Here is a 55643-nt window from a genome sequence, read left to right on the forward strand (position 1 = left end):
GGGAGAGGCTTTTAGTTTTCGTACAAAACCCGGAAGCGCCAGGCCACCACCCCGCGGCCTGGCGCTTCTTGTCTGCGCACCCCGGATATTCAGGAAGAAGTCATGAGAAAGATCCTCAGCACGCTCGCCGTCGTTGTCGCCGCCACCGCGGGCCTCACGGCGTGCGGATCCTCGGACGCTTCCGGGGAAACCCTGCGCGTCGGCACCCTCACCGACGCCCCGCCCAGCATCTACCTCGAAAACGGCCAGTTCACCGGGTACGACAACGAACTCCTGCGGGACATCGCCAAGCGCGAGGGCTTCCAGGTCGAGTTCGTCGGCACCGAGTTCTCCGGCCTCCTCGCCAAGGTCGCCGGCGGCCAGCTCGACATCGGCAGCTCGACGATCTCCGCGACCGCCGCGCGCAAGAAGACCGTGGCGTTCAGCAACGGCTACGACACCAGCTACACCACCGTCGTCAGCAAGAAGGGCGCGGCGCTGCCCGCCGCGGACTCGTTCGCGGGCAAGCGGGTCGGCGTCGTGCAGGGTTCGGTGCAGGACGAGTTCGCCGGCAAGCTCGCCGGTGCGCAGGTTGTCCGTTTCCCGGACTACAACGCCGGTTTCGCGCAGCTGAAGACCGGCGGTCTCGACGGCTGGGTCGTGCCGAAGGACATCGGCCAGAAGTACATCGACCAGAACCCGGCGCTCCCGCTCGAATTCGGCTACACCGTCGCGGACAAGGACACCCCGTCCGCCTTCGCGGTCGCCAAGTCGAACCCCGAGCTGCTGAAGAAGATCAACGACGGCCTGGCGAAGGCGATCGCCGACGGCACCGCGGCCCGGCTGCACGCGCAGTTCTTCAAGCAGGCTCCGGTCGCGAAGGAGCTGGAGAAGGGCGGCCCGGGCCTCCCGGTGGCGAACTCCTGATGCCGGGGCACACTGGTGGCATGAAGAAACTGATCGTCACCGCCTTTGCGGCGGCACTGGTCGCCGGTCTCACCGCGTGCGGTGGCGACGGCGGCGAGACCCTGCGGGTCGGCACGCTGAGCGATTCCCGGCCCAACGCCTACCAGGAGAACGGCCAATTCACCGGCTTCGACAACGAGCTGCTGAAGGATATCGCCGCGAAAGAGGGCCTGAAGCTGGAATTCGTGGCGACCGATTTCTCGGCGCTGCTCGGCAGCGTCGCGAACGGCCGGTTCGACATCGGCAGTTCGGCGATCGCGCAGACCGACGCGCGCAAGAAGACGGTGGCGTTCAGCGATCCGTACAACTACCAGTCGCTCGGCATCGAGGCGAAGGCGACCGCGGGCATCACCGACGAGAACTCGTTGGCGGGCAAGCGGATCGGCGTGGTCCAGGGCACGGTGTCGGATACCTGGCTAGCCTCGAACGCGCCGAAGGCGCAGGCGGTCCGGTTCCCGAACGACGCGGCGGCGCTGAGCGCGCTGAAGTCGTCGGCGATCGACGGCGCGGTGTTCGACCAGGTGTCCGCGGAGGATTACGCGACGAAGAACCCCGAGCTGAAGGTCACGAAGGCGATCACCACCAACATTCCGCACGGGTACGCGGTGCGCAAGGGCAACACCGACCTGCAGGCCAAGCTGAACGACGGCATCAAGAAGGCCGTCGCGGACGGCACCTGGGCGAAGGTGCACCAACAGTTCGAACCGAGCATTCCGGTTCCCGCGGATTTCAAGACGAAGTAGCCTGATGGATCAGTTTTTCGACACTTTCCTGAACTGGCAGTACATCTGGGAAGTTTTCCCGGACCTGCTCAAGACCGGCCTCCTCAACACGCTGATCTTGTCGGTGGCGGCGGCTATTATCGGAACCCTGCTCGGCATGGTGCTCGCGGTGATGGGCCTGTCCACGAAACGCTGGCTGCGCTGGCCCGCGCGGGTGTACACGGACATTTTCCGCGGGCTGCCCGCGATCCTGACGATCCTGGTGATCGGACAGGGCGTCGGCTTGCTCGCTCGCGGTGTGGTGGGCAACAACCCGTACCCGCTGGGCATCGCCGCGCTGAGCCTGATCGCCGCCGCGTACATCGGCGAGATTTTCCGCGCGGGCATTCAGAGCGTCGACAAGGGACAGCTGGAGGCGAGCCGCGCGCTCGGCATGAGCTATTCCAAGGCGATGCTGCTGGTGGTGATCCCGCAGGGCGTGCGGCGGGTGCTGCCCGCGCTGGTGAACCAGTTCATCGCGCTGGTGAAGGATTCGACCCTGGTGTACTTCCTCGGTTTCCTTACCTCGCAACGAGAACTGTTCCGCATCGGCCAGGACCTCGCGGCCAACACGGGCAATTTGTCGCCGCTGGTGGCCGCCGGGGTCGTCTACCTGGTGATCACGGTTCCGCTGACGCACCTGGTGAACTACATCGACAAGCGGCTGCAGACCGGTCGCAAGGTGACCGTGGAGAGCAACGAGATGCTCGCGGGTGGGGCGCTATGAGTACGGCTGTTCGTTCGTCTTCGGTGGAATTGAAGGACATCCACGTTCGATTCGGGACGCTGGAGGTCCTGCGCGGGGTGAACCTGAAGGTGCCGAGCGGGAGCACCACGTGCGTGATCGGCCCGTCCGGTTCCGGAAAGTCGACTCTGCTGCGCTGCGTGAACCGCCTGCAGGAGCCCGACAGCGGCGATCTGCTGCTGGACGGCGAAAGCGTCATCGCCTCGGATCCGGACGCGCTGCGCCAACGCGTCGGGATGGTCTTTCAGCACTTCAACCTGTTCGGGCATCGAAGCGTGCTGGACAACATCGTGCTGCCGCTGCGCAGCGTGCGCGGTCTGTCCAAAGAGGACGCAGCAGACGTCGCCCGTACCCGCCTGGCGGAAGTCGGCCTCGCAGACAAGGCCCCGTACCGCCCGGCAGCGCTTTCCGGCGGCCAGCAACAGCGCGTGGCGATCGCGCGTGCGCTGGCGATGGAGCCGGAAGTGATGCTCTTCGACGAGGCCACGAGCGCGCTGGACCCCGAGCTGGTGAAGGGCGTCCTGGACCTGATGGCCGGGCTGGCTTCGCGGGGTCTCACCCTGATCGTGGTGACGCACGAGATGGGATTCGCGCGGAGCGTGGCCGACGAGGTCGCGTTCATGGACGCGGGGCGGATCGTGGAACAGGGGACGCCGGAGCAGGTGTTCGAGGCACCGGCTAGCCCTCGGTTGCAGCAGTTCCTGTCGCAGGTGTTGTGAGGGGACGGCCGTCCTCGCAGAGAATGAACCGCTCGCCGGCCCGCGCGGCTTCGTAGGAAACTCGGAGCCGCCGGGCCAGCGGCGGTGCTACTCGCTGAACTGCCTTGTCGATCGGCAGCAGGTGGACGGCCAGGATCTCGGGGTCGGTGAGGGGCAGGCGGGCGGCTTCCGCCGCGGAGATTCGCCCGCCGTCGAAGATGAACGCGAGCCCTTCCGGCATCCGGCCGTCGTCTGGTGCGTAGTCGATGACCAGCAGCGGCCCGAGCGGACGGTCGATCCCAATTTCCTCGGCTTGTTCCCGGCGCGCCGTGCGCCACGGCGGCTCGCCAGCGTCGCACACCCCGCCGGGTATGTCCCAACTGTCCTTATAGGACGGCTCGACGAGCAGGACGCGTCCGGATTCGTCGCGGAGCAGGGTGCCTGCCGACATCCGCTTCCGCGGCAGCGAGCGCACATACTCGTCGAACGGCAGCAGCTCCACGAGTCCGCAGGCTACCGGTGCGGCGGCCGTCCGTGCGGGATCGTGCACCCCAGTCCCCTTCGGACGAACAGGTACCGTGAACCCCATGGGGACGATCTCGCAGCTCACGTATTACCCGGTCAAAGGCTGCGCCGGCACGACAGTCCAGTCCGCCCACGTCGCCCCAGCCGGTCTCGCGCACGATCGCGAGTTCATGGTCACCGCCCCCGACGGCGAATTCCGCAGCCAGCGCCGGTTCCCGATCATGGCCGCCATCCGGCCCCGCGTTCTCGACGACGGCACCCGTCTCGCACTGTCCGCACCAGGGATCGAAGACCTGACCATCGAGGTCCAGAAGGACGGCCGACGGCACCCCGCAGCCACCTTCAACTGGACCGGCGAGGGCGTCCACCAGGGCCCCGACGCCGCCGAGTGGTTCTCCACCGTCGTGGGCCAGCCGTCCGTGCTCCTCGGAGTGACGCCGGAACACGACCGGGTGACAAGCGGCGAAACCACAGGCACCGCGGGGTTCGCCGACGGTCACGCGATCCTCGTGATCTCCGAGTCCTCTTTGGACCACCTGAACGAACGCATCGCCGAGCGCGGAGCCGAACCCGTGCCGATGGACCGCTTCCGGCCGAATCTCGTGATCCGCGGCTGGGCGGAACCGCACGCCGAGGACTCGGTGCGCCGGATGGAAGCCGGCGGGGCCGAGTTCGCCTACGCGAAGCTGTGCGTCCGGTGCGCGGTGCCGATGGTCGACCAGGAAACCGGCAAGCGCTCCGGCCCGGAGCCGATTCGCTCGCTCGCCGCGTACCACCGCGATCCGGAGGGCGGCGTCCTCTTCGGCATGAAGGCGGCGGTGACCCGGCCCGGTCAGCTGGCGGTCGGCGACGCGGTGATGGTGCACTCCTCGGTCGGCCCGATCCGCAGCACCGAAGCCGCCGAGCCGCCGTTGACGGCCACGGCCAACTTGCCTGCCGAGTCGGTGTAGACGAGGTTCGCGCCGCGGGGGACGTCGGCGAAGGTCCGGCCGATCGCCGCGGACACCGCGACGTGCTCGCTGTGCACGGTCACCTCACCGGTCAACCCGGTTAGATCGAGGTCGGCGGGGGTGGCCGCGAGCTGGACGTTGCCGAAGTGGTCGACGGTCAGCACGTCCGATACGAGCTTGCCCGGGAACGCTGCGATCAGCGGCTCCGGCAGCCGCACCAGGTCGCGGATAGCAGGTCCGAAGGAGCCTGGGTGCGCGCCGAGAGCGAGCTTCGCGGCAACAGGGGCGAAGATGTCTCGGCCGTGAAAGGTCGCGGACGTCGGCGTGCGCACATCGATCACGTACGCCGCGTACACACCGCCTAGCGCCTCTGCGGCGGGCAGCAGCAGACCGTTGTCCGGGCCGACCAAGATGCCGTGTGTCGCGACCACCACGATGCCGCGACGCTCTGTACCGACGCCAGGGTCGACGACGGCGAGGTGTACGGCCTTAGGCAGCGACGGCACGGTCTGCGCGAGCACTGCCGCGCCTGAGCGCACCTGCTGCGGCGGTACGAGGTGAGTCACGTCGAGAACGCGTACGTCGGGCGCGATGCCCGCGATGACCCCGTGGCAGGCGGCCACGAAGCCGTCGTGCAGCCCGTAGTCGGAGGTGAACGAAATCCAGCGGTAGGCCATGACCTGCATCATCCTCGCTGTGCGGGTCGTCGGGTTAGGGTGCAGCGGTGACGACGCTCGCCGATTACCCGAAGATCGCCGCTGGAAAAGTCCGGGACCTGTACGCGGTCGGAGACGACCACCTGCTGCTGGTCACCTCGGACCGCATCTCCGCCTACGACTTCATCCTGGACACGCCCATCCCCGACAAGGGCCGCGTGCTCACGGCGATGAGCGTGTTCTGGTTCGAGCAGTTGTCGGACCTGATCCCGAACCACCTTGTCGCGTACGACGACCCGCGCATCCCTGCCGAGGTTCGCGGACGCGCGTTGCTCGTACGCCGCCTCGACATGCTTCCGGTGGAAGCCGTCGCGCGCGGGTACCTCACGGGGTCTGGATACTCGGACTACCAGCGTACGGGCGCAGTGTGCGGCGTAGAGCTGCCCGAAGGGCTCGTAGAGGCCTCGAAGCTGCCGTCGCCGATCTTCACGCCTGCGACGAAGGCGGCGTTCGGCGAGCACGACGAGAACGTTTCGTTTGACGCAGTGGTCGCGACTATCGGTGCGAAGCGCGCCGAGGAGCTACGCGAGGCGACGCTCGCGGTGTACCGCCGTGGCGCGGAAGTGGCGGCGAAGCGCGGAATCCTGCTGGCGGACACGAAGTTCGAGTTCGGCGTGGACGAGACGGGCGCGCTGGTGCTGGCGGACGAAGTGCTGACGCCGGATTCGTCGCGGTACTGGCCGGCGGAGGGGTACGAGCCGGGAAGGGTGCAGCCGTCGTTCGACAAGCAGTACGTGCGCAATTGGCTGACGGGGCCGGAGTCGGGCTGGGACAGGGCGTCGAACGTGCAGCCGCCGCCGTTGCCGAGGGAAGTGGTGGAGGCGACGAGGGGAAGGTACGTGGAGGCGTACGAGAGGATGACGGGGTTGTCGCTGGAGGAGTGGCTGTAGGACAGGGGGAAGAGCGAAGGCCCCAGGGGAGAGAACCCCGAAAACTGTCGGCACCCCCTGACACACTGCAACCATGACCACACCGTACGCAACACCGCGCGCGAGGGCATTGGGCCTGGAGTTACGCGCGGCGCGGGAGAGAAGAAGACTGGGCGTAAGAGAGTTGGCCCGGTTGCTGGGGATGACGCCTGGTTTCGTGACGAATTGGGAACGAGGACTGCGGCTGCCGAAGCCGGAGGACATCGGAGCGGTACTGGCGCACTGCAGGGTGATCGGGCCGGACCGCAGGCGAATAGTGGAGATGGCGCGAGGAGCGCGAGAGCAGGACTGGATAGACAGCGGCGGAGAAGAGCCGTACCTGGAGTGGGAGCGCACGGCGGACGCGGTGTTCGGCTGGGAGCCGGAGGTGGTGCCGCCGTTGTTGCAGACGAGCGGGTATGCGCGAGCGCTGCTGTCGGGCGCCTCGGGCGTTGTCGCGGACGAGGTGGACGCGCGGGTAGCCGAGAGGCTGGAGCGGCGAGCGGTGCTCGATTCGGGCGCGCGGTGTGTGCTGGTGCTGGGGGAAACGGCGCTGCACAAGAGGATCGGCGGCGCGGACGCGATGGCGGAGCAGCTGTGGCACCTGCGCGAACGGCTGGCGGAAGGCAAGGTCGAGGTGCGAGTGGTCCCGGCGGACCGGCATCCCGATCTGGGCAGGGCGTTCACGATTTTCGATTTCGCGGACCTGCCGTCGATCGTCCACGAGCGATTGCTGCGCGAGAGCGCGAGCAGTTCGAGCCCGGCGCGGGTGGCGAAATACCGCGAGGTGGCGGAAACGTTGCTGGAGCTGGCTTTGCCGGGCCCGGAGACGGACGCTCTGCTGGAGTCGGCGCTTCGGAAATTGTCGGTGCCCTAGGGCAGAGTGGGTACCGGTGAAAGGAGCGGCATGAGCCGAGCTTTGGTGTTGGGCGGCGGTGGCGTCGCCGGGATCGCGTGGACGACCGGATTGCTGGCCGGGCTCGCGGAAGCGGGCCAGGACGTGACCGGAGCCGACGTGCTGATCGGCACGTCGGCGGGCGCGGCGGTGGCGGCGAAGCTGGGCAGCGGATTGCCGTTGCCGCGGCTGTACGCGCGGCAGGTGGATCCGGCCTTGCAAGCGGCGGAGATCGCGGCCGAGTTCGACCCGGAAAAGTTCGGCGAGGAGTTCGCCGCGGTGCTGGCCGAGGGCGGCACCGCGGCGGAAATCCGCCGGGAGATGGGAAAATACGCCCTGGCCGCGGAAACCGTACCGGAACCGCGGCGGCGTGCGGTGATCGAATCCCGCCTGCCGTCCCACGATTGGCCCGAGCGCGCGGTGAAAATCGTTGCGGTGGAAGCGGAAACCGGTGAGCCGGTGGTGTTCGACCGTGCGTCCGGCGTCCCGCTGGTCGCCGCGGTCGAGGCAAGCTGCGCGGTGCCCGGCATCTGGCCGGTGGTGCCGATCAACGGCGGACGGTACGTCGACGGTGGCGTCCGTTCCTCCGCGAATGCCGACTACGCAACAGGTTTCGCTCAGGTGACGGTGGTGGTCCCGATGGGCGCGGCGGAGGCTTTCCCGACGGAGCGGCCGTTCGAGCAGGTACTGGCGGATCTCCGAGAGTCAGGCGCGAAGGTGGCGGTGCTGGAACCGGACGAGGCTTCGGCCGCGGCGATCGGACCGAACCCGCTGGACCCAGGAACTCGGACAGCAGCCGCGGAGGCTGGATTGGCGCAGGGACAACGGGGAGAGGTGGTGTGGGAGTGAGGAGGGCGCACAGCGTGACGACTCACGGCTGATCTCTCGCCCGGCAGCCATCCGGCTGTTCGGGAGCGGTTTCGCGGCTGGTGATTCCCGGGCCGCTGCGGTACCGGCATTCGGCTGGCGATTGGCGGGGAGTGCTAGCCCTGGTGCGGGTTGGCTGTGGTTCTGGCGGCTTGCGCGTCTGTTCTGGCGCGACTGGTTGTGGTCCGGTGGCTTGCGCGTCTGCTCCGGTGCGGTTGTGGTCCTGGTGGCTCGCGCCTGTTCTGGTGCGGGTCGGCTGTGGTCTAGTGGCTTGCGCGTTGCTCTGGCTCCGGGTTGGTTGTGGTCTTGGCAGCTGGCGCGCCAGATCTGGTGCGGTTAGCTGTGATTCTGATGGCTCGCGCGCCTTCTCCGGTGCGGGTTGGTTGTGGTCTCGGCGGCTCGCGCGCCTGCTCTGGTGCGGGTCTGGTCGCGGTCGGGCTCCGGCCGTTCCGGAACCTGCGCTCGGCTGGAATCCGATCCGTCGCCAACCGCACACCGGCCTAACCTCTGCGCAGCTCGGCACGTCCCGCAGCGCGTCCATCCTCGATCTCGACGACGCGGTCCCCCTCGTCACCTGTCATCAGGACGGGACTCGGTGGCGCGGAACTCCCCAGCCGCCACCGGAAATTCCGCGCCACCGAGCCGAGTCGTTCCCTTGCGAACTGCCGAGGCGGCCGGTGCCGGTGCCTGTGCGGCGGGGAGTACGGCTCGCGGTCGCAGCGGGTGAACGTTAGGCGGCTACCGAAAAAGGAGGCCCCGCAGTGCCGTCCGCGCTGGCACACTGGGCTCGTGATTCTGCTCATCAGCGGCAGTCTGCGGGCCGGTTCGGTCAACGCGGCTGTCATCGCGACCGCGGCCGGGTTTGCTCCGTCCACTGTGTACGGTGGGCTCGACGGGTTGCCGCACTTCAATCCTGACCACGATCGGGATCCGTTGCCTGCGGAGGTCGCGGCGTTGCGGGAGGCGATCGGGGCGGCGGACGGCGTTCTGTTCTGCACCCCGGAGTACGCCGGCGGCCTGCCGGGTTCGTTCAAGAACCTGCTCGACTGGACTATCGGCGGTGGCGAGATGTACGGCAAACCTGTCGCGTGGATCAACGCGTCTTCGGTCGCCGCGCCGACTGGGGGTGCGGACGCGCACGAGTCTCTCCGCAAGACGCTCACCTACGCGGGCACCCGCATCGTCGACGACGCTTGTGCGCGGATTCCCATTCCTCGCCAGGCTGTCGAGAACGGGTCCCTCATTGACCCCGACCTGCGCGGGCGGGTCGCGGTCGCGGTGCGGCGGCTTGTGGAGGCGGCCAAACCGGGCAATTCGTGAGCTGCTGAGCCCAACGGAGAAAGGACCACGCCGGGGAGCGCGAGCGCGAAAATCGGTGGCCCTGCGGCATTTGCCCGGTTAATGTCCGCGAGGGTGAGCTACGAGCATCCCCTCGCCTACCTCATCGGCATCCAAGGAGCCGCGTTGCTCCGCGCGTTCACCGGCGAGCACGATCGCGAGTTCGTCGAAGCGCGCCTAGCCGAGATCCGCGCATTGCTGGCCGATGAAGGTCTGGCCGAAGGCGTCGAGGTAACTCAGCTCGGCCCGCGAGACGGTTACGCTCGCTGGGCCGCCGCGTACGACTCCGGCGAGAACGCTGCCTTCGCCGACGAGCCGCACCTCGCGACGATCCTCGACACCATCCCACCCGGCCGCGCGCTCGACGCCGCCTGTGGCACCGGACGTCTCACCCGTCTCCTGGTCGAACGCGGTCACCACGTCGTCGCTGTCGACGGTTCTCCCGAGATGCTCAGCCACGCCAAGGCCGACTCGACTCTCGTCGCCGACCTGCACGAACTCCCGGTCGACGACGGTTCGCAGGATCTGGTGCTCTGCGGTCTCGCGTTGTCGCACGTGCCGGACCTGACGCCGGTGATCGCCGAGTTTGCGCGCGTTCTCGCGCCGGGCGGGCATCTCGTGCTCTCCGACGTGCATCCCGAGCAGGTTCAGCGCGGATCGATCCCCTCGGTACGCACGGCCGACGGAGCTCCGGCTCGGGTGCGCACGCATCACCACCGGGTCGGCGACTATCTGCGCGCGTTTTTCGCCGCGGGTCTCGCGCCGGTGAGTTGTCAGGAGCCGACGCCCGCACCGGCCAAGCCGCGGCAGGTTCCCGGTGGTGGGCCGTGGGATCTCTGGCCGTGGTCGCTCAACGGCTTGGTCCCGGATGCCCTGGCCGCGGCGGCGAAGGACGTGCCGTCGATGCTTATCTGGCACTGCCGCAAAACTGCTGCATAAACAGCGCGCATACCCCTCGGTGACTGTCCGCCGTGTAAGTCTCACTCGTAGTTCACGGTGCGGTCAGGCGGTCGCCACACGGCTGCGGCGCAATGGTGGCGTGGATGCTCGCCTGCTGGTCTCGCTGTCCGGGGTCACCACGCGCACGCTGCACCGTTGTGCGCATCTGGCGGCCGAACTCGAACGTCGGCACGTTCCGCTGTCGATTCTGCATGTCGCGCGCACGGAAGACGGGCCTGTCACGGCCTGGGTCCGTACGCGCGCCGCGGCGGGAGACTCGGTGCTGCTCAACGGCTACGACCACCGCATTCCGCCGACGCATCGCGCCGTGCACCTAGGTCGCAAGGCCGAGTTCGCCGTGCTCCCGGCGCACGAAGCGCGGCTGAGGCTCATCGCCGCGAAGGCGGCACTCGACGCGACTGGTGTGACTGTCGACGGCTTCGCGCCGCCGCGTTGGCTCGCCTCGACCGGCACTGTGCAGGCGTTGCGCGAGCACGGCTTCACGTTGTGTGCCGACCAGAACGCCGTCCGGGACCTGGTGACCGGCGAGATTCGGCGTGCGCGGGTGCAGGACTTCACGAGTCAGTCGCACCGTACGGAGACTGTCCGTTGCTTCGCGCTCGTACTGGCCTCCGCCCGGGCCGCGCGCCGAGGCGGGCTGGTGCGGCTTGGCATCGATGCCGCTGACCTCAGCCGCCCCGGCTTGCGGCAGGCGCTGCTGGACGCGGTGGACGTCGCCCTAGAAAACCGGGCTTTCGGGAGCACTTACGGCTCCCTGCGCCACACCGCTCCTGCTTAGACCTCGGTTGCGACGCCTCGTTCCAGCGCCTTCACCTCGGTGCCTTCCGGCGCCAGGTTCTGGAACAGCCCGTAGTGCATGTTCGCCGCCGGGTTGGTCAGCACTGCCTCGTGGATCGGCACCGAACGGCGCGGCGCGACCGCGCGCAGGAAGTCCACCGCTTCGCCGGCCTTCAGCCACGGCGCTCCGGTGGGCAGGCCGAGCACGTCGACCTTCTGCTCGGGCACGAAGAACGAATCGCCCGGGTGGTAGAACGCGCCGTGGTCGACGAGGTAGCCGATGTTCGGGATCACCGGGATGTCGGCGTGGATCACCGCGTGCTCGCCGCCGGTGACCGACACCGAGGTGCCGCCGATCTCGAACGCGTCGCCGGGCTTGGCGACCTCGAACTCCAGGTGCAGCTTCTCGATGGCCTCGGCCGAACCCGGGTCGACGATCAGCTTCGCGTCCGGGTTCGCCTTGAGCAGACCGGGCAGCCGTTCGACGTCGAGATGGTCGAAGTGCTGGTGGGTGATCAGCACCGCGGACAGTTCGCGCTCGTCCTCGAAGCCGGTGGAGAACGTGCCGGGGTCGAGCAGAATCCGCTCCGCGGCGGTCTCGAGCAGTACGCAGGAATGTCCGAAATGGACGATCCGCATCAGGTTTTCTCCTTACCAAGATCGGTCGGTTCAACCCTACGCTTTCGGGCCTGGTCCACGAGGGCGTCCAGCGAGGACTCCCGGTCGGAGGACTTTCCGCGCCCGCTGCCGAGATGCCATGCTGGCGGGAAGCCCGGGCAACTGTTGGCAGAGTGTCAGCAACCTCGTAGCCTGGGGGTTCACCGAGACGGGGAGTACGCCGATGACCGCGGTCCAGCCGAAGCCGACGCCCGTCGGCGAGACGTTCGATTCGCTCAGCCCGGCCACCGACGAGGTCGTCGGGACCTATCCGGTGCACACGGCCGACGAGGTCGGCGCCGCTGTCGAGCGGGCGAGGGCGGCCGCGCGCTGGTGGGACGGCCTCGGCTTCGCCGGGCGCGCGGAGCGGCTGCAGCGCTGGAAGGGCGTGCTCACCCGGCGGCTGCCGCAGCTGTGCCAGGTCGTGCGCGACGAAACCGGCAAGCCGATCGCGGACGCCCAGCTCGAGAGCGTGCTGGCGATCGAGCACATCGCGTGGGCGGCGAAGAACGCCCGCAAGGTGCTCGGCAAGCACCGCCGCTCCTCCGGCCTCCTGATGGCCAACCAGGCCGCGACCGTCGAATACCTCCCGCTCGGCGTCGTCGGCGTGATCGGACCCTGGAACTACCCGGTGTTCACCCCGCTCGGCTCCATCGCGTACGCGCTGGCCGCGGGCAACGCGGTCGTCTTCAAGCCGAGCGAGTACACCCCCGGCGTCGGGAAATGGCTGGTCGACGCCTTCGCCGAGATCGTGCCCGAGCAGCCGGTGCTGCAGCTGATCACCGGTTTCGGCGAGACCGGGGCCGCGCTGGTCGGCTCCGGCGTGGACAAGATCGCGTTCACCGGCTCCGCGGCCACCGGCAAGAAGATCATGGCCGCCGCCGCGAACACCCTCACTCCGGTCGTGATCGAGGCGGGCGGCAAGGACGCGCTGCTGGTCGACACCGACGCGGACCTCGAGGCGGCGGCCGACGCCACCGTCTGGGGCGCGTTCTCGAACTCCGGCCAGACCTGCATCGGCGTCGAGCGCGTCTACGTGCACGAACGCGTGGCCGACGAGTTCGTCGCCCGGGTCGTGGAGAAGGCGAAGAACGTGCGCGCCGGCTCCGACGAGGACGCGCAGTACGGCCCGATCACCATGCCCTCGCAGCTCTCGGTGATCCGCAGCCACATCGAGGACGCACTGAAGCGCGGCGGGAAGGCGCTGGTCGGCGGCGTGGAGAGCGTCGGCGACCGCTACGTCCAGCCGACTGTGCTGGTCGACGTCCCGGAGGACTCCGAGGCGGTGCGCGAGGAGACGTTCGGGCCCACCGTCACCATCGCCAAGGTCCGCGACATGGACGAAGCGATCGAGAAGGCCAACGCGACCAAGTACGGCCTCGGCTCCACGGTGTTCTCGCGGGCGCGCGGTGCCGAGCTCGCGTCGCGGCTGCGCGCGGGCATGACCTCGGTGAACGCGCCGCTTTCGTTCGCCGGCATCGCGTCGCTGCCCTTCGGCGGCGTCGGCGATTCCGGGTTCGGCCGGATCCACGGCCCGGAAGGCCTGCGCGAGTTCGCCCGCCCGAAGGCCGTGGCCCGGCAGCGGTTCACCGCGCCGCTCACGCTCACGTCCTTCTCCCGCAAGGAATCCACGGACGCGCTGGTCGCCAAGCTGGTCACCGTCCTGCACGGCAAACGCTGAGGAGAACTGTTGCCCGGCTTCGGCGATTTCCAGCTCGAGATCTACTTCGCCGGGCTGTCCGGCCGCGTCCCGGATCTGCCGATGGCGTACCCGGAACTGGAAGCGCGTGCGGCACAAGCGCTTCCGCCGTCCGTGCTGTCCTATGTGGCCGGTGGAGCGGGCGACGAGCGGACCCAGCGCGGGAACGTCGAGGCATTCGAGCGCTGGGGCCTGCTCCCGCGGATGTTCGTCGGCGCGAACGAACGCGACCTGTCGGTGGACCTGTTCGGGATGAAGCTGCCCTCGCCGCTGTTCATGGCTCCGGTCGGGGTGATCGGCCTGTGCGCGCAGGACGGGCACGGCGATCTCGCGACCGCGCGAGCCAGCGCGCGAACGGGCGTGCCGATGGTCGCTTCGACACTGAGCGTCGATCCGATCGAGACACTCGCCCCGGAACTGGGCGACACTCCGGGGTTCTTCCAGCTCTACACGCCGACCGACCGTGATCTCGCCGCGTCGCTCGTGCAACGCGCCGAGGCGGCGGGTTTCCGCGGCATCGTCGTCACGCTCGACACCTGGGTCACCGGATGGCGTCCGCGCGACCTGTCGACGGCGAACTTCCCGCAGCTGCGCGGGCATTGCCTGGCCAACTACTTCACCGATCCGGTGTTCCGGAAGCGGCTCGGCAAGGCCCCGGAGGACGACCCGGCGGCCGCCGTCGGGCTGTGGGCACAGCTCTTCGGCAACCCGCTGACCTGGGAAGACCTCCCCTGGCTGCGCTCGCTGACCAACCTTCCCCTGCTGGTCAAAGGCATCCAGCACCCCGACGACGCCCGCCGGGCCATCGACGGCGGCGTCGACGGGATCTACTGCTCGAACCACGGCGGACGGCAGGCCAACGGCGGTCTTCCGGCGCTGGACTGCCTGGCCGAGGTGGTCGATGCCTCCGGCGGCACGCCGGTCCTGTTCGACTCCGGCATTCGCTCCGGAGCCGACGTGGTGAAGGCGCTGGCCTTGGGCGCGACCGCGGTCGGCGTCGGCCGCCCGTACGCCTGGGGCTTGTCGTTGGCTGGTGCGGACGGCGTTGTCCATGTGCTGCGTACCTTGCTCGCTGAAGCTGACTTGATCATGGCTGTCGACGGTTATCCGACGCTTGCGGACCTCACCCGCGAGGCGCTGCGGCGAGTCGGCCAGGCCTGAGAGAAGACCTGGCCGACCCGCTGCGTCACGAGGGAAGGAAGTACCCCTCGTGCTCGTCCCACGGGATCTCGAAATCGTCCAGTTGCACCCGCCACTCCGCGTCCGGAAGAGCGCGGCGCAGCTCGGTCACCGAGCCCAGCACCTGTCCGAGCACCGGCATGACCCGGTCGAGATCGAACGGCATCTTGGTGGACCCGGCCACGATCGCGTCCGGCTCACTGCCGCCTTCCTCGTACAGGAAGAGGGCTTCCTCGTCCGGGTAAGGGAAAGCCGACTGGTGGGCGGTGACGATGCGCTCGATCGCGGCCGTCTCGGCCGGGGTGAGCGCGGTCGCCCGGCTCGCGTCGTAGTAGAGGGAAGTGCTCATGGCTGGAACCGTAGCGAGAGGGTCCGACAAAAACGGGCAATGTCGACAAAACGTCAGGCAAACAGCTCGCCGAGCAGCTCCGGGTCGAGCACGATCGGCGCGGGCCGGTACGCCGGCGGCTGCTCGCCCATCAGCTCGCGCACCAGGAAATCCCAGCCGCGGGTGCGAACATAGGACAGACAGTCGATGAACACGTGCTCGGCGCCCGGCACGATGAGCAGCTCGAAGTCCTTGTTCGCCGCGATCAGCCGATCCGCCAGCCGCAGCGTGTTGTCCGGGTGCACGCGGTCGTCCATTTCGCCGTGCATGAGCAACAGCTTGCCCGCCAGCCGATCCGCGATCTCCACATTGGACGTCGCCGCCCACGCTTTCGGATTGTCCGCGCCGTCGTAAGCCTCCACGAAGTCCAGGCTGAAGTGCTGCGCGTCGTGCGAACCGGACATAGCGACGCCGACCCGGTAGACTTCGGGGTAGTCCAGCATCGCCCGCACAGTCGCGAATCCGCCGCCGGAATGCCCGAACGCGCCCACGCGGTCCAGGTCCATCCACGGCCGCGTCTCGGCGAGCTGCCGCATGGCCGCGAGGTGGTCGTCCAGGCTGCCCGCGTCCGCGAGCTTGCCGTAAGACGCGTCGTGGAACGCCTTGTTGCGGCCCGGCGTCCCGCGTCCGTCCACGGCGAGCACCACAAAGCCCAGCGCGGCAAGGGGTTCCGCGTCCAGGCCCATGCCGCCCGGGTCGAAGGACGGCGAGACCCGGGTGACCTGCGGGCCGGGGTAGATGTTGTCCACGACCGGGTACTTCTTCGCCGGGTCGAAGCCGTGCGGCCGGTACAGCACGCCGTAGATGTCGGTGACTCCGTCGGCCGCCTTGACACAGAACGGTTCCGGCGCCGTCCAGCCGGTCGCCACGAGCTTCGTGATGTCCGCCCGCTCCAGCTCGACCAGCACGCGGCCGGACCAGTCGCGGACCGTCGCCACCGGCGGAGTGTCCACAGTGGACGCTGAGTCGACGAAGTACGCCATGCTGGCCGGCATGGTGACGACGTGGTCCAGCGCATCGTCGGTCACCTTGGCGAATCCGGTGCCGTCCAAGCCGATCCGGCACACCGTGCGCCGGTACGGATCCTCCGCGACCAGGCCGGAAGCGACGAAGTACACCGTCTCCGCGTCGACGTGCAGGATCTCCCGCACCGCCCACTCGCCTGACGTGACCTGGTTCAGCAGTTCGCCAGTGTGCAGGTCGTAGCGGTACAGGTGACCCCAGTCGTCGCGCTGCGAGTACCACAGCACCTCGTTCTCCAGCACCCGCACGATCGGCGGCTGGTACATCCACTGGTTGGGCTCGACGCGGGTCGGCCCGGTTTCGCTGAGCACCGTGGTGACCTCGCCGGTCGACGGGTCCATCCGGTGCAGGCTGAGGGTGCGGCGATCGCGCGGCTGGCCGAGGAAGTACACCGCCGAGCCGTCCGCGGCCCACCAGGCCCACTTGGCCGTCACCGGCGACATCATCGGCGCGAGCAGCGGTTCGGTCTGTGCGCGGACCATCGTGCCGGTGGCGACGTCGAGCACGACCAGTTCGGCCAGCGCCATCTTTTCGTCACCGGGGTAGGGATAGCGCTGGGTGTGCAGCGCCGGCGCGCTGCCGTCCGCGGGGCGGGATTCGATCAGATGGGTCTCGCGGACTTCGCGCTCGTCCGTCTGGTGGGTCAGCACCTTGGTCGAATCCGGCGACCACGCCACCGCGGGCGGCAGGTGCGGCAGCCCGAACTTCCGCAGCAGAGTGCCGTTGCCGAGGCTTTCCGGGCTGGTGCCGTACTGGTAGTTGGGCGCGCCGTCGCTGGTCAGCGGCCATTCGCGGGCACCGGACACGGCCCAGAGGTCCGCGCCGCGCTGGGACACCGCGACCTTGCCGTCCGGCGAGGGCACGTCCAGCGGGCCGCCCGGCGGCGTCGCGGCGGGCAGCTGGGTCGGGTCGAAGTCCGGGGTGCGGGTGCCCGCGGCCGGGTCGACGAGGAAGAACTTCTTGCTGTCGCCGTGGTTCACGGCGTACCAGAACCGCGCGCCGCCGTCGATCCACTGTGGACGGACGCGGTCGCCGACGATCAGTTCGCCGGGCCGGGCGAGGCGGCGCAGGAGCAGTTCGGCGGCTTGGTAGTTCTCGGTGGTGGGCATGCCCGGGTTCCTTCCCCCAGTTGTTTCTGACATGTGAAACGCTACGTTGCGTTTCCAAGTTCTGCCAACTGTCTTGTTGCGTTTAAGGGGAGTCTGTGCAGGTAAGCGGCCGTGCATCGTTGCAACGAGCGCTAAGATCAACGCAACGGTCGTGTTGCAATGAGGGAAGGTTAAACGCTATCGTCGGCGAGGAACGAAGGAGAACGCGATGCCCGGCGGCAGGCTCACCCAGCAAGAACGGCACCAGATCGCGCTCGGCCTCGCCGACGGTCTCGCGTACGCGGAGATCGCGCGCGGGCTCGACCGGCCCACTTCGACAGTCACGCGCGAGGTGCTGCGCAACGGCGGCCCCGCCGGCTACCGCGCCGACCTCGCCCAGCACGCCACCAAACACCGCGCCCACCGGAGCAGGCAGTCGGCCGTCCGTCGGACTCGCCCAGCGCCGCCGGAGGGCGGACGCGACGCCGAGGCGGTGCGCGAGTACGAGGAGTCGTTCGCCACCGTCTTCACCGACGCCGGGCTGCCGAAGATGACCGCGCGGCTGCTGGTCGCGCTCTTCACCTCCGATTCCAGCGGCCTCACCGCTGCCGAACTCGTCCGGCGGCTGCAGGTCAGTCCCGCGTCGGTGTCGAAAGCGATCGCGTTCCTCGAACACCAGGGCCTGGTCCGCCGGGAACGCGACGAGGGACGCCGCGAGCGCTACCTGGTCGACGACGACGTCTTCTACGAGTCGATCATGTCCACCGTCCGCGCCAACCTCCGCCTCGCCGAAACCGCGCGCCGCGGTGTCGAGGTGCTGGGTCCCGACACGCAGGCGGCCGTCCGGTTAGAGGGCATCGCACGGTTTGTCGATGTCGTCGCGGACAGCATCCGCCGTTCCGCGGACGAGGCGCGCGACATCCTGCACGCTTACCGGGCAGAGCGTTCAGAGCGCTGACGCAGTTACAATCGCCGCCCGTATGTGGTTACAGAAAAAAGCCGGGCGGCTGTCCGCCTCGTTGCTCATCGTCAGCATGACAGCGATCGCCGTCGGCGCAGCGGCTGTCCTCAGCAGTTTCAACCCGGTTGACCTGCAGGTCTATCGCTTCGGTGCGGACGCAGTTCTCCACGGTGGCGACCTTTACGGCGCCCTCCCCGCCACCACCGCAGGGTCCATGCTGCCCTTCATCTACCCGCCGTTCGCCGCGATTCTCTTCTCCGCCTTGGCACTTCCTCCGTTGTCCGTCGCGTCCTTTGCGCTCGATTTCGTCTCCGTCGTGTCGCTCTGGGCCGCGCTGTACGCCGTGGTCCGCCGTCTGTGGCAGGGCTGTAACCGCCGTACCGCGGCAGTAACCGCGTCCGCGCTCGCCGGTGCCGCGCTCGCCTTCGAACCGGTGCGCTCGACGCTCTCCTTCGGACAGATCAACCTCGTCCTGATGGCACTGGTCGTGGTCGATTGCCTCGCGCCCAACCCGCGCTGGCCACGCGGCGTGCTGGTCGGGATCGCCGCCGCGATCAAGGTCACGCCCGCGGGCTTCCTGCTGTTCTTCTTGCTCGCCAAGGATTTCCGCGCCGCCCGAAACGCTCTTTTCACCGGTGCCGCGGCCACGCTGGCCGGTTTTCTGGTCGCTCCACGCGCGTCCGCCGAGTACTTCTTCGGCGGCGGCCTCACCAACGCCGACGGATTCAGCGGTTCTCCTTACGCGACCAATCAGACCATCGAAGGCGCCCTCAACCGGCTCGCCCTGCTGCCGCGCACGCACGACCTGCTGTGGCTGAGCCTGTCCGCGTTCGTCCTGATCGCCGCCGTGCTCGTCATGCGGCGCGTCGACGGACCGCTCGCCTTCGTCGTCAACGCTGCGGCCGTGCTCGTGCTCTCGCCGATCTCCTGGTCGCACCACTGGGTTTGGATCGTGCCCGCCGCGCTCATCCTCGCCGCGCGGGTCCGCACACCCGGTGCCGTCGCAATGCTGGTCGCGGGGGTCGCGGTTTTCATCGCCGCGCCGCACACTTTCGTGCCGTCCAGCGGAATGCAGGAACTCGCGTGGACCCCGTGGCAGCACCTGGTCGGCGACTCCTACCTCATCCTCGGGCTAGGTTTCCTTGCCGGGCAACTATTCTCGCTGCAGCTCGCGCGTGTACCCGCCCTGGAACGCGCCCGTTAGGCGGAACCGGGCCACGCCAGTGTCACCAGATCCCGGCCGGAAGACCCGAGATCTGGTGGGTTTTCCGGGTCTGCGCCCATTTCCAGCAACGCCCGCTCAACCTCTCCGGCCGCGTCGTGGGGCAAGCACAACCGCCGCCGGGTCACGTCCACCATGGTCGAGAACTCCGCGTACTCCGGCTCCGGCGGCCGTTGCCACGCCACGACTTCCGGCTTGGTCCCCACTTCCGCGAGCGCCGCGAGACAGTCCTCGACAGTTGGTCCCGATGGTCGCTCGATGCTGTGAAACCGTTGCCACAACGGGTTAAGCTCAGTCAGCGGATGCCGTGCGGCTGTCTCGACTACCACCCGCCGACGCGCCGCCGCAGTGAGCGCCGTGGCGAACGGGGCGAGGTCGGGAACGTTGTAAACCACGTTCCCGCACACGACGACATCCGCCACACCAGCTTCCGCGGCAAGCTCAGGCCACCTGCCGGACAACAGCCGATGCTCCACGCCCGCGGCCCTCTCGGCGAACGCGGCGAGCAACTCGTCGTCGGTGTCCACCGCCGTCACCGCGGTGACGTTCGACCGGCCGACCAGAGACAGACTCGCCGCCCCGGCCGCCGCGCCGATGTCGAGCACCGTGCCCGGCTCCCGCAACGCCTCGGCAGCCAGGCGGTGCGTCGCCCCGATCGGCTCGGCGATCTGCCGATCGGCCCGCCGCAGGAACACCTCGCGGGGAAGGACCCACGGCGATTCCGGAGGGTGCACGGTGTCCGGGATCGCCCAGGCGGCAAGGAGATCCCGCCAGTTCGACAGAGCGGTCATCAGTACATTCTCGGATAAGCCCCTGGTGGTTCTCGTGGTGGGCTAGTGAACCTGGCTACCTCCAGCGAACTTGCCAGGACCGGTGCGCCACCGGGCTCCGTAGGCGAAGCCAGGAGCCAAGTGGTCAAAAGACAGATGGATCTCGCTTGCGCTGTCCGGAACGAGAGGCACGCCATGCGTGGTCGCGTCGCGTGCATCATCCTGAAAGACCTGTTCGAGTCGAACGACCTCCGACGGAGGAGGGTGCGGGAACCGTACGTGCAATCGGAACGAGTCCACTGGCCTTCGTGGCACGCAAACATAGTGCTGATGCTTCAGCCTGGCTCGGAATCTCAGCGCGACCTCGTGCTCGGCTCCTTGTGGCAATGGCGTCGGCAGCAGCAAGGTCAGTCTCAAGCGATCTTGCGACTCCATCGTGCGCAGCGCGAGAGTGCCACCGTGGAATACATCCACGTCGAGGTCGCCCGCGCGACTGGCGGACCCCATGCTTGCCGCTGCGTCGCTAGTCAGCGTAAGTGCGAGATCGAGTTCGGCGAGACCATCTTCGTCGGCCACGATGCGCCGCAGTTCGAACACTTCGGGAACAGGTCGGTCGAGCGCTAACGCGACGTACAGTTCTTTTGTATGCCAGTTGCGAGACTGGTCTTCCGGAGTGTTCGTGACCATGGCGGAGGCAGCCAGTTCGGCGATTTGCCCGATTCCTTCGTCAATCCGCCTCCGAATGGTCCGATCGTCGCGATCCAGTGCGCGTGCCGCCCAATGCACGCGTTCTTGGTAGAAGGGCATGTGGGCGATTTCGTGCAGGGCAAACGCTGCCAGCGACACGATCCGGAGATCTTCCGGCAACTTCATGATCAGCTGTGTAAGGCAAGTGGACAGAAGGCGGCGTGCCGCTGCGGTGTCCGTCTCCGGGGAAATTCCGCAGACCGCTCGCAGCGTGGGGCCAACCCGAACTGCGAGCGGTACCGTGAGGACTCCTCTTCCCTTTCGGAGAGTCTTCAGCTCGTCGGCCAAGTCGGCGGCGTTCGGAGTCATGAAGCCCTGACCGAACTGCGGCTTAGCGTGCACTGGCCGAGGTCAGGCAAGCTTTGGCTGCGCGTGCAGGATGAACGCGCGCCCGAGGCGGTAGGCAAGGAGCCAGCAGGCGCTGGACGCTGACAGCGCAATCTGCAGTGAATAGCCGCGATTGATCAGAAATCCGGTGAAGACCTGCATTAAAATTGCGAGAACAATAGTCCAGCAAGGCAGGCTGGGTCTGTGTGGCTCTGATTCGGAAGTGCAAGGTCTACTGCTTCGACGCCAAGGAAGTGCCATAACCGGTCCCTCGAGTCTGTAGTCCAGGCGAAATCTCCAGCACGACACTGGGATTGCAGCCCAAGCGCCGTATGGCGATTGTCACAGAATGCTCGACTCAAGGGAAGTGCCGCTACTTTGTGCAACTCGATGGCGACATAGGGGTGGGGGCCTTCGGCTGCAATCCGAGGCCCCCGTCGCGTGATCGCCTGGACTAGCAGACCGGTCCGCGCTGAACCAGCGTCGCCTACGCGGACTGGACTTTCACCAGAACGCCGGTTGTTGTCCAGCTTTTGTCAACTGGACAACAACTTGACAAAAACCTCGACCGGCTGATGTCCACAATTTCTTGGGACCGTCTGTTCGGCAAGTATATCCCTGCGTTGAGCCGATGCGCCGACTGAAAACCGTGGCATTCGAGGTCTTCAGTACCGGTTTTCGTTGGCGTGCGCTGTGAAGCATGCGCGCGGTCATCGAGCCCGGATCAGATCAGCCGCCTTCTCCGCCACCATGATCGTCGGCGCGTTGGTGTTCCCGCGCGGCACCACCGGCATCACCGAAGCGTCCACCACCCGCAGCCCCGAAACCCCGCGCACCTTCAGATTCGGATCCACCACCGCATGCTCGCCGCTGCCCATCGCGCACGTGCCAACCGGGTGATACAGCGTCTGCGTGTTCTCGCGGACGTGCTCGGTCAGCGCCTCATCCGACAGCTCGTGCGTCGCCGGAAGGAACGGCCGGTCCAGGAATTTCGCCAGCGGACCCGACCGGCCGATCTCGATCAGCGACCGCAACGCCGACTTGATCGACTCCAGGTCGATCGACTCCGCGTAATAAGCCGGGTCGATTTCCGGCTTCCACAACGGATTCGCCGACTTCAGCCGGAGCCGGCCGCGGCTCGCGACGTCGACCAGCGTGGCCGCCGACGTGAAACCAGGACAGGTCGGTTCGCGCATTCCGTTGTCGTAGAACAACGTCGGGGCCACGTGGATCTGCATGTCCGGTGCGGCGAGCCCGTCGCGGGTCGAGTAGAACGCGCCCGCCTCGCCGATGTTCGACGCCAGCGGGCCGCGCTTGGTCAGCTGGTAGCGCACCAGCCCGGCGGGCGTCGCGGAGTCCGCGATGTCGGTCGTGCCCTTCGTGGACCAGATCACGCCGACGGCCGGGTGGTCGTGCAGATTGTCGCCGACGCCGGGCAGCGCCGCGACCACGTCGATGCCCAGTTCACGCAGCTGCTCGGCCGGTCCGACCCCGGACAGCATCAGCAGCTGCGGCGAGTTGATCGCGCCGCCGGACAGCAGCACCTCGGCGTCTGCCCGGACGGTCGTCGGCACGCCTTTGTCCAAATAGGACACGCCGACGGCTCGGGTGCCTTCGAAGACGACCTTGGTGGCTTGCGCGTTCGTCCGGACCGTGAGATTCGGCCGCGACAAAGCGGGTCGCAGATAGGCGTCCGCGGTGGACCAGCGGCGGCCGCGTTTGCACGTGACCTGGTAGAGCCCGGCCCCCTCCTGCGATTCGCCGTTGAAATCGTCAGTGTGCTTGAGCCCCCACGAAACGGCGCTGTCCACCCACGCGTGCGACAGCTCGTGCGTGAACCGCCGGTCCTCGACGTTCAGCGGGCCGTCGGTCCCGTGCAGCGGACCGCCGAGGCGCTGGTTGCCCTCGGCGCGCTTGAAGTACGGCAGCACGTCGTCCCAGCCCCAGCCGGTGGCTCCGTGCGCATCGCGCCAGCCGTCGTAGTCGGCGCGGTTGCCGCGGATGTAGATCATCGCGTTGATCGACGAGCACCCGCCGAGCAGCCTGCCGCGCGGCCAGTACGCCGTCTTGCCGGTGTGCTTCTGCTCGACGGTCTCGTAGTTCCAGTCCCACTTCGTCTTGAACAGCGACGCGAACGCCGCCGGGATCCGGACCTCGTCCGCGGTGTCCTCGCCGCCCGCCTCGAGCAGGAGCACCCGCGCGGACGGGTCCTCGCTCAGCCGGTTCGCCAGCACACAGCCCGCGCTGCCCGCGCCGACGATCACGTAGTCGAAGGAGTCCTGCTCTGGCACGCTGCCTCCCGGTGGTGTTGACACTCTGTCAACGACACATCATGGCGCAGGTCACGCTACGCGCAAGTCCTCGGAAAACCGATCAGTCAGAAGTGGGGTCGAACGAGGTGACGCACGCGCCGTCCACCGCGTGGTCGTCGGTCTCCACCCGGCCCTCTTTGGCGGTGCCGTCGAGCTTGGCGTCGACGTGCACGATGGTCCGCCCCGCGGTCCGCAGCACGTCCGTCTTGCGCACGGTCAGCTTCGTCTCGCCGTAGATCCACTGCTGGGTGCCGTCGCGGGTGGTGTCCGGAGCGTCCCGGCACATGACCGACAGTGCCGCCGGGATGTCGCGCGCGTTGACCGCGTCGATGAACTTCATCGCGGCGTCCGTGCCGTCCTTGACCTGAGGCCGCGGCTTCGGGTCCGTCGACAGGCTGGCCAGCGGAGCCGGTTCGCCGTCGGCCTTGGCATCGCGCACGCACCAGCCGTTGCCGTCGGGGATGATCGCGATGCCGTAGACGATCTTGCCCGCGGTGATCGTGGCCGCCCGCTCCTGCTGGCCGGTCGGATGCACCGGGTTGCTGATCTTCGCCTCGTCCTTCGCGCTCCGGAAGAACTCGTCGGCGGTGTAGGACCGCTTCGACCGGATCTTGCACCACAGCTGATCCAGCCCGGTCTGCTCGGTGATCGAGTTCGCGACCGACTGGGCCGCCTGCTCCGGCGTCCCCCGCGACGTCGTGTCCAGCTTCTCCTTGAAGAAGCCCGGCGTCACCCAGCCGGTGAACGCGACCGCGCCGCCGAGCACCACGACCGCCGCGCCGAGCGAGATCCACAGCCCGGTCTTCGACTTCTTCTTCGGCGGCGGGTACTGGCCCTGTCCAGGCGGCCCGAACTGCGGCGGGTACGGCTGCTGGAACTGGCCCTGCTGCGGCCCGCGCGGCGGATAAGGGCCCTGCTGCGGGTACGGGCCTTGCGGCGGGTGGTTCATGTCTCCCCCTCGATACCGGTCTGTCTGCCGGTCAGGCTAGTGAAGTACGCTTCAACCGCACCCACGACCTGCAGAAATAAGGAGCAGCCAGCCGTGGCTCGAGTCGTTGTCGACGTCATGCCCAAACCCGAGATCCTCGACCCGCAGGGCCAGGCGGTGGCGCGTGCGCTGCCGCGGCTGGGCTTTTCCGGGGTCGCCGACGTGCGCCAGGGGCGGCACTTCGAACTCGAGGTCGACGACGACGTCGATGACGAGACGCTGGCCAAGATGGCCGAGGGCTTCCTCGCCAACCCGGTGATCGAGCAGTGGACGATCCGGCGGGTCGAGGCGTGAGCGCCCGCATCGGCGTCATCACCTTCCCCGGCACGCTCGACGACGGCGACGCCGCCCGCGCGGTCCGCTACGCCGACGCCGAAGCCGTTTCGCTCTGGCACGCCGACGACGACCTGAAGGGCGTCGACGCGGTCGTCGTCCCGGGCGGCTTCTCCTACGGCGACTACCTGCGCGCCGGCGTGATCGCCCGCTACGCGCCGGTGATGACCTCGGTCATCGAAGCCGCGCACAAGGGCATGCCGGTGCTCGGCATCTGCAACGGCTTCCAGATCCTGTGCGAGGCCGGCCTGCTGCCCGGCGCGATGATCCGCAACGTCGGCCTGCACTTCGTGTGCCGCGACCAGTGGCTGCGCGTGGACAACAACGCCACCGCGTGGACCTCGCGCTACGAGGCGGGCGCGGAAATCCTGGTGCCGCTCAAGAACAACGACGGCTGCTACGTCGCCGACCAGTCCACTGTGGACATGCTGGAGGCGGAAGGCCGGGTGGCGTTCCGCTACGTCGGCGGCAACCCGAACGGCTCCCGCAACGACATCGCGGGCGTCACCAGCGAGAACGGCCGCGTGGTCGGTCTCATGCCGCACCCGGAGCACGCGATCGACGCGCTCACCGGCCCGTCCGACGACGGCCTCGGCATGTTCTACAGCGCGGTCGACGCGCTAGTGAAAGCCTGATCAGCACCGAAAAGGGGCCTGGGAACTTCCCGGGCCCCTTTTCGCGTTACTTGCTGTGGTCGCTGGAGAGCCAGCGCTCGGTGCGCACCCGCACCAGCACCGAGGTCTCCTTGAGCGAGCCCTCGACGAACTGCCGGGCATCGGCTTCCGGCGCGTACCGCGAAGCGATGGCGAACGCCTGCTCCTCGGTCGGCGCGGAGGAGCGGTCCACGACCGGACCGGACACCGTGACGTACTTGTACGGCTGGGTTTCCTGCTGCACCGTGAGGCTCAGCTTGCCCGAGGCCTCGATCGCCCGGTCCTTCGCCGACCCGCGGTCCATCCAGATCAGCAACTCGCCGCCGGGCTCGTAGTCGTACCAAACCGGAACCGCGAGCGGAGCCGCGCCGTCCCGGCCGATCGACAGCACGCCCACCCGCTTCTCAGCGAGGAACTTCTCTCGTTCGTCCACAGTCATGACCGCCATCCGGCGTCACCCCCAGGCTAGAAAGATCAGGATCCGCTTGTGCCCAACGCCGAATCCCAGGCAGACATTCCGTGTTGTTCTCCTCGGCCACGCCCGCCTGATCAGTTCGACCTAACAGGACCATGCCGCGGGATCGCGCCGGCGTCTGGGGGAGCGGCGTGCTCGGCCCCCCGGGGCCGGGTGCGTCGCTCCCCCAGACGCCGGCTTAACGGCGATCCCGCCGCCTCGGCGAAGCCGAGGCAGAAGACACCGCTCAGCCGAGCCGGAAGACCAGTGCCGTGGACTGCGCGGTGTAGATCGCGCGGACCCCGAAAACGACTCCGTCTGCCCAGAACAAGCGGCAGAACCACGGGGCCAAGCGGCGATTGCCGGAACCCGTGAGCGAGACCGTGCGCACGGGTGTCACAGCTCCGGTGTCCAGTGAGAACTTGACGATGTGCTGATCAGGACCGTCCTCGCCAGCGGTGACCACGGCGATCACCTGCCCGTTGTCCACCGCGAGCGGCGCCGCGACAATGCCGCCGCCGGGTGCCGGGACTTCCCAGCGCTTGGCACCGGTGCGAAGGTCGAACGCGGCGAGGCGGTTGGGCTTCTGCGGGCTTGTCAGCGCGATCATCGTGGTGCCCGTGACGAGTGCTCGCGAACGTCGATGTGACGTGCCGTTGGACGCCGCGCTCAGGCTGTAGCCGAATCCGTCGTCCCCCAGGAAGCCGTTCAACGCGTCTCCGGCCTCGATGGTGGAAACCGGTTCGAGCGAGTCGTCGAGAGTTTCGTACAACCCTTTCGAGGTATCGCTGAGGTAGGCGACCAGCGGGGACGCGCTCACCCACGCCATCGTGAGGAAGGACTTGCTCTTCACGAACTCGTTGTGCTGCTTGATTTTTCCGGTCGCGGGATCGACGGCAACGGCGACGTACAAGGGGTCGCCGGCGTCCTTGGCGCTGCAGTGGGACAGCAGCACGAAGTCCGCGCTCCGCGGCATCCCGTCCGACGGGATGCAGTTCGAGTACACCTTCTCGTCGGTCGGTGGCGTGACCTCGGACCAGCGGACGGCGCCGGTGGCCGCGTCCAGCCCGAGCAGCTGTTGGTAGTGCACGACCACGACCGAACCGCCGACGATCTCCAGCACTGCGTGCTCGTCGAGTTTCGCCTGCGACGGGCTTCCCGACGAGGTGATGGGCATCGCCTGCTGCCACAGCAGCTTTCCCGCGCTGACATCCAGCACGGCCGCACTCGAGCAGAGATCCCCATAGCCGACGGCGATGTGGTTATCGACGACAGAGGTGCTCGCCCCGCAGAAATGGCCGGCGGGGGAGGGGATCCTCCAGCGTTCCTTGCCGTCGCTCCGTGCGTACGCGACCGCATAGGTGTCGTTCACCAGCACCAGATCGTCGCCCACGACCCAGGAATCGATGCCCTTGTCGTACGGCGGGACCCGGTCCGATCCCAGCTGCCACGGACCTGTCTGGGACACCGCGATCGCGTGACCGGGCACCGTGCCGCTGGTGAGCGCGAGCGGTACCACGATCGCCGCGATCACCACGGCTGCCAGAAATGCCGCGCTTACGAGGAGGGCCCGTCGGCCACCTATTTTGTCAGTCACTACCCGCTCCCCCTTTCGATGCGGATAGTGTATTTGGGGGAAATCTGATTCCCCCGAAGTTCACTCACATTTGTCGTCCGGGAATCGCGCTTCAGCTCGCGGCCGCGACCAGCTTCGCGTACGGGCCGTCCGAGGCCAGCAAGTCCTGGTGCGGGCCAAGCTCAGTGATCCGGCCGCCCTCGACCACCGCGACCCGGTCCGCCGCCGCGGCCGTGTGCAGCCGGTGCGCGATCGCGATGACCGTGCGGCCTTCGAGCACCGCGTTCAGCGACCGTTCCAGCTCTCGCGCCGAACCGGTGTCCAGCAGCGACGTCGCCTCGTCCAGCACCAGCGTGTGCGGGTCGGCCAGGACGACCCGGGCCAGCGCCAGCTGCTGCGCGAGACCGGCAGGCACCGCGTACGCACCTGAGCCGAGCTTGGTGTCCAGACCGTCGGGCAGCCCGGCCGCCCACTCCGCCGCACCGGCGGACGCGAGCGCGGCCGTCAGTTCCTCGTCGGTCCAGTCTCCGCCGTCGCGCCGGGCGGGCAGCGCCAGGTTTTCCCGCAGGGTCCCGGAAAACGTGTGGTGCTCCTGCGTCAGCAGCAGAACCTCGCCGCGCAGCACGTCGTCCGCGAGCGTCGACACCTCGGTGCCGCCGACCTGGATCGTCCCCGCCGTCGGAGCCGAGATTCCGGCCAGCAGCCTGCCCAGCGTCGACTTCCCCGCACCCGACGGCCCGACGATCGCCAGCCGTTCGCCTCGCGGCACGCTCAGGCTGATGCCGTGCAGCACCTCGCGGTCCGAGGTGTAGCCGAACCGGACGTCGCGCACCTCGATGTCGCGTCCGCGCGGCACGTCGGTGACCTTCGCGGTCGTTTCGGGCGGCTGCACGCCGAGGATCCGGCGGGCGGCGGCCATCGCGACCTGCAGGTCTTCCAGCCAGAACAACGCCTCGTTGAGCGGCGCGGTCATGGCCTGTGCGTACGCCAGCATCGTGGTGATCGTGCCGAGCCCCGCCCAGCCCTGCTGATACGCGAGCAGGCCGAGCAGCAGCAGCGCCGCGATCGGCAGCACGTAGCTGATCTCCAGCGACGGCAGCCAGCGCAGCTGATACGACCGCATCCGCCGCTCGCCGAGGATCGCCTGGTCGAGCGCGCGATGCCCGGTGCGCAGCCGCCGCTCGGTGAGGCTCAGCGCCTCCGCGGTCCGCGCGCCCTCCACCGTCTCGTGCGTGACCGACTGCAGGTCGCCCCACCGGTCGAGCATCCACGCGAACGCCTTCGGAATCACCCGCTGATACCAGATGTTCACCGGCACCAGCAGCGGAATCGCGACCAGCAGAGTGAGCGCGAGCAGCGGCGACGTCACGATCATCGCGATCGTCGTCAGCAGCACGGTGACGGTGGCGATCAGGATTTCCGGCGCGGCGAACCGCACCGCGTGGTCCAGCCTGCTGACGTCGCTGGTCGCGCGGCTCAGCAGGTCGCCGGTCCCGGCCGCCTCGACGGTGCCCAGCGGCAGGTCGAGCGCGTTCTTGACGAACCGTTCTCGATTCTCCGCCAGCACTCGTTCGCCGAAGACCCTCCCGCGCAGCCGGGCCGCCTTCTTCGCCCACGCCTGCAGGACGAGCACCACTACGAACGCCACCGCCAGCAGGTCGACCCGCAGCGTCGTGCCGTGGCCGACCACGCCGTCCACCAGCAGGCCGAGCAGCTGGGGCCCGGCCAGCCCGATCAGCGTGGCCAGGAAGAACAGGCCGAGCATCACGGAGAACTCGCGCCGGTGCTGCGAGGCCGTGCGCCGGGCCCATTGCCGGACCTCGCGCCTCGACGCGAGCGGGAGCCGCGTCGTCATACCGTCACCGCCTTCGCGCTTACTATCTCGTCCGCCACGTTCCTCCACAATGGACTCTGGCTGAACACCACCGTGGTCTTTCCGTTCCGCAATTCCTTGGCGCGCTGGGTGATCCGGGCCTCGGTGTGCGCGTCGACAGCCGAGGTCGGTTCGTCCAGCAGCAGCACGTCGGCGTCGGTGGCCAGCGCACGGGCTAGGCTCAGCCGCTGCCGCTGACCGCCGGACACCTCGCGTCCGCGTTCGCCGATCAGCTCGTCGACCCCGCGCGGCAACGCTTCGACGATGTCCTCGGCGTCCGCCGCGTGCAGCGCCGCGAAGATGTCGACGTTCCCCTGACGCGTCGGCGCGAGCTGTTCGCGCAGCACGCCGGAGAACCAGATGTCCTGGTTGTGTGCGTACACCACGCGGGTCCGCAGTTCGGCGAGCGCGACGCGATCCGCCGGAACGCCGCCGACCAGCACCTTTTCGTCCTCGTCCGGATCGGCGAACCGGGCCATCCGCTCGGCGATCGGCTCCGCCTCGGCGCCAAGGTCGACCACCGTCAGCTTGCCCGGCTCGACGCGGATGCCGCTGGTCGTGTCCACCAGCTCCAGCGGCCCGTCCGGCAGCGGCTGCGGCGACTCCGGGTCGGCCAGCCTCGATCGCAGCGACAGCAGCCCGCACACCTTGCGCGCCGCGACCACACCCGAGCTGAGCGCGCTGACCTGCTCGGTCGCCGTGCTCACCGGCACCACCAGGAACGCCGAAACACCGTAGAACGCGACCAGTTCGCCGACGCCGATCGTGCCGTCGAGCGCGAGCCGCGCGCCCAGCCAGGTGATCGCCACCGTGACCAGCCCCGGCAGCAGCACCTCCGCCGCGGCGAGCCACGATTCGCTGCGCCCGACCTCGACGCCGGACCGGCGCACCAGCTGGCTGGCGTCGTGGAACCGGCGCAGGAACCGCCGTTCGCCGCCGACGCCGCGCAGGATCCGCAGCCCGGACACGATGTCCGCGCCGAGCGCGTTCACGTCGCTCAGATTCTCCCGCTGCGCGGTTTTCCGCTTCTGCAGCGGCGCGAGCAGCGGGCCGATGCCGAGCACCGCCAGCGGGACGCCGACGAGCGCGACCGTGCCCAGCAGCGGCGAAGTGCCGAGCATCGCGATCCCGATGACCACGAAGGCCACGATCGACCCGAACGAGCGGCCGATCACCTCGAACGCGTTGCCGATCCAGTTCATGTCCGACGAGGTGACCGCGACGACGTTGCCGGTGCTGGCCGCCTCGCGCAGGGTCGCGCCGAGCCGGGCGGTGTGGTCGGTGACCAGACGTTGTGTGGTGCCCGCGCCGTGCATCCACATCCCGTACGCCGCGAAGTGCAGCGCGGTGCCGAGCAGCGCCTGCAGCACGCCGAGCACAGCCGCGACCACTGCCCAGCGCCAGAGCGCGGCAGTGTCGCCGGCGGCGATCGCCCCGACGCCGCGGCCGATCACCAGCGGCAGCAAGGCACTCGGCAGCGACCAGCCGGCCCCGGCCACCGCCGCGCCGAGGACGAGCCACGGCCGCGCGCGCAGGACCGCCAGCAGGTACCGAGCCGCTGTCGGGCGTTCCGGCAGCCGGATGTCGGGAAAGGGGTACGTGGCGGAAAGCACGATCACTGACGCTAAGCCGCCGGGGCTGTCCGGCGCGACTGATTTATGCCCGGTCGGACCGTCACCGGACCAGGCCGGGCGGCTGCGGGTGTGACGTGGTCGACACGTAGTCTTGGCCTTGTGGCGAACCCTGACACGGACAGTCGGACAAACACTGTGACCAGCCCTGTTGTTAGTACAGACACCACCGCAGTGGCCGCGGCGACCCCGGAAACGAGCCAGCCGTACGTCGAACTCGGCCTCGCCGAAGACGAGTACGCGCGGATCCGGGAAATCCTCGGCCGCCGGCCCACCGACGCCGAGCTCGCGATGTACTCGGTGATGTGGAGCGAGCACTGCTCCTACAAGTCCTCGAAGAAGCACCTGCGCTACTTCGGCGAGACCGCCACCGACGAGATGAAGGCCAAGATGCTGGCCGGCATCGGCGAGAACGCGGGCGTCGTCGACATCGGCGACGGCTGGGCGGTCACCTTCAAGGTGGAAAGCCACAACCATCCGTCCTATGTGGAGCCGTACCAGGGCGCGGCCACCGGCGTCGGCGGCATCGTCCGCGACATCATGGCGATGGGCGCGCGGCCGCTCGCGGTGCAGGACGCGCTGCGCTTCGGCCCGGCCGACGCGCCGGACACCAAGCGCGTGCTGCCCGGCGTGGTCGCGGGCGTCGGCGGCTACGGCAACTGCCTCGGCCTGCCGAACATCGGCGGCGAGCTGGTCTTCGACCCCTCCTACGCGGGCAACCCGCTGGTCAACGCGCTGTGCGTCGGTGCGATGCGCACCGAGGACCTGCACCTGGCGTTCGCGTCCGGTTCGGGCAACAAGATCATCCTGTTCGGCGCGCGTACCGGCCTCGACGGCATCGGCGGCGTGTCCGTGCTCGCCAGCGACACCTTCTCCGGCGACGAATCCGCGGCTGGCCGGCGGAAGCTGCCCAGCGTGCAGGTCGGCGACCCGTTCACCGAGAAGGTGCTCATCGAGTGCTGTCTCGACCTGTTCAAGGAGAACCTGGTCGTCGGCATCCAGGACCTCGGCGGCGCCGGGCTGTCCTGCGCGACGTCCGAGCTGGCCGCGGCCGGTGACGGCGGCATGCACATCTATCTCGACCGGGTTCCGTTGCGTGCCACCGGAATGACGCCCGCCGAGGTGCTCTCCAGCGAATCGCAGGAGCGCATGTGCGCGGTCGTTTCGCCGGAGAACGTCGACGCGTTCATGGCGGTCTGCGCCAAGTGGGACGTCATCGCCACCGACATCGGCGAGGTCACCGACGGCGAGCACCTCGTGATCACCTGGAACGACGAGATCGTGGTCGACGTGCCCGCGCACACCGTCGCGCACCAGGGCCCGGTGTACGACCGTCCGATCGAGCGCCCTGCGTTCCAGGACGGCCTGATCGCCGACACCTCCGCGAAGCTGCCGCGTCCGTCGACGCCCGAGGAGCTGCGCGCGGACTTCCTGAAGCTCATCGCGTCGCCGAACCAGGCGTCGAAGGAATGGGTGACCGCGCAGTACGACCGCTACGTGCGCGGTAATTCGGTGCTGTCGCAGCCGTCCGATTCGGGCATGATCCGGATCGACGAGGAGAGCAACCGCGGCGTCTCGGTGGCCACCGACTGCAACGCGAAGTTCGTCTACCTCGACCCGTACCGCGGCGCGCAGCTCGCGCTGGCCGAGGCGTACCGGAACGTCGCCACCGGCGGCGCGACCCCGGTCGCGGTGTCCGACTGCCTCAACTTCGGCGCCCCGACCGACCCCGGCGTGATGTGGCAGTTCGAGCAGGCCGTGCACGGTCTCGCCGACGCGTGCGTCGAGCTGGGCATCCCGGTCACCGGCGGCAACGTCAGCTTCTTCAACCAGACCGGCGACACGGCGATCCTGCCGACCCCGGTGGTCGCGGTGCTCGGCGTGATCGACGACGTCACCCGCCGCATCCCGACCGGCATCGGCGCGGAAGCCGGCGAGACGCTGCTGCTGCTCGGCGACACCCACGACGAGCTGGACGGTTCGGCCTGGGCCCGCGAGCTGCACGGCCACCTCGGCGGAGTTCCGCCGCGCGTGGACCTGGCTCGCGAGAAGCTGCTGGCCGACGTCCTGGTGGCCGGTTCGCGCGACGGCATGATCTCCGCCGCACACGACCTCGCCGACGGCGGGCTCGCACAGGCCCTCACCGAGACTGTCCTCATTGGACAGTGCGGGGCGCGGGTGTTCCTCGACCGCGACCAGGACCCGTTCGTGCAGCTGTTCTCCGAGTCGTCCGGTCGCGTGCTCGTGGCGGTCCCGCGCACGGAGGAGCTGCGGTTCACCGAGATGTGCACCGCGCGCGGCCTGCCGTGGCGCAAGACCGGTGTCGTCGACCCGGATTCCGGCACGCTGGAGATCCAGGGCGTCACGGAGTTCACGCTCGAAGAGCTGCGCGAAACCTGGGAGAAGACCCTTCCGGCCCTGTTCGACTGAGGCCTCACGACCGGAAGGTGACCACCTCCGCCAGCGACGCCCGAGGGATCGCTGGCTGAGGCTCGTCCGGATCGGCGTACCCGATCGACATGCCGCAGCCGAGGACATATCCGGCGGGCGGCTCCGCGATTTCCGTGACGCTTCGGTGGTACCTGCCCCACGCGATCTGCGCGCAACTGTCGAGCCCTTCTGCGCGAAGCAGCAGCATCACGGTTTGCAGGAAAAGTCCCGCGTCCAGCCATTGCGGCGGAAGCATTCGCTCGTTCAGATAGCAGAACAGGCCGACCGGGGCACCGAAGCAGTCCCAATTCCTGACCCGTACCCGCTCTCGGCCCGCGAGGTCGTCTCGCGCGACGCCGACCGCGCCGTAGCGCAGCGCTCCCAGTTCCTCGATCCGCCGCGCGTACTGCTCGGGGAGTGTTTGCGGGTAGGGCAGAACCTGGGGCGGATCACCGGTGTCGCCCTCGGCGATGCGTTGCTGGACCACATAGGTCAGCTCGGCCAGCTTCGCCCCGGACAGGACGTACACCCGCCAGGGCTGCAGATTTCCCCCGGAGGGCGCGCGCAAGGCCGTGGTGAGGACCCGGGTCAGGACTTCGTCGGGCACCGGCTTGCCGAGAAAACCGCGAACCGACCGCCGGGAGCGCACCGCTTCGTAGACGTCCACGGTTTTGTGATGCTACTCAGATCGGCACCGCGACATATCCGCCATTCCGAGGTTCCAGCTTCCAGCCATCCGGCAGTTGCACCTCCGCCGAATCCGTGAAAGTCGCCCCGTCGAACAGGACTTCCTTCGCGAAGGTCGCCCCTTTGAAGGTCGTTCGTCCGGCGAAGGTCGTGTCGGAGAAATTGGTCCGCTCCGAGAATGTGGTGCCGGAGAACCAAGCCCGGTCGAGGAAAGTCGCGTTGCGGCAACGGAAAACGCCCACCAGTCGACCGGTCCCGGTGCCCGCGGCGGTGAAGTAGGCCTGCCCGGTGAAGACGCAACCGCTGAGGTTCGTGCTGCTGTGCAGAGAAGCGTGCCGCAGCAGCAACCCGCCGATCCGGCGGTGGGAAAGATCGAAATACTCCAGGACCGCGCCGGTCAGATCGAGGTCCGGACCCGGTCCATCCACATCGGACGGTGGCAGCAGATCCCGGACCAGCCGTTGCGCGGTGAGCCGCACCTGCAGCTCACGTTCCTGCTCCTCTGTGCCACCATATTCCGGATTTATGTACCGGCTATGGGTAAACGGCCGCCGCAGATAAGAACACAGCACGTCCAGCACGGTCTGCCGATACTCCGGCCGCGTCCGCGCCAGCCCGGCCAGCGCGTGCAACGCCCCCACGCGCACCTGATCGGCCTCGTGCCCCAGCAGTTCCACCGATTTCGCGAACCGCTCGTCGGAGATCCGCTCGCGGTCGACGTCGTGCCGCTGCTGTTCGATCACCTGCCGAGCTTCCTCGACGCGGCGACGGCGGTCGTTGAGCCACAACGCGTACAACGCGACGACCGCGCCACCGGCGAGACCGGCGGTTTTGAGCGCTTCACTGCGGCTTGTCGCGGGGTCGGCGAGCAGCCAGCCACCGACCCCGCACAGCAGTGCCACGGACGCGATCAACGTCCACAGCAGCGGCGAGCGCACCGGGTCAGAACGCCAGGATCAGGTACAGCCCCACGCAGTAGCCGCCGCCGCGGTTCATGATGACCATCGTGCCGCTGGCGTCCTTGCCCGACAGCGTGCCGGTGACCCGGGCGCTCGTCGTGGCGCTGCCCGCGGTGACCTTGCCCAGGGTGAGCTGCGGGTCGCCGCTGGTGGTCTCGTCGATGCTGCGCTTCGACATGCTCTCGGTGCCCTGGCAGGCCAGCGCGGTGGCGCCGGCGGCGTCCTTGGCATTGAGCTTGGCGAGGAAGTTGTCGATGACCTGCTTCGCCTCGCCTGAGGCTCCGCTGGAGCCGGGGTCCTCGCTCGAATCCGTCGACGGCGAGGACGAGTCGCTCGGCAGCGGAGCCTCCGAGGACTGGGACGGGGACGGAGCGGGGGCCGGCGGCTGCGCCTGCGAGCTGCCCTTGTCGTCCTTGCTCAGGAAGAACCCCGGCGCGACGAACCCGGTGATGCCCAGCGCGACCACCACGACGACCGCGACGGCGATGCCGATCCACAGCCCGGTCTTGTTGTTCTTCGGCGGCTCGCCGCCCGGTCCGCCCGGGTATTGCTGCTGGTCCCAGCCCTGTTGCGGGAACTGCTGGGTGCCAGGGTAGGGCTGCTGCTGGTACCCCGGGTACTGCTGCTGAGCGTTCGGGTCCCAGCCCTGCTGCGGCTGCTGCTGGGCGTTCGGATCCCACGCGGGCTGCTGCTGGTGCTGGGCGTTCGGGTCCCAGCCCGGCTGTTGCTGAGCCTGGTTGGGGTCCCACCCCGGCTGCTGCGGCACCCCGCCCGAGCCGGGCTGCTGCCAGCCCTGGCCGTAGGGGTCCCCGCCCTGTCCGGGCTGCGGTGGGTAAGTCATGTCCGGTTCCGCCTTCCTGCTGCACCGACTCGCGCCGCGGTCTGACGCCCCGTCGGCTCAGGCGGTTCCGTCTCCGCCCCAGGTCTGCAATTGTGCAAGGCGGGTAAGGCTCGCACAAAAGCGGCTCCCGGCCGCCCCGCCCGGCAGGAGGAGGGGAGAACCGGGAGCCGCGTCCGTGCGCGCCGCTCAGGTCAGCCGTTGGCGAGTGCCTGCAGCCGGTCGTAGGCGCCGTTGAACGTGTCCTGGTCCAGCGGGCTCGAGGTGTACTGCCACACGGTGTAGTAGCCCCAGTTGTACGGCAGGGTTCCGGCCGAGGACGCGTACCGCGCGATCCACAGCGGCGCGGTGCTGGAGAAATCGCCGCCCGCGCACTGGTTCCACCAGTTCGTCGACGTGTAGATCACCGGCCAGCGGCCCGTCCTGGCGTGATACGTGTCGTGGAAGTCCTTGATCCACGCCGTCATCGACGCTTTGCTCAGGCCGTAACAGGTCGCGCCGTAGGGGTTGTACTCGATGTCGAGCACGCCCGGCAGCGTCTTGCCGTCCCGCGACCAGCCGCCGCCGTGCGAGACGAAGTAGTTCGCCTGCGTCGCGCCGCTGGAGGTGTTCGGGGTGGCGAAGTGGTACGCGCCGCGGATGAAGCCCTGGTTGTAGGAACCGTTGTACTGCTGGGCGAAGTACGGGTTCGTGTAGGTCGTGCTTTCGGTGGCCTTGGTCCACACGAACCGCTTGCCCTGGCCCCACCAGTTGCCCCAGTCGACATTGCCCTGGTAGCCGGACACGTCGATGCCGGCGACGGCGGCCGCCACCTGGTTCGGCAGCGCGGCCGCGGGTTGCGGTTGCTGCGCGGCGGTTTTCGTCTCGGGGGTCGACTGATCCCCCTCGACGCGCCGGATCTGCGAACCCATGGTGTGGTTGTTCGCCTGGATGTCGGCGTTTACGGAGTTGATCTCCCGCGCCGACAGCGGGGAAGCGGCCGGGTCGGCCATCGCCTCCGTCGAAGCGCCGAGCAGGAGCGCGACAACGGGGACGGTCAGAGCGGACAGCAGCGCGGTGCGCCGCCCTCTTCGGGAAGTGGACATCGTCGATCCCTTCACAGATACCCTCGCGGAGGGCGGCTATGTGCAGGTAGCCGCCACGGGGGAGATTCTTGAGGACGAATCGTCGTTTGTCATCAAGTTCCGTGAAGATGAATGGTCGAGTGGGTGATTTTCATCGGGCGGTGATGACTAATTCGTGACAACGTCACGAATGTTCACCCGAATGCCAGATTGCGCAGCGCGGTTTGGGTGCCGTTGAGCCAGTTCTGGTCCCCCGGCAGCGTCCCGCTGTTCGAGAACTGCCAGATGGCGTGCTGTCCCCAGCCCGCGGGGAGTTCGCCGATGAAGGAGTTGTAGCGCGCGATCCAGAGCGGATTCCCTCCGAAAGAAGGGTTGTTTCCGGTGCAGCGTTTCCACCAGCTAGTCGACGTATAGATCGTCGGGAGCCGTCCGGTGCGGGCGCGATAGGTGTCGGAGAACGCGCGAACCCAGTCGGCCATCCCGTTCGCGTCCTTGCCGTAACACGTTTCGCCGTAGGGGTTGTATTCCATGTCGAGTGCGCCCGGAAGCGTCTTGCCGTCGGCCGACCAGCCGCCGCCGTGCGCGAGGAAGTAGTTGGCCTGCGCCGCGCCGTCGGACACGTCGGGCCGCGCGAAGTGGTAGGCGCCGCGGACGATCCCGGCTTGGTAGGAACCGTTGTACTGCTGGGCAAACTGCCCGCTGACGAACCCGGTGCCCTCGGTCGCTTTCACGTACACGAACCTCGCGCCCGCTCCGGCCGCCGCCGGCCAGTCGACCGGGCCCTGGTGTCCGCTGACGTCGTGCCCGAGGTACTGGTCTGCCGTCGTGTAGGAGATGTTCGGCGATCCCAGCACGCCTTCGTGCTTCGCGATTTGCGAACCGGCGTAGTTGTCCGCGGCTCCGGCGTAACTCGGCGCGGCCTCCGCCGTTTCGCACAGGGACGTGCCGGTGATCCCGGCGAAGAGAACCGCGCTCCAGCGCAGCAGCAGATGACGCTTCACCCAGGGCTCCTCACCGGACGCGTGTACTCCTACTGCGTCACGATGCCCGGATGCGGGGATTTCGGCGAATCATGATCACTCGGCAGAGTGGTCTGCCCAGGTCAGCGCCGTTCTTCGGCCAGCGCCTTCATCAGGTGCTCGGCCGGGACCACCGCGGTGATCAGGTCGTGCGGATTGATCGCGAGCGGATGTCCGGCGAGCAGTCCGACGATGTCGCGGCCGAGCACCGCGCGGGCGTGCGGCCATTCGCGCGGCACCAGCGACTTCGACGTGTACGCCGGGACCATGACCCGGCCGTCGGCGTTGTGGAAGCCGATCACCGTGCGCTGCACCGGGGACAGGGCGTAGACGAGCAGCGTCGAATCGAGGATGGCGCGCGGCAGGTCTTCGGCGGGCCGGTGTTCGGTGCGGACCATCTGCAGCAGCCGCTCGAGTTCGTTGCGCGGCTCGGGAAAACCGAGCGCCTTCGGCGAGGGCCGGTACCGGTCGTTGGGGTGGAAGTCCTCGACGACCTCTCCGGTTCCGTTCACCGGATACGCGCCGACGACCGCCCAGGACGGCACCGGACCGCGAGCGTCGAAGGCCTCGTCGATGACATACAGCCAGCTGTTCGGATTGGCCCGCGCGTTGGCCCGCATCTCGGGAGTGATCTCGGGTTTTCCTTGCGGCCCGCGGCGCGGATACGCGTTCCGGCGCGCGCGTTTGCCCGCCGGGGTCCGGGAAACCATCCGATCTGCCTCGTCCCGCTGCGCCATCGCCGTCCCTCGGTGCCGGGTGCCTGAAACTCCGTCCGCGGCCACTCTACTGTTGTCGCATGGCCTCTTCGCGTTCGGTCGATCCCGCTCAGTTACGAGCGGCGGTGCTGGCCGTTTCGGACTGGTTGCGTGGTGACGGACCGGATCCGGCGCGCCCTGAACTGGCCGCCGCGGTGCGCGCGACCCTGCGGACCCTCGCCCAGGACGCGCCAGGGCACACCGTCGAGGTCCGGGTCCCGCCGTATGCCGCGGTGCAGTGCGTCGAAGGCCCGCGCCACACCCGCGGCACGCCGCCGAACGTCATCGAGACCGACCCGCGGACGTGGCTCGAACTGGCCACCGGCCTCCTGGACTGGGACGACGCGCTCAGCGCCGCCCGGGTGTCCGCCTCGGGCAGCCGCGCGGACCTCTCGCACTGGCTTCCGGTCGTGCGGATCTGATTTCCCTCCGGAATTGTTCCCTCAGGAGTGTCTTCTGAGGCACACACTCCGTAGAATCCCCTGAACGCAGGCCTGTGCCGTGCTGTCCGAGGCTGTGCCTTGCGTGTACTTTGGGTAGTCGGATTTCGTACGAGCGGCGATGGAAGGGCCCTGGTCATGAACGCGGTAGGCGTGTCCGCCGGCGAGCAGAGCCTCGGCCCGACAGCGCGCCGGATGATTCTCGGCTCGCAGCTTCGCCGGTTGCGCGAGGAAGCCGGGATCACGCGCCAGCAGGCGGGCTACAACATCCGCGGTTCGGAATCCAAGATCTCCCGGCTGGAACTCGGCCGCGTCGGCTTCAAGGAGCGCGACGTCGCCGACCTGCTCACCATGTACGGCGTCTCGGACGAAGACGAGCGCAAAGCGTTCCTCGACATGGTCAAGCAGTCGAACGAAGCGGGCTGGTGGCGCAAGTTCGGGGAGACGGTGCCCGGATGGTTCACCGACCTCGTCGGCTTGGAGGAAGCCGCGTCCCGGATCCAGATCTGGGAGCCGCTGTTCGTGTCCGGCCTGCTGCAGATCGAGCCGTACGCACGAGCGATCTTCAGCCACGGCCGCCCGGAAATGGCCGACGAACGCGTGGACCAGCTGGTAGCCCTGCGCATGCGGCGGCAGAAGATGCTGGCCCGCCCCGATGCGCCGCGCATCTGGGCGGTGCTCGACGAATCGGTGCTGTACCGGCCGATCGGCGGGCCGAAGGTGTTCCGGCAGCAGCTGGAGTACCTGCTCGAGGTGACGACGCTGCCGCACGTGTCGGTGCAGATCCTGCCGTACTGCCGAAGCGGTCTGTCGGCCGAGCACGCGTTCTCGCTGCTGCGCTTCGCCGAGGCGGAGCTGCCGAACATCGTCTACGTCGAGTACTTGACCGGCGCGCACTACCTGGACAAGCGCGACGAGATCGAGAAGTACGGCCGAGCGCTGGACCTGCTGGCTGTCGACGCGGAGACTCCGGAACGCAGCCGCGCCCGCATCGCGAAGCGCAAGGCCGAGATCTGAGCCGCGGTCTCCCTCTTCATCGCACCGAGGCGTCGTCCCCGGTGAAATTCTTCCCACCGAGAATTCCGGCCCAGCCATCCGGACGAGCAGTAACCGAGTAGAGAACGCCCCACCCCCATTCTCATCACCGAGCGTGCATAAGTCCGGAAGTCGGTTTCCACTGACCCGGTTCCACGCCTCCCTCTCTCCTCTTAGGTTATCACGGTGAGTGTTCTTCATTCACCCGCTGCACCCAGCGGTAGCGAGTCACGAACGCGGTGCGTTATCAGGCTGCCAATATCGTTACCCAAGGTAATAATTAGCCCGTTCAGGTAGTGCTCGAATCACCTGTCTGGGAACTTCTACTGAACCGTGTCGTCACGCAGTGAGAAATTTGCAGAAAATTCTGCACGTGCATTTACCGCTGCATGCGCGCGTGCTAGCGTCGAAGTCACAGGCAAATGCACATGCAGATTCCTGAGCTTTTCATCGTCCTTCCCGGAAGGTGGCATCATGGCTGAGCGGTTCGAGAACGGTGTTCCGGCCGACCGTCTGACCGGCGCACAATGGCGCAAAGCGAGCTACAGCGGCGCGGTGGGCAACTGCGTCGAAGTGGCCCCGCTGACCTCGGGCGAGATCGCGATGCGGAACTCCCGCTTCCCGGAAGGCCCGGCGCTCGTCTACACGCGTGCGGAGATGGCGGCCTTCCTCGCCGGCGCGAAGGACGGCGAATTCGACGATGTCCTCGGCTGAGAACAACGTCGTCGGCCCCGCCTGCGACATCGAGCAAGGCCTGCAGAAACTTATCGACCGCGGCTACCAGTTCGTCCACCCGACGGACGGAAGCGGCGAAGTGCAGGCCGTGGTCGGAGTGCGAGTCCACGACAACGTGGTGGACGTCGTCCGTCTGAATGCCGAGGACGACGCCGAAGCCACACGAATCCCTGGCAGCGAACAGAACATCTTCGCCCCCGCGTCCACCCTGTGGCGCTCGCGCGGCGAAGCAAGCCAGGTACTGGGCGAAGTGCTAGCCCTCCCCGAGCGCCAACCGGCCGCCGCAGCAGCCTCGACAGCAGGCTGCTGGATCCCCGGCCGAGGCGGCCGCTCGAAGTGGCTAGCTGCCAGCTGATCCGCCCTTCTCCCGCGCCGTCCCCACCGGCCCCCGAATTTCAGGCCCCGCACGAAGTGGCCCAATCCACTTCGTGCGGGGCCTGGCTCTTTTCTCCCCTCCCGCGGCTGCTCCCCGGCCGCCCGTCCGTGAGGGCCACCTTCACAGACTCAGACGCCCTCAGGGTTCCCCTCACGACCCACGATGGTCGTGAGGGCCGCCTTCACGGACGTGGATTCCCTCAAGGGCCCCTTCACGGCTCGCCCGCTCCCCGCCACGACGCCCTCCCATGCGGAATTGGTTGCGCCCCGCGCACCAACGTGGCGTCCGGTGCGTCGCATGCACCCCCTGCCACGTCGGGACGCGCCCCTTCTCTCGCGCCCAGCGCTCAACCGCCACCCGCGACCCCAACGCGCCAACCCACCCAAGCCCCGCGCACCACCCACCCCACCGCAGCCCGCGCACACAAACCCACCAGCGCACCCACCAACCGTCAGCACAATCAAGCTTCGGGGTGCCCCCGCAAGCCCCGAGCGCAACGTCGCCGCCAGGCGACGAGCAGCCCCCGTACACCCCAAACCCCCTCAAGACCCCCGCTCCAAAACCAGATCACCGCTCCGCAACCTCCTCCCCCGTAGTGGTCAGAACCACGCCGCGGCCCGCTTCCCCACCTCGTCCACCCCTTACACTTGGACTCGGCCCGCCCACGTCTTCCTGGGAGCTTCCCGGTGGTTTCCGACCCCTCCGCCAGTCCTGCTCGACCCGAAGATCAAGAAGATCAACCCGAACCGGAACCCCGTGAGGAGTGCGGCGTCTTCGGCGTCTGGGCTCCCGGGGAAGAAGTCGCCAAGCTCACCTACTACGGCCTCTACGCCCTGCAGCACCGCGGGCAGGAGGCCGCGGGCATCTCCGTCTCGGACGGCTCGCAGATCGTCGTCTTCAAGGACCTCGGGCTCGTCAGCCAGGTCTTCGACGAGCAGGTCCTGCAGTCCCTGCAGGGCCACATCGCCGTCGGGCACTGCCGGTACTCGACGACCGGCGCCACGATCTGGGAGAACGCCCAGCCGATCTTCCGCACCACGGACACCGGCAGCGGCCTGTCCTTCGCGCACAACGGCAACCTGGTCAACACCGCCGAGCTGCGCGATCGCACCGTCGCCGCGGGGTTGAAGCCGCACGCCGGGCTCACCGGGTCTTCCAGCGACTCCGACCTCGTCTGCGGGCTGCTCGCCGCGAACGCCGCCGACAAGGGCATCGAGGCCGCCGCGCTCGATCTGCTGCCGACTCTCAAGGGTGCGTTCTGCCTGGTCTTCGCCGACGAAAACACCCTGTACGCGGCCCGCGACCCGCACGGCGTGCACCCGCTGGTGCTCGGTCGGCTGGAGCGCGGCTGGGTCGTGGCGAGCGAGACCGCCGCGCTCGACATCTGCGGCGCGTCGTTCGTGCGCGAGGTCGAGCCGGGCGAGCTGATCGCCATCGACGCCGAGGGGCTGCGTTCGTCGCGGTTCGCGAACCCGGAGCCCAAGGGCTGCGTCTTCGAGTACGTCTACCTCGCGCGTCCGGACACGTCGATCGCCGGTCGCAGCGTGCACGCCACGCGCGTCGAAATCGGGCGCAAGCTGGCCGTCGAGCACCCGGTGGACGCCGACCTCGTGATGCCCGTGCCGGAGTCCGGCACCCCGGCCGCGATCGGCTACGCGCAGGGCTCGGGCCTTCCGTACGGCACCGGTCTGGTCAAGAACGCCTACGTCGGGCGCACCTTCATCCAGCCGTCGCAGACCATCCGGCAGCTCGGCATCCGGCTGAAGCTGAACCCGCTGCGCGACGTCATCCGCGGCAAGCGCCTGGTGGTGGTGGACGACTCGATCGTGCGCGGCAACACCCAGCGCGCGCTCGTGCGGATGCTGCGTGAAGCCGGTGCGCTCGAGGTGCACGTGCGGATCGCCTCGCCGCCGGTGCGCTGGCCGTGCTTCTACGGCATCGACTTCGCCTCGCGGGCCGAACTCGTCGCCAACGGCGTCGACCTCGACGGCATCCGCCGCTCGATCGGGGCCGATTCGCTCGGCTACATTTCGCTGGACGGCCTGGTCGCGGCGTCGGAGCAGCCGAAGTCGCGGCTGTGCACGGCCTGCTTCTCCGGCGAGTACCCGATCGCGCTGCCCGAAGACGCGCTCATCGGCAAGCACCTGCTCGAAAGCATGGACGCCGCAGGTGGCGCGGCCGCTCCCGTGAGTGCGGCCGGGTACGGTGCCGAAGACGCCGTCCGGCGTCCGTGAACCAAGCATGTCCAGTAGGGAGTCCGCTTCCGTGAGCGAGTCCACGAGCGCCACGTACGCAGCCGCCGGAGTCAGCATCGACGCCGGTGACCAGGCCGTCGAGCTGCTCAAGCCACACGCCGAGCGGGCCACGAGGCCCGAGGTGCGCGGCGGGGTCGGCGGTTTCGCCGGGCTCTTCTCCCTCAAGCTCGACAAGTGGAAAGAGCCGATCCTCGCGTCCTCCACCGACGGCGTCGGCACCAAGATCGCGGTCGCGCAGGCGCTCGACAAGCACGACACGGTCGGCATCGACCTGGTCGCGATGGTGGTCGACGACCTCGTCGTCACCGGGGCCGAGCCGCTGTTCCTGCAGGATTACATCGCGGTCGGCAAGGTCGTGCCGGAGAAGATCGCGGCGCTGGTCGGCGGCATCGCCGAGGGGTGCGTCCAGGCTGGTTGCGCGCTGCTCGGCGGCGAGACGGCCGAGCACCCCGGCCTGATGGGCGAGCACGACTACGACCTGTCGGCCACCGGCGTCGGCGCGGTCGAGGCGTCCGCGCTGCTGTCGCCGGAGAAGGTCCGCCCCGGCGACGTCGTCATCGCGATGGGCTCGTCCGGCCTGCACTCCAACGGCTACTCGCTGGCCCGGCACGTGCTGCTGGACATCGCGCGGATGCCGCTGGACGGGCACGTCGAGGAGTTCGGCCGCACCCTCGGCGAGGAACTGCTCGAGCCGACCAAGATCTACGCGAAGGACTGCCTCGCGCTGGTCGCCGAGACCGAGGTGCGCACGTTCGCGCACATCACCGGCGGCGGCCTCGAGGCCAACCTCGCGCGCGTGATGCCGCGCGGCCTCGTCGCCAAGCTCGAACGCGGCACGTGGACGCCGGCTCCGGTGTTCGCCCTGGTCGGGCAGCGCGGCAAGGTCGAGCGCGCGGAGCTGGAGAAGACGTTCAACATGGGCGTCGGCATGGTCGCGATCGTGTCGGCCGAGGACGTCGACCGGGCGCTGGCGGTGCTCACCGCGCGGCACGTGCCCGCGTGGATCCTCGGCGACGTCCAGCCCGCCGAAGACCCGGACGGCCCGCGCGCGGTGCTGTCCGGCGACCACCCGCGGTTCTGAAAGCCGCTTGCCACGTCTTGAGACACTGAAGACATGGCGGAGGACGTACGCGTCGGCGCCCGGTTCGTGATCCCGGGCGCCGAACTGCGAGAGCGGTTCTCCCGGTCCTCGGGGCCGGGCGGACAGGGCGTGAACACGACGGACTCGCGCGTCGAGCTGTCGTTCGACGTCGCGGGCTCCGCCGTGATCCCGCCCGCGCTGAAGGAACGCATCACGGCTCGCTTGGGCGCCCGCCTGGTCGACGGAGTGCTGACCATCGCGGCCAGCGAATACCGCTCCCAGCTGATGAATCGCGACGCGGCCCGGGAGCGGCTGGCCGACGTGTTGACGAAGGCTTCCGCGCCGCCGCCGGCCAAACGGCGTCCCACCAAGCCTTCGCGAGGCTCGAAGGAACGCCGTCTGGCAGCGAAGAAACGCCGTAGCGACGTGAAACGCGGCCGCGGCGGCCGGTACGACGATTAGCTCAGCGACAGGTGCACGCACTCACCGGCGACTTGGTAGCCAGCACGCCGGTACACCGTCCCGATACCCACATCGCCTGGCGTGAGGAATGCCGTCCGCGCGCCGCGTTCGTGGGCGAGGCGCGTTAGGTGCGCGGTGATTGCCGCTGCGATGCCTTGACCGCGGTGCTCGGCGGCCACTGCGATGCCGACGATTTCCGTTGCGCCGGACACGATGTCCAGTGCAACTCCGCCGCCCACAATGGTTTCGCCGTGTTCGGCTAGGACCGTCAGGTAGTCGCGGTTGCGTTCGAGATCGGCGTCCGACACCTCTGGCGGCTCTCCGAACGCGACGTTCTGCACGGACCGCAGGCGGCGGAATTCGTCGTCGGACACCGGTTCGCGCAGCTGAATGTGTTCCGGGGCAACACAATCTACGCGGTCTTCAGCGGTGCAGGTCATTACCGGCACGCGTCGTTCCAGTGTGAATCCCGCGCCGACAAGGGATTTCTCGACGTCGGGAGCGGCTTCGGTGAAGAACTCCAGCCGGGGCAGGAGATTTCGTTGCTGGTAGGCGGAAATCAGGGCCGCGAGGTCGGCGGACGAGGGCTTCGCGCCGTCGTCGGGGATGGCGTAGTTCGCCATCGGATGAGAGCTGTCTTGGGCGAAAGTGGCCAGGAACGGGCCGATTCGCAGGGTGTCGCGGCCGATCGGTGCGGTCGCACGAACATATGCCTGAAGGGCGGACATCTCTGGTGGAAGCCTTTCGAGAAAGAAAGAATGCACAAGAACCGGGCAGGGCAAACCCCACAACCGGCGCGCAGGCCGAACAGCTCAGGCCACGCGGCCGGAGTGGGCCGTGGCGGAGCACATAGGCATTCCTTCGTCCGAAACGAACTTCCCGCTCATCGTCTCAGGCCGGGCAAGCGAATTAACGATTGAGCGCGGCGCGTGCCTGGTCCACGATCCGAGCCAGGTGCACGCCCCGGCGGACATCGCAGGGATGCGTGGTCGTTCCGCACGACACCATCGCGGCGAAATCGTCCAGCAGCGCGGTGTACGCGTCGTTGGCCGTGCCGGTACGGCCAAGCGTGCGGAGGCCGTGTTCGCCGAAGACCGAGTACTCGACCACCGTCGGCTGTACCGGCAGACGCAGGCTGAGCGTCGCGGTGCTCGTGATGCCGCCTTCGTGTTCGAGCAGCAGCTGCCACAGGTCTTCGGGACCGCGGTGCGCGGCAAGGACGTCGGTGATCGGGCCGAGCGCGGCGTCGAGCAGGTCGAACGCATGCGGGCCGATGTCGGCGAGCGCGCCGCTCGCCGGGTCCTGCCGCCAGGCCGAGGTCGCATACTTGCCGGCGAGCAGTGCGCCGGACAGCCACCGCACGTTGCCGCCACGCCAACCGCCAGCGGCGGTGACGCCGTCCAGCCAATCGCGCGTCTGCTGGGCGAACCGCAGCGTGAGCATCACCAGCGACGCGACGCCAGCGGACGTCACGGCGTCGGCGAGACGCTGCGCCGAGGCGAGGTCGGGGGCGATCGGCTTCTCGAGGATGAGGTGATTGCCCGCCTCCGCGGCCCGCGTCGCCAGCTCGGCCTGCACGGTCGGCGGCACGGCGAACGCGAGTGCGTCGACCTGCTCGAACAGCTCGTCCAGATCGCTGGTGGGCACGGCGTCGTAGGCCTGCGCGAGCGCGGCGGCAGCCTCCGGCCGACGGCTCCACACAGCACTGAGCACGGTCCCTGGATGATCGGCGAGCCCCGGGGCGTGCACCGTGGTGGCCCACGGTCCGGTTCCTACGAGGCCGACGCGCAGCTGGTCCTGTCCCACGCCCGGAAGTGTAGGTGTGGCCGCGGTCGCTTCCAGCGGGGCCTGCGGTGCGTTAACGTCGACAAGTTCTTCGCCACGAACGGGGGAAGCCGGTGAGAATCCGGCGCTGGCCCGCAACCGTGAGCGGTCCCCGGGGATCGCGAGCCGGATCGCCCGTCGTGGTCCGATCGATGCGAGGTTCATCTGACATGCGGTTCGTGCACGCGCGGCACTGGGGGCGAGTCCTCGCCGGCTGCGCTCTTCTCGTCGCTACCGGCCTCGGCGGGGCTTCCTCCGCTTCGGCCACCACGCCCGGCAAGGGCGCCGACGGCTATTGCCAGGACGACAACGGCGTCACGGTGATCGTCGACTTCCAGGGGCTTGGCGGCGAAACCCTCATCCGGTGCGCCCCCGGCAAGCAGGAAAACGGCGTCACCGCCCTGCAGAACGCCGGCTTCGAACTCACCGGCGCGGGCAAGTACGGCCTGTCGGTGATGTGCAAGATCGAGGGCAAACCCGCCGATCAGGCCTGCACCGGGATGCCGCCGGAGAAAGCGTCGTGGAGCTTCTGGACCGCCACCAACGGCGGCAAATGGGAGTCGGCCCAGGTCGGCGCGCAGAGCTGGAAGCCGCCGGCCGGCGCGTTCGAGGGCTGGTCGTTCGCGATCGGCAAGTCCTATACCGAGTACCCGCCGCCGCGCACCGAGCCGGTGCGCAAGGCCAACGCGCCTGCCCAAGCTCCGGCGTCCACTTCGGACAGTGGATTCCCGTGGGGCCTGGTGATCGGCATCGTGGTCGTCGTGCTGCTCGTGGCGGCCGGGACGGTCGTCGCGGTGCGTCGCAGGCGTGCCGCGGAGTAGTCCGCGAGCGCTCCATCCCGGCGCGTGGTGGGTGTGGGCGCTCGCGCTCGCCGTCGCCGCGAGCCGGACCACGAACCCGGTTCTGCTCGCTCTGGTGATCGCGGTGGCCGGATTCGTCGTGGTGCTCCGCCGCGGCGACGCGCCGTGGGCGCTGGCCTTCCGGATGTACGCCTGGATCGCTGGCGTGATCGTGGCCTCGCGCGTGCTGTTCCGGATCCTGATCGGCGGCGAGGACGGCGGCCACATCCTGTTCACGCTGCCGACCATCCCGCTGCCGAGCGTCGCGGCCGGCATTCAGCTCCTCGGCCCCACCTCGGCCGAGGAGCTGCTCGGCGGACTGTACGACGGGCTCCGATTGGCCACGATCGTGCTCTGCATCGGTGCCGCGAACGCGCTGGCGAACCCGAAACGCCTGCTCAAGGCCGTACCTGGGGCGCTGTATGAGGTGGGCACGGCGGTCACTGTCGCCCTGTCCGTGGCACCGCAGCTGGTCGAGAGCGTGCAGCGGGTGCGCCGCGCGCGTCGGCTGCGGGCGGGCAAGACGCGCGGTCTGCGGTTCGTGAAGGGGATTTTCGTGCCGGTGCTCGCCGACGCCATGGACCGGTCGCTGCAACTCGCGGCGGCCATGGATTCCCGTGGCTACGGACGGCGCGGCTATCTCTCGCCGCGCGTCCGGATGCTGATCGCGACCTGCGTGCTGGCCGGGCTGGTCGGCGTCGCGGTGGGGGTTTACGGCGTGCTCGACGGGTCCGCGTCGTGGCTCGGCGTGCCGATGCTCGTCGCCGGTCTGGTGCTGGCCGCCGCCGGATTCGTGCTGGGCGGGCGGCAGATCCGGCGCACGACCTACCGGCCCGATCCGTGGCAGCTGCCGGAGACGCTGGTCGCGCTGTGCGGCGTCGCCACCGCGGTGCTCGTGCTGATCGCCGACCCGGTTTCGCTCACCACCCCGGCCAGCCCGCTGACCTGGCCGGAGCTGCCGCTGCTGCCGACCGTCGCGGTGCTGATCAGTGTGCTGCCCGCTTGGTTCGCGCCGCGTCCGGCGCTGGTGTCGGAGGTCGCTCGATGATCGAGTTTTCGCACGTCAGCGTCACTTATGACGGGGCGGACCGGCCGGTGCTCCGCGACGTCGACCTCGTGATCGAGGAGGGCGAGCTCTGCCTCGTCGCCGGACGCACTGGTGTCGGCAAGTCGACATTGCTCGGCGCGATCAACGGTCTCGTTCCGCACTTCACCGGCGGCACGCTGAGCGGACGTGTCGAGGTCGCCGGGCTCGACACCGCGACACATCCGCCGCGTGAACTGGCGTCGGTGGTCGGCGTGGTCGGGCAGGATCCGCTGGCCGGATTCGTCACCGACACCGTCGAGGAAGAACTGGCGTACGCGATGGAGCAGCTCGCCGTCGCGCCCGACGTGATGCGCAAACGCGTCGAGGAAACCCTTGACCTGCTGGGCATCGCCGAACTCCGCGACCGTCCACTTCAGACCCTCTCGGGCGGGCAGCAGCAACGCGTCGCGATCGGCGCGGTGCTCACGGCGCACCCGAGCGTGCTGGTGCTGGACGAACCGACGTCGGCGCTCGACCCGACCGCGGCCGAGGAGGTGCTGGCCGCGATCACTCGGCTGGTGCACGACTTGGGCACGACGGTCGTCGTCGCCGAGCACCGGATGGAACGCGTCGCGCAGTACGCTGACCGCCTGCTCTACCTGCCCGGCGACGGCACCGTGGTCTCCGGCCAGCCGGCTGAGGTTTTCGCCGAGACCGATGTCGCGCCGCCGATCGTGGAGCTGGGCCGACTCGCGGGTTGGTCACCGCTGCCGCTGTCGGTCCGCGACGCCCGTCGGCTCGCTCGCCCGCTGCGGGAACGCCTAGCGGAGCGTCGCCCTGCTCAGGCAGCACAAAGCTCTGGTGAAGCGGTCCTCACCGCGCGGGGCGTGCGGGTCCGGTACGGCGGCGTGAACGCGGTTCGCGGCGTTGACCTGCGGCTGAACCGAGGCGAGGTCGTCGCGCTGATGGGCCGGAACGGCTCGGGCAAGTCCTCGCTGCTGTGGGCGTTGCAGGGCAGCGGACCCCGCTCTGACGGCACGGTCGACGTCCTCGGCGCGGACCCGAAGACGCTCCGGACGCGGGCTGCCCGCACGCGCGTCGGCCTGGTGCCGCAGACTCCGTCTGACCTGCTGTATCTCGATTCGGTCGGCGCGGAATGCCGACAGGCGGACGTCGAATCGGACGTCCCGCCAGGCACCGCGCGGAAGCTGCTCGACCGCCTCGTGCCCGGCATCGAAGACGACACCAATCCGCGCGATCTGTCCGAAGGTCAGCGCCTCGCCTTGGTCCTGGCCGTACAACTGGCCGCCGCCCCGCCGGTCGTGCTGCTGGACGAGCCGACCCGCGGGCTCGACTACCCGGCGAAACGGCACTTCGCGACCATCCTCGCCGACCTGGCCGCCGAGGGACACGCGGTGCTGCTGGCCACCCACGACGTCGAGTTCGTCGCCTCCGCCGCACACCGCGTCGTGGTCCTGGCTGAGGGCGAAGTGGTCGCCGACGGTGCGACGGCGGACGTCGTCGTGGCCTCACCCGCCTTCGCGCCGCAGGTGGCGAAGATCCTCGCGCCGGAGCCGTGGCTGACCGTGGACGCGGTGGCGAAGGCGCTGGCGTGACCGATTTCCTGGGCCCAGCCGTCCGCATTCGGCACCGCACGGCGCTGGTGCTGACGGCCGCCGTCGTGGTCGGCCTGGCGATGTTCTGCTGGCCGCTGCTCGCCCGCAGCACCGTCGGCACCTCCGCGCACGTGACCGACGCGCCGTTCGTTTTCCTCGTGACGCTGCCGGTGCTGATCCTGATCGTGCTGGCCGAGCTGTCCAGCGGCGGACTCGACGCGAAGGCGCTCGCGCTGCTCGGCGTGCTGTCCGCGGTGAACGCCGCGCTCCGTCCGCTCGGCGCGGGCACCGGCGGGATCGAGCTGGTGTTCTTCCTGCTCGTGCTGGCCGGGCGGGTCTTCGGTCCGGGCTTCGGGTTCGTCCTCGGCTCGACGTCGCTGTTCGCGTCCGCGCTGCTCACCGGCGGCGTCGGACCGTGGCTGCCGTTCCAGATGCTGGCGTCGTCGCTGGTCGGCCTGGGCGCCGGGCTGCTGCCGCGCCGGGCGAAGGGCCGGTGGGAGATCGCGATGCTGGCGGTCTACGGAGTGGTCGCCGCGTACTTCTACGGCCTTGCGATGAGCCTGTTCACCTGGCCGTTCCTGGCCAACCACACGGCGCTGGACTTCGTCCCGGGCGGCCCGCTCGGCGAAAACCTGCACCGGTTCCTGGTCTTCACCGTGCTGACGTCCACTTTGGGCTGGGACACCGGCCGCGCGCTCACGAACCTGGTCGCGATCCTCGTACTGGGCCCGGCGATCCTGACGGTGCTGCGCCGGGCCGCACGCCGAGCGGCGTTCAGCTGACCGACTGGCCGATCTTGTCCAGCACCTCGACGAACTGAGCCATCCCGGCCGCGTTCGGGAAGTGCGAGGTGTCGAGGTCGTGCACCTCGAACTGCGTGCCGGGCGTGCGCGCGTCGGCCTCGGCGATCATCCGTTCCTGCAGGGCGAGCGGCACTAGATGATCTTGGAGATGCCGGACGTAGTGCCGCGGGACCCGACCCCATCGTTCCGGCGTGCCACGCGAATCGGTGGAGCTGCGGCCGATGATGTCGTCCGGAGCCATCGCGTTGAGCAGGGCGTAGAACTCGCCGTCGGTGGCGTCTGCGCAGAGCGCCGCCTTCGCTGCCGTCAGGGCCTCAGCGGAGGAAGAACGCCAGTTGAAGCGCATCGCCCCGATCACCGCCGGGTCGGCCGCGATGAACCCGAGCATCGCCCCGACTTGCGACGACGCGGCTTCGGGCGTCGCCAAGTACTCCTCGGGCGTCGGCAGCTCGACACAGCAGAACGCGGCGTCGTAGACCAGCGCCGACACCAGCTCCGGGACTTCTTCGGCGACGAGCGTGACCAGTGCGCCGCCGATGCTCGACCCGACCAGCACGACTGGACCCAGCGCCGCGGCCCGGCGGACGACGTCCACAGTGGTCGCGACCTGGTCGGCCACGGTCACGCCGGCCAGCGCCGACGGTTCGGTGGCGAACGCGCCGAGATCCTGCGGAGCTTGATACGACAGCCGAAACTGCTGCTCCGGCTGCGGCACCCCCACCCCGCGATACCCGCGCAGCACGAGTTCAGGCGGCGCGGCGGACACGCCGTTGGCACCGGCGGCGAAGACGAACGTCGAAGTCATGCCGCACAGTCAAGCGACCAGCCCGGCCCAGCACAGCGGGGAAAGGTTGATCAGATCCGCAACTAAAGTCAGGAGTACGAGTAGAACCCGCGGCCGGTCTTCTTGCCGAGCAGCCCGGCGTCGACCATGCGCAGCAGCAGCGGCGGCGACGAGTACAGCGGCTCCTTGAACTCGGCGTACATCGAGTCCGCGATCGCCTTGATGGTGTCGAGGCCGATCAGATCGGACAGCCGCAGCGGACCCATCGGGTGCGCCGTGCCCAGCTCCATGCCGCGGTCGATGTCCTCGGCCGAGGCGAAGCCCGATTCGATCATCCGGATCGCCGACAGCAGGTACGGCACGAGCAGCGAGTTCACGATGAACCCGGCCCGGTCCTGCGACCGGATCACCGTCTTGCCCAGCGCGCCGGTGGCGTGCTCCTCGGCCCGGCGAGCGGTCTCCTCGCTGGTCAGCAGCGACGGGACCAGTTCGACCAGCGGCAGCACCGGCACCGGGTTGAAGAAGTGGATGCCGACGACCTGCTGCGGACGGCCGGTGGCCATGCCGAGCTTCATGATCGGGATCGACGACGTGTTGGACGCGAACACCGCGTCCTCGCTCTCGACGATCTTGTCCAGCTGCCGGAACACGTCGACCTTGGCCTGCTCCTGTTCCAGGATGGCCTCGACGACGAGATCGCGGTCGGCGAACTCGGCGATGTCCGTGGTGAAGCGCAGCCGCCCGAGCGCCGCTTCGGCGTCCTCGGCGGCCAGCTTGCCGTTGCGGACGCCGCGTTGCAGCGACTTCTCGATGCGCGCCTTGCCCGCGTCCAGAGCGGGCTGGTTCACCTCGGTGACCAGCACGTCCAAACCGGACCTGGCGTGCACCTCGGCGATGCCGGAGCCCATCAGCCCTGCTCCGACCACACCTACTCGTGCGATGTCGCTCACCCGTTCAACTCCTTCACCTCACTGGCAGCAGCAAGAAAACGGGCAGCACACAACGCACGAGGGCGTCTCGGACCTCAGTCCGATTCCGCCCTCGCGTGTCGTGTGCCTGCGTCAACGGCGGTACTCGTCGTACCCGTCGTCGTACGGGTCCTCGTACCGCTTGTCGTCCTCGTGGTTGTCCGAGGAACTACTCGACAGCTCGCGCTGCAAAGCATCGAAGTCGGTTTCGTGGGAGCTGTATTTGAGCTCGCGCGCCACCTTCGTCTGCTTGGCCTTAGCCCGGCCGCGCCCCATGGCTCGACCCCCTCGCACAGGGGCGGGGCGGCCGGGGGAATCGGCGGCCCCGCATCGTCTCGACAGTTCTTTCCTGCTGACACCGTACCGTGTCCCGGGGGTTGGATGCGACGTGGCACGGTGTGCTCGTCGCGACAGTGTCCGCCGGACGCCGGTTACCGGCACGTCGATGCCGATCGGCCCTGGTCGGCGTGCCACGATGCTCGGGTGCTCCGACCCTTCGTGGCCTATCTGCGGGTGTACGAACCTCTGCGCGCGCTGGGCGATCCCCCCGCGCAACAGCTGGTCGAGGCCGTTTCCGCGGGCGGGCTCAGCCGGGTCGGGATCGGCGAACGCGAACAGTGGATGTGGCTCAAGTCACAGGCGGCCGCGCCGGTGCGGCTGCTGCCCGCGCAGCTGCGCGACGGACGGCCCTCGCCGAGCCTGGTCAACGACGTGCTCGTGCTCGACCCGGCCGACGTCCCGGCAGGCCACTCGGCCGAAGGCCCGTTCGCGTGCCCGCTCGAACTGCGTGCCCGCTCGGCCGCCGCGTTGAGCACCTTCCTCGCCGACGCCGAACCGGCGTTGCGGATCGCGGTCCTCGACGCGGGCGGGGTCACCGCGGACAAGGCCCGCGCGCAGACCAAGGCCGCGATGACCGATCTCACCGCCACCGCCGCGCACACCCTCACCACCACCTGGACCGTCCCGCTGCCGTGGTTCTCGCTGGTCGATCCGGACGAGCGCAAGCTCGTGCTCGGCAGCGGCCCGGCCGACCCGGCGCGGGAAGCGTCCTGGCGCACCCCGATGTCCGAGGCGCTGCGGCGGGCGTCCGAGGCGGGCGAGCTGATCGAGACGACCTTCGGCGACTCCGGCCCCGGCCGGGTGCTCTCGCAGACCCGCCAGTGGCTGGAGAGCTTCGACCCGGACTCGGTCGTCGAACTGGATTACGGCGGTCTCGTGCAGCTGTTCGCCGATTCGCTGCTCGACGCCGACTCCACCGCGGAGGAGGTCCACGACATCCTCGACGCGCTGCGCACCGGGAACGTCGAGGAGCTGGCCGAGCTGTTTTCGCAGCTGCGCGAGTTCTGGGGCGACCTCGCGGCTAAGGAACACTCCAACTGACCCGAAGCTCGCCTTGTCGTTTGCCGCCGCCGAGCACCGGCGGGTGAACCAGGTCGGCCAGCTCTTCCGGTGCCTCGATGCCGAGACGCGCCAGGACGGCCATCGCCAGCGGAGCCAAAGCTCGCTTGTTGCCGTCCGCGATCTTGATCGCGCACGCGGTGCCATCGCCGAGCGTGAACGCCAGAACACCCTCGGCACCGCTCTTCGACAGCAGCCCAGGTACGGCCTGCATCAGCCGGGTGTCTTCCCGGCCGGTGCCCGCGACCAGCCACGGGTGCGCACGCATCGCGTCGGCCACCCGGCGTTCGTCGGTGCCCAGGTCGGCCTGTGCGAGCCGCCCGAACGACCGCGCGAGGCCGGTCGGCGAGAAGGCGAACAGCGGCGCGCTGCAGCCGTCGACCCCGACCGCGGCGATGGATTCGCCGGTCAGCTCCTCGACCGTCTTCGCGAGCTGGACTTGCAGCGGATGGTCCGGCAGCTGGTAGCCGTCGGTCTCCCAGCCGTTCGCGACGCAGGTGGCGAGCATCGCGGCATGCTTGCCGGAGCAGTTCATCGTGATCTTCCGCGGCTCGTCGGCCGCGCGCCGGGCGTCCTCGCCGATCGGCAGCTCGGCCGGGCAGGCCAGCGCCGACGGGTCGAGCCCGGCCGCGGACAGCATCGCCGCGACGCGCTCGAGATGTCCGGTTTCGCCGGAATGCGACGCACACCCCAGCGCCAGGTCCGCGCCGTCGTAGCCGAGCCCGGCGCGGAGCATGCCGACGCCCTGCAGCGGCTTGTTCGCCGACCGGGGGAAGAACGGGCTGGTCACGTCGCCCGCGGAGAACTGGACGGTGCCGTCCGGCGCGGTCACGACGAGGCATCCGTGGTGGACGCTCTCGACGAACCCGTTCCGGACGACCTCGACGAGGATCGGCTGGCCGGTCATTCCTCGACGCGCCCCAGTTCGCTGTCCAGCAGCTGGTCCACAGTGGCCGCTCCGCTGCTGTAGCGCGCGGCGATCTCGGCGTTGAGCGTGTCCATCACGCTTTGGACCTGGCGGCGAAAGGAAGACACAGACACTTCTTCCGCCGCGTACGTGTCCAGTGCGGTGGCGAGCTTGTCGTCGGAAAGCGAGCCGACGTCGGTGAGCCCGGTGTCGCCGATCAATGCCTCGGCGTGCCTGCGGTGCTCGCCCGCGCGGGACGGTTCGAGCTGCTGGTGGCGGCCCGAACCGGCAGCCGGTCCGAGCGCGTTGTCGGCGAGGATCGACGCGAGCCGGTCGACGATGCTGGCCGCCCCGCCGGACGAGCGGCGCTCCTGT

At 68.8% G+C, this 55643-nt stretch carries 58 protein-coding genes and 1 riboswitch (1 of these 59 cut by a window edge); of the genes, 31 read left to right on the forward strand and 27 right to left on the reverse strand.

Features of this window, described 5'->3' with window-relative positions:
* Positions 1-102: 102 nt before the first annotated feature.
* Genes ACZ7OI_RS04365 through ACZ7OI_RS04380 form a run of 4 tightly spaced genes read left to right on the forward strand, consistent with a single transcriptional unit; the run spans position 103 to position 3170 of the window.
* Entirely contained in the window at positions 103-906 is an 804-nt protein-coding gene (locus tag ACZ7OI_RS04365; protein WP_470262764.1) for a substrate-binding periplasmic protein, read from the forward strand.
* A gap of 20 nt (positions 907-926) precedes the next feature.
* The gene (locus ACZ7OI_RS04370) at positions 927-1688 is read left to right on the forward strand and encodes an ABC transporter substrate-binding protein (protein WP_470262765.1); all 762 of its coding nucleotides are present in this window, start codon (positions 927-929) and stop codon (positions 1686-1688) included.
* A gap of 4 nt (positions 1689-1692) precedes the next feature.
* A complete protein-coding gene (locus tag ACZ7OI_RS04375) occupies positions 1693-2433 on the forward strand; it encodes an amino acid ABC transporter permease (protein WP_470262766.1) in 741 nt (246 codons plus the stop codon).
* Positions 2430-3170 carry an amino acid ABC transporter ATP-binding protein gene (locus tag ACZ7OI_RS04380; protein ID WP_470262767.1) on the forward strand — a complete coding sequence of 247 codons (741 nt, stop codon included), beginning with the start codon at positions 2430-2432 and terminating at the stop codon, positions 3168-3170. Before ACZ7OI_RS04375 ends, ACZ7OI_RS04380 begins: the two co-directional genes overlap by 4 nt.
* Here the strand turns inward: ACZ7OI_RS04380 and ACZ7OI_RS04385 are convergent.
* Positions 3130-3699 carry an NUDIX domain-containing protein gene (locus ACZ7OI_RS04385; RefSeq protein WP_470262768.1) on the reverse strand — a complete coding sequence of 190 codons (570 nt, stop codon included), beginning with the start codon at positions 3697-3699 and terminating at the stop codon, positions 3130-3132. The two genes, ACZ7OI_RS04380 and ACZ7OI_RS04385, sit on opposite strands and share 41 nt — an antisense overlap.
* Positions 3700-3736: 37 nt before the next feature.
* Between ACZ7OI_RS04385 and ACZ7OI_RS04390 the strand changes: the two genes are divergently transcribed.
* Positions 3737-4624, forward strand: coding sequence for an MOSC domain-containing protein (locus tag ACZ7OI_RS04390; protein ID WP_470262769.1), 888 nt, complete (start codon positions 3737-3739; stop codon positions 4622-4624).
* Here the strand turns inward: ACZ7OI_RS04390 and ACZ7OI_RS04395 are convergent.
* Positions 4507-5301, reverse strand: coding sequence for an SAM hydrolase/SAM-dependent halogenase family protein (locus ACZ7OI_RS04395; protein WP_470262770.1), 795 nt, complete (start codon positions 5299-5301; stop codon positions 4507-4509). The genes ACZ7OI_RS04390 and ACZ7OI_RS04395 overlap by 118 nt on opposite strands.
* Positions 5302-5348: 47 nt before the next feature.
* Between ACZ7OI_RS04395 and ACZ7OI_RS04400 the strand changes: the two genes are divergently transcribed.
* The 6 genes from ACZ7OI_RS04400 (at position 5349) to ACZ7OI_RS04425 (ending at position 11086) form a co-directional block, all read left to right on the forward strand.
* Positions 5349-6230: a phosphoribosylaminoimidazolesuccinocarboxamide synthase gene (locus tag ACZ7OI_RS04400; RefSeq protein ID WP_470228392.1), complete on the forward strand. Its 882-nt coding sequence runs from the start codon at positions 5349-5351 to the stop codon at positions 6228-6230.
* A 73-nt stretch (positions 6231-6303) separates the two neighbouring features.
* Complete coding sequence (locus tag ACZ7OI_RS04405) at positions 6304-7125, forward strand: helix-turn-helix domain-containing protein (RefSeq protein WP_470262771.1); 822 nt, start codon at positions 6304-6306, stop codon at positions 7123-7125.
* 30 nt (positions 7126-7155) lie between these two features.
* On the forward strand, positions 7156-7992 hold the full coding sequence (locus ACZ7OI_RS04410) for a patatin-like phospholipase family protein (protein WP_470262772.1): 837 nt from the start codon (positions 7156-7158) through the stop codon (positions 7990-7992).
* A gap of 807 nt (positions 7993-8799) precedes the next feature.
* The gene (locus tag ACZ7OI_RS04415) at positions 8800-9330 is read left to right on the forward strand and encodes an NADPH-dependent FMN reductase (protein WP_470262773.1); all 531 of its coding nucleotides are present in this window, start codon (positions 8800-8802) and stop codon (positions 9328-9330) included.
* Between the two features lie 93 nt (positions 9331-9423).
* A complete protein-coding gene (locus ACZ7OI_RS04420; protein WP_470262774.1) occupies positions 9424-10287 on the forward strand; it encodes a class I SAM-dependent methyltransferase in 864 nt (287 codons plus the stop codon).
* A 100-nt stretch (positions 10288-10387) separates the two neighbouring features.
* Entirely contained in the window at positions 10388-11086 is a 699-nt protein-coding gene (locus tag ACZ7OI_RS04425) for a DUF2334 domain-containing protein (RefSeq protein WP_208720284.1), read from the forward strand.
* On the opposite strand, the gene ACZ7OI_RS04430 is transcribed toward ACZ7OI_RS04425, so the two are convergent.
* Complete coding sequence (locus tag ACZ7OI_RS04430) at positions 11083-11724, reverse strand: MBL fold metallo-hydrolase (protein WP_470262775.1); 642 nt, start codon at positions 11722-11724, stop codon at positions 11083-11085. The genes ACZ7OI_RS04425 and ACZ7OI_RS04430 overlap by 4 nt on opposite strands.
* 202 nt (positions 11725-11926) lie before the next feature.
* Here ACZ7OI_RS04430 and ACZ7OI_RS04435 point away from each other — a divergent pair, with 202 nt between their 5' ends.
* Together ACZ7OI_RS04435 and ACZ7OI_RS04440 are read left to right on the forward strand one after the other, a co-directional pair.
* Positions 11927-13423 carry an aldehyde dehydrogenase family protein gene (locus ACZ7OI_RS04435; RefSeq protein WP_470262776.1) on the forward strand — a complete coding sequence of 499 codons (1497 nt, stop codon included), beginning with the start codon at positions 11927-11929 and terminating at the stop codon, positions 13421-13423.
* A gap of 9 nt (positions 13424-13432) precedes the next feature.
* Complete coding sequence (locus ACZ7OI_RS04440) at positions 13433-14602, forward strand: lactate 2-monooxygenase (RefSeq protein ID WP_470262777.1); 1170 nt, start codon at positions 13433-13435, stop codon at positions 14600-14602.
* Positions 14603-14627: 25 nt separating this feature from the next.
* On the opposite strand, the gene ACZ7OI_RS04445 is transcribed toward ACZ7OI_RS04440, so the two are convergent.
* Positions 14628-14969 (reverse strand): hypothetical protein, encoded by a 342-nt coding sequence (locus ACZ7OI_RS04445; protein WP_470262778.1) that lies wholly within the window; start codon positions 14967-14969, stop codon positions 14628-14630.
* Positions 14970-15022: 53 nt separating this feature from the next.
* The gene (locus ACZ7OI_RS04450) at positions 15023-17140 is read right to left on the reverse strand and encodes a S9 family peptidase (RefSeq protein WP_470262779.1); all 2118 of its coding nucleotides are present in this window, start codon (positions 17138-17140) and stop codon (positions 15023-15025) included.
* A gap of 208 nt (positions 17141-17348) precedes the next feature.
* On the opposite strand from ACZ7OI_RS04450, the gene ACZ7OI_RS04455 reads away from it, so the two are divergent.
* Both ACZ7OI_RS04455 and ACZ7OI_RS04460 read left to right on the forward strand, forming a co-directional pair.
* Positions 17349-18077: a GbsR/MarR family transcriptional regulator gene (locus ACZ7OI_RS04455; protein WP_470262780.1), complete on the forward strand. Its 729-nt coding sequence runs from the start codon at positions 17349-17351 to the stop codon at positions 18075-18077.
* Positions 18078-18099: 22 nt separating this feature from the next.
* Positions 18100-19284 (forward strand): glycosyltransferase 87 family protein, encoded by a 1185-nt coding sequence (locus tag ACZ7OI_RS04460; RefSeq protein WP_470262781.1) that lies wholly within the window; start codon positions 18100-18102, stop codon positions 19282-19284.
* On the opposite strand, the gene ACZ7OI_RS04465 is transcribed toward ACZ7OI_RS04460, so the two are convergent.
* The 5 genes from ACZ7OI_RS04465 to ACZ7OI_RS04485 form a co-directional block, all read right to left on the reverse strand.
* Positions 19281-20093: a methyltransferase domain-containing protein gene (locus ACZ7OI_RS04465; protein WP_470262782.1), complete on the reverse strand. Its 813-nt coding sequence runs from the start codon at positions 20091-20093 to the stop codon at positions 19281-19283. The two genes, ACZ7OI_RS04460 and ACZ7OI_RS04465, sit on opposite strands and share 4 nt — an antisense overlap.
* A gap of 42 nt (positions 20094-20135) precedes the next feature.
* A complete protein-coding gene (locus ACZ7OI_RS04470) occupies positions 20136-20945 on the reverse strand; it encodes a hypothetical protein (protein ID WP_470262783.1) in 810 nt (269 codons plus the stop codon).
* Between the two features lie 225 nt (positions 20946-21170).
* Positions 21171-21308, reverse strand: coding sequence for a hypothetical protein (locus ACZ7OI_RS04475; protein WP_470262784.1), 138 nt, complete (start codon positions 21306-21308; stop codon positions 21171-21173).
* Positions 21309-21856: 548 nt separating this feature from the next.
* Entirely contained in the window at positions 21857-23437 is a 1581-nt protein-coding gene (locus ACZ7OI_RS04480; protein WP_470262785.1) for a GMC family oxidoreductase, read from the reverse strand.
* 82 nt (positions 23438-23519) lie between these two features.
* A complete protein-coding gene (locus ACZ7OI_RS04485; protein ID WP_470262786.1) occupies positions 23520-24407 on the reverse strand; it encodes a hypothetical protein in 888 nt (295 codons plus the stop codon).
* A gap of 93 nt (positions 24408-24500) precedes the next feature.
* On the opposite strand from ACZ7OI_RS04485, the gene purS reads away from it, so the two are divergent.
* Complete coding sequence (gene purS / locus ACZ7OI_RS04490; protein WP_037808692.1) at positions 24501-24740, forward strand: phosphoribosylformylglycinamidine synthase subunit PurS; 240 nt, start codon at positions 24501-24503, stop codon at positions 24738-24740.
* Entirely contained in the window at positions 24737-25414 is a 678-nt protein-coding gene (purQ, locus tag ACZ7OI_RS04495; RefSeq protein WP_470262787.1) for a phosphoribosylformylglycinamidine synthase subunit PurQ, read from the forward strand. Before purS ends, purQ begins: the two co-directional genes overlap by 4 nt.
* A gap of 46 nt (positions 25415-25460) precedes the next feature.
* Here the strand turns inward: purQ and ACZ7OI_RS04500 are convergent, their stop codons facing one another.
* The 4 genes from ACZ7OI_RS04500 to ACZ7OI_RS04515 all read right to left on the reverse strand — a co-directional run bounded on the left by ACZ7OI_RS04500 (position 25461) and on the right by ACZ7OI_RS04515 (position 30948).
* On the reverse strand, positions 25461-25880 hold the full coding sequence (locus tag ACZ7OI_RS04500) for a pyridoxamine 5'-phosphate oxidase family protein (protein ID WP_470262788.1): 420 nt from the start codon (positions 25878-25880) through the stop codon (positions 25461-25463).
* Positions 25881-26133: 253 nt separating this feature from the next.
* Positions 26134-27483, reverse strand: a complete 1350-nt coding sequence (locus tag ACZ7OI_RS04505) for an outer membrane protein assembly factor BamB family protein (protein WP_470262789.1) — start codon at positions 27481-27483, stop codon at positions 26134-26136.
* A 91-nt stretch (positions 27484-27574) separates the two neighbouring features.
* On the reverse strand, positions 27575-29317 hold the full coding sequence (locus tag ACZ7OI_RS04510; protein WP_470262790.1) for an ABC transporter ATP-binding protein: 1743 nt from the start codon (positions 29315-29317) through the stop codon (positions 27575-27577).
* Positions 29314-30948 (reverse strand): ABC transporter ATP-binding protein, encoded by a 1635-nt coding sequence (locus tag ACZ7OI_RS04515; protein ID WP_470262791.1) that lies wholly within the window; start codon positions 30946-30948, stop codon positions 29314-29316. The genes ACZ7OI_RS04510 and ACZ7OI_RS04515 overlap by 4 nt, the downstream gene beginning before the upstream one ends.
* A gap of 120 nt (positions 30949-31068) precedes the next feature.
* Between ACZ7OI_RS04515 and purL the strand changes: the two genes are divergently transcribed.
* Positions 31069-33396: a phosphoribosylformylglycinamidine synthase subunit PurL gene (gene purL / locus ACZ7OI_RS04520; RefSeq protein ID WP_470262793.1), complete on the forward strand. Its 2328-nt coding sequence runs from the start codon at positions 31069-31071 to the stop codon at positions 33394-33396.
* Between the two features lie 4 nt (positions 33397-33400).
* On the opposite strand, the gene ACZ7OI_RS04525 is transcribed toward purL, so the two are convergent.
* From ACZ7OI_RS04525 to ACZ7OI_RS04540, 4 genes are all read right to left on the reverse strand, one after another.
* Entirely contained in the window at positions 33401-34063 is a 663-nt protein-coding gene (locus ACZ7OI_RS04525) for a nitroreductase (protein WP_470262794.1), read from the reverse strand.
* A gap of 16 nt (positions 34064-34079) precedes the next feature.
* Positions 34080-35021 (reverse strand): pentapeptide repeat-containing protein, encoded by a 942-nt coding sequence (locus ACZ7OI_RS04530; RefSeq protein WP_470262795.1) that lies wholly within the window; start codon positions 35019-35021, stop codon positions 34080-34082.
* Between the two features lie 4 nt (positions 35022-35025).
* Positions 35026-35883 carry a hypothetical protein gene (locus ACZ7OI_RS04535; protein ID WP_470262797.1) on the reverse strand — a complete coding sequence of 286 codons (858 nt, stop codon included), beginning with the start codon at positions 35881-35883 and terminating at the stop codon, positions 35026-35028.
* Between the two features lie 191 nt (positions 35884-36074).
* Positions 36075-36965 carry a lysozyme gene (locus ACZ7OI_RS04540; RefSeq protein WP_470262798.1) on the reverse strand — a complete coding sequence of 297 codons (891 nt, stop codon included), beginning with the start codon at positions 36963-36965 and terminating at the stop codon, positions 36075-36077.
* Here ACZ7OI_RS04540 and ACZ7OI_RS04545 point away from each other — a divergent pair.
* Positions 36958-37092: a hypothetical protein gene (locus ACZ7OI_RS04545; protein ID WP_344266254.1), complete on the forward strand. Its 135-nt coding sequence runs from the start codon at positions 36958-36960 to the stop codon at positions 37090-37092. The genes ACZ7OI_RS04540 and ACZ7OI_RS04545 overlap by 8 nt on opposite strands.
* Positions 37093-37138: 46 nt before the next feature.
* Here the strand turns inward: ACZ7OI_RS04545 and ACZ7OI_RS04550 are convergent, their stop codons facing one another.
* Both ACZ7OI_RS04550 and ACZ7OI_RS04555 read right to left on the reverse strand, forming a co-directional pair.
* On the reverse strand, positions 37139-37927 hold the full coding sequence (locus ACZ7OI_RS04550) for a lysozyme (RefSeq protein WP_470263437.1): 789 nt from the start codon (positions 37925-37927) through the stop codon (positions 37139-37141).
* A gap of 119 nt (positions 37928-38046) precedes the next feature.
* Positions 38047-38700, reverse strand: a complete 654-nt coding sequence (locus ACZ7OI_RS04555) for a type VII secretion system-associated protein (RefSeq protein WP_470262799.1) — start codon at positions 38698-38700, stop codon at positions 38047-38049.
* 59 nt (positions 38701-38759) lie between these two features.
* Between ACZ7OI_RS04555 and ACZ7OI_RS04560 the strand changes: the two genes are divergently transcribed.
* The 7 genes from ACZ7OI_RS04560 to arfB all read left to right on the forward strand — a co-directional run bounded on the left by ACZ7OI_RS04560 (position 38760) and on the right by arfB (position 45102).
* Positions 38760-39140 (forward strand): sterol carrier family protein, encoded by a 381-nt coding sequence (locus tag ACZ7OI_RS04560; protein WP_470262800.1) that lies wholly within the window; start codon positions 38760-38762, stop codon positions 39138-39140.
* Positions 39141-39296: 156 nt separating this feature from the next.
* Positions 39297-40175 carry a helix-turn-helix domain-containing protein gene (locus ACZ7OI_RS04565; RefSeq protein WP_116204924.1) on the forward strand — a complete coding sequence of 293 codons (879 nt, stop codon included), beginning with the start codon at positions 39297-39299 and terminating at the stop codon, positions 40173-40175.
* A 492-nt stretch (positions 40176-40667) separates the two neighbouring features.
* Positions 40668-40907, forward strand: a complete 240-nt coding sequence (locus tag ACZ7OI_RS04570) for a DUF397 domain-containing protein (RefSeq protein WP_067577335.1) — start codon at positions 40668-40670, stop codon at positions 40905-40907.
* Positions 40894-41283 carry a hypothetical protein gene (locus ACZ7OI_RS04575; protein WP_470262801.1) on the forward strand — a complete coding sequence of 130 codons (390 nt, stop codon included), beginning with the start codon at positions 40894-40896 and terminating at the stop codon, positions 41281-41283. The genes ACZ7OI_RS04570 and ACZ7OI_RS04575 overlap by 14 nt, the downstream gene beginning before the upstream one ends.
* 707 nt (positions 41284-41990) lie before the next feature.
* Complete coding sequence (gene purF / locus ACZ7OI_RS04580; protein WP_470262802.1) at positions 41991-43538, forward strand: amidophosphoribosyltransferase; 1548 nt, start codon at positions 41991-41993, stop codon at positions 43536-43538.
* 31 nt (positions 43539-43569) lie between these two features.
* Positions 43570-44640, forward strand: a complete 1071-nt coding sequence (purM, locus tag ACZ7OI_RS04585) for a phosphoribosylformylglycinamidine cyclo-ligase (protein WP_470262803.1) — start codon at positions 43570-43572, stop codon at positions 44638-44640.
* A 33-nt stretch (positions 44641-44673) separates the two neighbouring features.
* Positions 44674-45102: an alternative ribosome rescue aminoacyl-tRNA hydrolase ArfB gene (gene arfB / locus ACZ7OI_RS04590; protein WP_470262804.1), complete on the forward strand. Its 429-nt coding sequence runs from the start codon at positions 44674-44676 to the stop codon at positions 45100-45102.
* Here the strand turns inward: arfB and ACZ7OI_RS04595 are convergent.
* Together ACZ7OI_RS04595 and ACZ7OI_RS04600 are read right to left on the reverse strand one after the other, a co-directional pair.
* On the reverse strand, positions 45099-45884 hold the full coding sequence (locus ACZ7OI_RS04595) for a GNAT family N-acetyltransferase (RefSeq protein WP_470262805.1): 786 nt from the start codon (positions 45882-45884) through the stop codon (positions 45099-45101). The two genes, arfB and ACZ7OI_RS04595, sit on opposite strands and share 4 nt — an antisense overlap.
* 127 nt (positions 45885-46011) lie before the next feature.
* The gene (locus tag ACZ7OI_RS04600; protein ID WP_470262806.1) at positions 46012-46908 is read right to left on the reverse strand and encodes a Gfo/Idh/MocA family protein; all 897 of its coding nucleotides are present in this window, start codon (positions 46906-46908) and stop codon (positions 46012-46014) included.
* A 28-nt stretch (positions 46909-46936) separates the two neighbouring features.
* Positions 46937-47083: riboswitch (cobalamin riboswitch) on the forward strand.
* A gap of 13 nt (positions 47084-47096) precedes the next feature.
* Here ACZ7OI_RS04600 and ACZ7OI_RS04605 point away from each other — a divergent pair.
* Genes ACZ7OI_RS04605 through ACZ7OI_RS04620 form a run of 4 tightly spaced genes read left to right on the forward strand, consistent with a single transcriptional unit; the run spans position 47097 to position 51190 of the window.
* Positions 47097-47747, forward strand: coding sequence for a hypothetical protein (locus tag ACZ7OI_RS04605; RefSeq protein WP_470262807.1), 651 nt, complete (start codon positions 47097-47099; stop codon positions 47745-47747).
* Positions 47734-48813 carry a CbiQ family ECF transporter T component gene (locus ACZ7OI_RS04610; protein WP_470262808.1) on the forward strand — a complete coding sequence of 360 codons (1080 nt, stop codon included), beginning with the start codon at positions 47734-47736 and terminating at the stop codon, positions 48811-48813. Before ACZ7OI_RS04605 ends, ACZ7OI_RS04610 begins: the two co-directional genes overlap by 14 nt.
* Positions 48810-50408, forward strand: coding sequence for an ABC transporter ATP-binding protein (locus tag ACZ7OI_RS04615; RefSeq protein WP_470262809.1), 1599 nt, complete (start codon positions 48810-48812; stop codon positions 50406-50408). Before ACZ7OI_RS04610 ends, ACZ7OI_RS04615 begins: the two co-directional genes overlap by 4 nt.
* Entirely contained in the window at positions 50405-51190 is a 786-nt protein-coding gene (locus ACZ7OI_RS04620; protein WP_470262810.1) for an ECF transporter S component, read from the forward strand. Before ACZ7OI_RS04615 ends, ACZ7OI_RS04620 begins: the two co-directional genes overlap by 4 nt.
* Here ACZ7OI_RS04620 and ACZ7OI_RS04625 read toward each other — a convergent pair.
* The 3 genes from ACZ7OI_RS04625 to ACZ7OI_RS04635 form a co-directional block, all read right to left on the reverse strand.
* A complete protein-coding gene (locus ACZ7OI_RS04625) occupies positions 51183-52016 on the reverse strand; it encodes an alpha/beta fold hydrolase (protein WP_470262811.1) in 834 nt (277 codons plus the stop codon). The genes ACZ7OI_RS04620 and ACZ7OI_RS04625 overlap by 8 nt on opposite strands.
* Before the next feature lie 68 nt (positions 52017-52084).
* Entirely contained in the window at positions 52085-52945 is an 861-nt protein-coding gene (locus ACZ7OI_RS04630) for a 3-hydroxybutyryl-CoA dehydrogenase (RefSeq protein ID WP_470262812.1), read from the reverse strand.
* 111 nt (positions 52946-53056) lie between these two features.
* Positions 53057-53239, reverse strand: a complete 183-nt coding sequence (locus ACZ7OI_RS04635; protein ID WP_037716129.1) for a DUF3073 domain-containing protein — start codon at positions 53237-53239, stop codon at positions 53057-53059.
* 207 nt (positions 53240-53446) lie between these two features.
* On the opposite strand from ACZ7OI_RS04635, the gene ACZ7OI_RS04640 reads away from it, so the two are divergent.
* On the forward strand, positions 53447-54343 hold the full coding sequence (locus ACZ7OI_RS04640; RefSeq protein ID WP_470262813.1) for a DUF8083 family protein: 897 nt from the start codon (positions 53447-53449) through the stop codon (positions 54341-54343).
* On the opposite strand, the gene ACZ7OI_RS04645 is transcribed toward ACZ7OI_RS04640, so the two are convergent.
* Both ACZ7OI_RS04645 and ACZ7OI_RS04650 read right to left on the reverse strand, forming a co-directional pair.
* Complete coding sequence (locus ACZ7OI_RS04645) at positions 54324-55268, reverse strand: asparaginase (protein ID WP_470262814.1); 945 nt, start codon at positions 55266-55268, stop codon at positions 54324-54326. The genes ACZ7OI_RS04640 and ACZ7OI_RS04645 overlap by 20 nt on opposite strands.
* On the reverse strand, positions 55265-55643 hold the 3' portion of the coding sequence (locus ACZ7OI_RS04650) for an RsiG family protein (RefSeq protein WP_470262815.1). The gene runs 188 nt beyond the window's last position; 379 of the gene's 567 nt are visible here — the last part of the coding sequence; its start codon lies off the right edge, out of view — the gene reads right to left on this strand; it ends in the stop codon at positions 55265-55267. Before ACZ7OI_RS04650 ends, ACZ7OI_RS04645 begins: the two co-directional genes overlap by 4 nt.

Source organism: Amycolatopsis sp. NPDC114503 (assembly GCF_055633655.1).

Coding starts and splice junctions, on each gene's coding strand:
- ACZ7OI_RS04475 (WP_470262784.1), bottom strand. CDS start 21,308: ATGCAGGTCTTCACCGGATTTCTGATCAATCGCGGCTATTCACTGCAG.
- ACZ7OI_RS04375 (WP_470262766.1), top strand. CDS start 1,693: ATGGATCAGTTTTTCGACACTTTCCTGAACTGGCAGTACATCTGGGAA.
- ACZ7OI_RS04465 (WP_470262782.1), bottom strand. CDS start 20,093: ATGACCGCTCTGTCGAACTGGCGGGATCTCCTTGCCGCCTGGGCGATC.
- ACZ7OI_RS04435 (WP_470262776.1), top strand. CDS start 11,927: ATGACCGCGGTCCAGCCGAAGCCGACGCCCGTCGGCGAGACGTTCGAT.
- ACZ7OI_RS04605 (WP_470262807.1), top strand. CDS start 47,097: ATGCGGTTCGTGCACGCGCGGCACTGGGGGCGAGTCCTCGCCGGCTGC.
- ACZ7OI_RS04635 (WP_037716129.1), bottom strand. CDS start 53,239: ATGGGGCGCGGCCGGGCTAAGGCCAAGCAGACGAAGGTGGCGCGCGAG.
- ACZ7OI_RS04370 (WP_470262765.1), top strand. CDS start 927: ATGAAGAAACTGATCGTCACCGCCTTTGCGGCGGCACTGGTCGCCGGT.
- ACZ7OI_RS04555 (WP_470262799.1), bottom strand. CDS start 38,700: ATGGCGCAGCGGGACGAGGCAGATCGGATGGTTTCCCGGACCCCGGCG.
- ACZ7OI_RS04410 (WP_470262772.1), top strand. CDS start 7,156: ATGAGCCGAGCTTTGGTGTTGGGCGGCGGTGGCGTCGCCGGGATCGCG.
- ACZ7OI_RS04575 (WP_470262801.1), top strand. CDS start 40,894: ATGTCCTCGGCTGAGAACAACGTCGTCGGCCCCGCCTGCGACATCGAG.
- ACZ7OI_RS04560 (WP_470262800.1), top strand. CDS start 38,760: ATGGCCTCTTCGCGTTCGGTCGATCCCGCTCAGTTACGAGCGGCGGTG.
- ACZ7OI_RS04535 (WP_470262797.1), bottom strand. CDS start 35,883: ATGACTTACCCACCGCAGCCCGGACAGGGCGGGGACCCCTACGGCCAG.
- ACZ7OI_RS04365 (WP_470262764.1), top strand. CDS start 103: ATGAGAAAGATCCTCAGCACGCTCGCCGTCGTTGTCGCCGCCACCGCG.
- ACZ7OI_RS04445 (WP_470262778.1), bottom strand. CDS start 14,969: ATGAGCACTTCCCTCTACTACGACGCGAGCCGGGCGACCGCGCTCACC.
- ACZ7OI_RS04450 (WP_470262779.1), bottom strand. CDS start 17,140: ATGCCCACCACCGAGAACTACCAAGCCGCCGAACTGCTCCTGCGCCGC.
- ACZ7OI_RS04510 (WP_470262790.1), bottom strand. CDS start 29,317: ATGACGACGCGGCTCCCGCTCGCGTCGAGGCGCGAGGTCCGGCAATGG.
- ACZ7OI_RS04405 (WP_470262771.1), top strand. CDS start 6,304: ATGACCACACCGTACGCAACACCGCGCGCGAGGGCATTGGGCCTGGAG.
- ACZ7OI_RS04390 (WP_470262769.1), top strand. CDS start 3,737: ATGGGGACGATCTCGCAGCTCACGTATTACCCGGTCAAAGGCTGCGCC.
- arfB (WP_470262804.1), top strand. CDS start 44,674: ATGGCGGAGGACGTACGCGTCGGCGCCCGGTTCGTGATCCCGGGCGCC.
- ACZ7OI_RS04455 (WP_470262780.1), top strand. CDS start 17,349: ATGCCCGGCGGCAGGCTCACCCAGCAAGAACGGCACCAGATCGCGCTC.
- ACZ7OI_RS04500 (WP_470262788.1), bottom strand. CDS start 25,880: ATGGCGGTCATGACTGTGGACGAACGAGAGAAGTTCCTCGCTGAGAAG.
- ACZ7OI_RS04615 (WP_470262809.1), top strand. CDS start 48,810: ATGATCGAGTTTTCGCACGTCAGCGTCACTTATGACGGGGCGGACCGG.
- ACZ7OI_RS04625 (WP_470262811.1), bottom strand. CDS start 52,016: ATGACTTCGACGTTCGTCTTCGCCGCCGGTGCCAACGGCGTGTCCGCC.
- ACZ7OI_RS04470 (WP_470262783.1), bottom strand. CDS start 20,945: ATGAAGTTGCCGGAAGATCTCCGGATCGTGTCGCTGGCAGCGTTTGCC.
- ACZ7OI_RS04460 (WP_470262781.1), top strand. CDS start 18,100: ATGTGGTTACAGAAAAAAGCCGGGCGGCTGTCCGCCTCGTTGCTCATC.
- ACZ7OI_RS04645 (WP_470262814.1), bottom strand. CDS start 55,268: ATGACCGGCCAGCCGATCCTCGTCGAGGTCGTCCGGAACGGGTTCGTC.
- ACZ7OI_RS04430 (WP_470262775.1), bottom strand. CDS start 11,724: ATGCGGATCGTCCATTTCGGACATTCCTGCGTACTGCTCGAGACCGCC.
- ACZ7OI_RS04570 (WP_067577335.1), top strand. CDS start 40,668: ATGGCTGAGCGGTTCGAGAACGGTGTTCCGGCCGACCGTCTGACCGGC.
- ACZ7OI_RS04395 (WP_470262770.1), bottom strand. CDS start 5,301: ATGGCCTACCGCTGGATTTCGTTCACCTCCGACTACGGGCTGCACGAC.
- ACZ7OI_RS04485 (WP_470262786.1), bottom strand. CDS start 24,407: ATGAACCACCCGCCGCAAGGCCCGTACCCGCAGCAGGGCCCTTATCCG.
- ACZ7OI_RS04565 (WP_116204924.1), top strand. CDS start 39,297: ATGAACGCGGTAGGCGTGTCCGCCGGCGAGCAGAGCCTCGGCCCGACA.
- ACZ7OI_RS04380 (WP_470262767.1), top strand. CDS start 2,430: ATGAGTACGGCTGTTCGTTCGTCTTCGGTGGAATTGAAGGACATCCAC.
- ACZ7OI_RS04540 (WP_470262798.1), bottom strand. CDS start 36,965: ATGTCCACTTCCCGAAGAGGGCGGCGCACCGCGCTGCTGTCCGCTCTG.